The following is a 57,671-nucleotide window of genomic DNA, read 5'->3' as shown; positions in this document are numbered from 1 at the left end:
ACTGGATTTCGTTGAATGGTTCTACAGGTGACGTTTACGATGGTAAAGTAAATACAAAAGATGCCGAAGTTAGTGGCGACTTTGCTGAAATCATGACGTTGGCCGACAAATACACCAAAATGGATGTTCGCACTAATGCCGACACCCCTAACGACGCAAGAGTTGCTCGTGGGTTTGGTGCAAAGGGTATCGGATTATGCCGCACAGAGCACATGTTCTTCGAAGGAGACCGCATTAAAGCAATGCGCGAAATGATTCTTTCAAAAGATGAAGCCGGACGTCGCGAAGCCCTTAAAAAGCTGTTGCCAATGCAAAGAGGTGACTTTGAAGGTATTTTTGAAGCAATGGACGGCTTTGGTGTCACAATTCGTTTGCTCGATCCTCCTCTTCATGAATTTGTACCTCACCAACTGGCTACTCAAAAAGAACTTGCTACAGAAATGGGCTTAACTCTCGACGAAGTTGTAGCTGCCTGCAACTCACTGGAAGAATTTAACCCAATGCTCGGACACCGTGGATGCCGCTTAGGAAACACATACCCTGAAATTACGGAAATGCAAGCTCGTGCCATTATCGAAGCCGCATTGAATGTACAGGAGAAAGGCATTGACGTTCATCCTGAAATTATGGTGCCTTTGGTTGGTGTGATTGAAGAGCTGAAGCTTCAGGCTCAAATCATCAACGAAACAGCTGAAAAAGTGTTTACTGAAAGAGGCAAACGCATTGCATATAAGATTGGTACAATGATTGAAGTTCCCCGCGCAGCGGTTACAGCAGGCAAAATTGCTGAAGTTGCCGAATTCTTCTCCTTCGGCACCAACGACCTTACTCAAATGACATTCGGTTATTCACGTGACGATGCAGGCAAATTCCTGAAAATCTATCAGGATTTAGGCATTCTGAAAAACGATCCTTTTGAAGTTCTTGACCAGGAAGGCGTTGGTGGCCTGATGCGTCAGGCTGTAGCCGGAGGACGTGCCACGAAACCCGAATTGAAAGTGGGTATTTGCGGAGAACATGGCGGAGAACCTTCTTCTGTAGAATTCTGCCACACGCTTGGCATGAACTACGTAAGTTGTTCACCCTTCCGTGTACCTATCGCCCGCATAGCCGCAGCGCAAGCCGCAGTGCGATAAGCGCCAATACATTCAAAGGCCACCTCTAAATAAAGAGGTGGCCTTTTTTTATACTTTTACAGACTAAACAAGTGCGTATTTCCCATTATTGATACATACATAATTTCAGAAGACGATGAAAGAGAACGAAGAGTTGATTATAAGTGGTGTTGACATCTACAAATCGCCTATAAAATTAAAAGAACCGTTTGTAATATCACTCGGACCATTGACACATGCTCAAAATGTGGTCGTAGTAATTCACACCAACAAAGGCATCTCCGGCTTCGGAGAATGCAGTCCGTTCATGACAATCAATGGAGAAAGCATGGAAACCGGATTTATCGTAGGGCAATATCTTGCGAAGGCCTTGAAAGGAAAGAATGCTCTTGACATTGCCGGATGTACCTCGACCTTGAATAAAACCATTTATGCTAACTCCAGCATCAAAAGCGCATTTGATATTGCCTTATACGATATTGCATCACAACATGCAGGCTTACCACTTTACAAATTCCTTGGAGGAACCCAAACGAAAAGCATATACACCGACTGTACCGTTAGCATAGGCGACCCACAAAAGATGGTGCAAGATGCGATTAAGATAAAAGAACAAGGCTTTACGGTAATCAAGATCAAGCTGGGGGAGTCAAAAGAGGCCGATATAGAACGCATACGGCTAATCAGGGAAGCCATTGGAATGGAATTACCCATGCGGATAGACGCCAATCAGGGATGGAAAACCGATGAAGTAGTAGAAATATTGCAAGCCATGCAGCAATATAATATTCAACTGTGTGAGGAGCCAATCCTTCGCGAAGAGTTCATGGAATTACCGCATATCAAACAAATGAGCCCCATACCTATAATGGCAGACGAATCGTGCTGTAACAGCTATGATGCAAAGCGACTGAACGAACTAAACGCCTGCGATTATTTCAACATCAAGCTTGGAAAATCGGGAGGAATTTTTGAAGCATTGAAAATAATTGAAATCGCAAAGCAAAACAACAACTACATTCAAATCGGCGGCTTTCTGGAATCGCGACTTGCCTTTACCGCCTCTGCCCATCTCGCATTAACAAGCGATTTAATTATTCACTATGATTTCGACACACCACTGATGTTTGTTGAGGATCCTGTGACTGGAGGGATCGTTTATGGAGAAAACGGCAAAGTCTCTTTACCTGAGACTCCCGGGCTTGGAGCAAGAATGGAGGGTTCCTATCTTTCCAAGTTAGAGAAAGTAAGCATTTAGCATCAAAAACAAAAATGGGTATCCGAAAGACTCGCATACCCATTTATAAGATTTCCAATTATCAACCCTGGCAAAGCCGGGCCTTGACAGTGCATTTCACCATTCATAATTTTTACTTTTCACCAAGAGATATTTCCTGATATCTGTTTGTAAGTGTAAGATTAATCATTGACAGATATTTGATGTACTGAGAATGAGTAAGAATGTTTTTGGCATTTGCAAGATTGAAATTTACAGCTTTACTATAAGCAGCATCGTTGTTGCTTTTGACTGCTGTTTGCATTTTACTTGCAGTTGTTTCGAAGATATACTTCAGGTTATCTGCCTGTTCGTCATCCACATTCAAATACTTCATCAAACGATTAAATACCGGTTCGTTGTTAAAGGTATAAAATACTCCTGTTTCTACCGGATTAATGGCATAAGTTGAAACTACACCTGCCACGAACACTACTAAAACTAACATCATCTTTTTCATAACCTAAATAATTAAAAGTTACACAATCTTTTTGTCTAAAACTAAATAAAACTACAATCTAAAAAAAAATACAAAGTTCACCCAGTGTTTTTCAGGTAAGCTTTGTATTAGAAATCTATCAACTACTTGTTTCTTTTTGACAATGCAAATTTATATGTTGTACAACATGTTTTCCAAATATTTTTTGTTTTATTTACTATATATACTGTTTTTTATTTTTCGTTAGTATTTTTAATTTTGACTTATATTGTTAATTATCAATGTATTACATTCTTTTTTGTATAGTGTATCATATACACTTATAAAAACAGCAAGCAGAGGCCCATTTTGACACATTTCCATTATTAACAATATATTAATATCATTTTAATGCAATCTAAACTTATTGAATATCCATTTGATATTTCACTTTGCACCATATTTGTTCCATCTTCAAACATTCTGACCACTTTATCGGAAAAATTGAGTGAAAATGCAAGAATCTCCATGCCATCAAACGCTTAGTCCGATCATTCCCCAATCGTCATACATAAAAAAACAAGCGGGCTTCCTTTTGTTTGAAAGTCCCGCTTAAACCGACGCTCTGATTAGTAAAATCAGACAGATCGTATCTCTATGAAAATAACATTTTGTAAATGGTTGAACTAAATATCTATTTAAAATCAGGCATTAACTTAAAGAAATAAGCCCATTCATGGCCGCATACATCGTAAAACCTGAAACTGTCTTAATCCCCAGTTTGGAAGCAATGTTCTTTCGGTGCGAAATCACTGTATGCAGACTTATTCCCAACTGATCAGCAATTTCTTTATTAAGCAGCCCTTTGGCGACCAACGTCAACACTTCGGTTTCACGAACAGTCAAACCATCGCTATTATCGTAAGAAATTGACTTATTAAGCAAATTATCAACCTGTTTTACAAAGTCAGCCTCGGAAGTATTGATATTGAGAAACGGCAAGGAAGAGTGTTGAAATTCATCAGACAAAGCATTACCAAAAACCACAACTTTGTTTTTTCTGGGCAATAGATACTCAAAATGAATAACAAACAAGTCGGCTGACACAAGAAACAAATCATAGCTGTTGCTTTCAGAATCTGACAGTTCCACCGGTGAGGAGAAAAGACGAATCTCAATATCACTAAAATTTTCAGTCAGCAGCGAACACAAGCCCCTGCCTTCCAGAAAATGGCTTGTAATAACAGCTATTTTTCTATCTTTCAGCATTTATTTCGAGATTATTAACCGCAGGATTGAGAAGTCGTTCGCAGATCTTGTTGTACTGGCGGATATCGTTTTCGAGAGTAAACAGGGCAAAGAAGACAGCATAGCAAAGGTTTTGATCTGCTTCTCCTGTAAGGTATTTCATCAACATGCTACGCAAATCGAATATCTTCTCATCCACCGGCTCTTTCACCGGAGAATCGGCTGGCTTTTGCGCCCATGCCTCCGTCTCATCATTACATAAACGCTCGATATAAGGAAACCTTTGCTTGTTATCATATTCAATTCCAGCCAATAACTCGCTTTTTATTTCCTGAAAGAAATTATTAATCACCCCAATAGTTTTGTTGTGTTCAAAGCTATTGGACATAAGTGCATGCAAGTGTCGTTCCACATTAGGAAACTGCGATTGCATGATGAGATTATTGGTGTTTTTGAGATATTCGACAGTTGCAGTAACCTGCTCAACCGTCAGGGGTTGCTCCATCACATACGTTTGTTGAATATACAAATTGATTACCGCCAGAAAAAGGTCGGTATCCAGGTTATATTCATCGCACACCCTCTTGATCGTTTTTTCTCCAAAACCCAGTTTTATATTGAAACGACGAATAACCGGCATCAACACATAATGCTGAAGGATTACCTCGCTGAGCTTCATATCCGATAAAATCATTGACATATCAAATCATTTTTATTGCAAAGGTAATGAAATGCTCAATTACAGCAAAGAAGCCGCATCCTTGTCCAGCAACCAGAGAAGGTTTCCGGAAGCCGGGTACACTTTGGCTGCCGGATATTTATTAATGCATTTCCTCCTGTTCAATACTATTTCTTGTACTTTAATTGCTTTATTGCGACCAGTCACCAGAAAGGCCACGTAGTTGGCGGCATTCACCACCTTCCCTGTAATCGTTATACGGTTCATTCCACTTTCAGGATGCGGATTAACGATGCAGGTATGCGGATCCGTCCAACGCTTTATCGACGAAGGAAAGATGGAAACCGTGTGACCATCATCCCCCAAACCAAGCAGAACCAGATCAAAACAAGGCACTTTTCGTTCGATTAAATTGGCATATCTCACAGCTTCCTGCTCCGGATCGTTCTCGCCCATAATGCGAAAGACATTTTCTGCCGGAATGGGTATTTTATCGAGCAAATGAATTTTTGTCATGCCATAATTGCTCATTTCATGATCGGGAGGCACACAACGCTCATCACCCCAAAAGAGGTAAATCCTCTTCCAGTAATCAGGCTCTTGTTTCACCTTAGCCCAGAAATCAAACAGTGCCTTCGGAGTAGAACCTCCCGAAAGACTGATATTGACCACCGGCTTGGATTCCAGTAGAAAATCCACCAAATTGACCACTTCACGATTCAATTCGTCGCTGGTTTCAAATATGGAAACTCGCCTCATCATAATTCACAGTAAATTCCATCATCAGCAAGATTCTTACACGGATAGCGCCATGTTTGTTTCTCTCCTCCAATCAATTTATCGGCACAGTCAGGACCCCAGGTTCCGGCCGGATAACCATAGAGCGGAGCATTCGGATTGTGTTTCCAAAAGTCAAGAATTGGCTGTACGAAACACCAGGCTGCCTCCAGACCATCGCCACGGGTATAAAGCGTAGCATCACCCATCATTCCATCCAGCAAAAGACGTTCGTAAGCTCCCGGCACATAGGTTTCCTGCAAGTCTTTGTAATGAAAATCCATATTCACGGTTTTCACCTCAAAGCCAGCACCGGGCACTTTCATGCCGGTTTTCAGCAAAATGCCCTCATCGGGATGAATGCGCAGTACGAGCTGATTGCCCATTGTCCAGAACTCGGGATTGCTTACAAAGAGCTTATGCGGCGTTGGTTTGAAATGAATTACAATTTCAGAAACGCGCGTCGGCATTCGTTTTCCGGTACGGATATAAAACGGCACCCCACCCCAGCGCCAGTTATCGATAAAGAATTTCAGTGCTACGTAAGTTTCTGTTCGCGACATCGGATCGACCCCAGCTTCCTCTCGATAGCCTTTGAAATGACCGCCCCGAATATTCGACGACATGTATTGACCGCGTATCACGCTATTGAACAAGTCATGTTCCTTCAGCGGTCGCAGCGACTGAAACACTTTCATTTTTTCGTTGCGGATGGCACCGGCACTAATCTCGGTAGGAGGTTCCATGGCAACCAAAGCCACCAGTTGCAACAGGTGATTTTGCACCATATCACGAAGCGCTCCCGCGTGGTCGTAATATCCACCACGGCCTTCCACTCCGAGACTTTCGGCTGCGGTAATCTCCACACGGTCGATATAATTCCGATTCCAAAGCGGTTCATAAATACCATTTGCAAAACGGGTTACAAGTACATTCTGAACAGTTTCTTTGCCAAGATAATGGTCAATGCGGTAAATCTGCTCTTCTTTGAAGAATTCCAGCAACAACTTATTGAGTTGAAAAGCAGAATAAACATCTTCTCCGAACGGTTTTTCAATAATCAGTCGCGGAAAACCGTTGTGCCCTTTGTTGAGCCCGTATTTTGCCAGAAACTGAGGAATCAAGCCATACAAAGCCGGAGGCGTGGAGAGATAAAAAAGGTAATTGCCCCCTGTTTGATGATCGTGATCAATTTTTTTGAGCTTATGTTGAAGCTTTACATATTCGCTTGCCTCTTTCGTTTCGATAGCAAGGTAATGAAGTTTTTCATCAAAAACGGAAAGCTTTTCTTTGCTCGGATTTTTGAAGTAGGCAAACTGGCGAATACCATCGTTCATCTTGTCACGGAAAGTCGCATCCGTGAATTCTGTGCGGCTCACACCCAGAATAGTAAAATTCTTAGGCAGTAAATCCTGCATGAATAGATCGAACAACGCAGGAATCAATTTACGGTAAGTAAGGTCGCCCGATGCTCCGAAGATCACCAGCACCTGGTCTTGTATTTGTCCCATAATCGTCCTCCCTTATGATTTTTTCACTGCGTGGCCGCCAAACTGATTCCGCATGGCTGCCAGTAATTTCATTGCATACGAATTTTCCTGACGCGACTGAAAACGAGCAAAAAGCGAAGAGGTGATAACCTGTGCCGGAACGTCAAAATCCATGGCCGTTTGTACCGTCCAGCGACCTTCGCCACTATCGGCCACCCATGGTTGCAAATCGCTCAATTCCTGATCATTTTCAAGTGCATTACCGATCAGTTCGAGCAACCACGAGCGCACCACCGAACCATTCATCCAAACTTTCGCCACCTTTTCCAGATCAACATTGTAAGGCGAATTCTTCATTATTTCAAAACCTTCGGCATAGGCCTGCATCATCCCGTATTCGATGCCATTATGCACCATCTTGGTCATATGCCCGGCACCGCTTTCTCCACAATAGATGTATCCGTTTTCGGGAGCCAGACTTTTAAAGATTGGCTCTGCAAAATCACAAGCTTCTTTCGGTCCGCCATACATCAGACAATAACCATTTTGCAGACCCCACACGCCACCGCTGGTACCGCAATCAATATAATGAATTCCCTTTGCCTTGAGCTTTTCTCCACGAGCAACAGAATCGCGCCAGTAGCTATTACCACCATCCACGATAATATCACCTTCCTGAAGCAATTCTGACAATGCATCCAAATTGATATCCACCGGTTTTCCAGAAGGCACCATCAGCCACACCAGTTTTTTACCGTCCAACTTGCCAACCAAATCTTTCAGATCGGAAGCTGCAATAGCGCCAGCCGCAACAGCCTCATCGACTTCCGGTTGAGTAAGATTATATACCACCACCTGATGACCATCATTTAGCAGGCGCTGTACCATCTTACCGCCCATCTTGCCTAAACCTATAAATCCTATTTTCATTGTTACAAAACTTTTATAAAATAAATATTGAACGGGATTTACCCGATAAAAAATATTCCGGCATTGTGTAAAACAAGCCGGATGAGTGATACAAAGATACGTTACGGAGAAGCGAAATGCAATTGAGAAGGGTAAAAAAACGTAAAGAAACCGATAGGTTAAGTACTTTGCAGAATAAATTTGATAATGGTTGAAAAACTTCTATTTTTGTGAAAAAATATACAGAATGGATTCAATTACCGAATTATACCGGATAGGATACGGACCTTCCAGCAGTCACACGATGGCTCCCTCCAAAGCAGCTGCCATGTTTATGGAAAAACATCCTGAGACTAACCATTTCAAAGTGACATTATACGGAAGTCTGGCTGCAACGGGCAAAGGTCACCTTACCGACAAAGCGATTCTGGATCAAATGAAAGGCAAACAGGTAGAAATTGTATGGGAACCGAAAACGTTCTTACCCTACCATCCGAATGGCATGAAATTCGAAGCCCTGAATGGTGACGGAAACAGCGCCGATACCTGGCAGGTTTTCAGCGTAGGCGGCGGAGCTCTTGCAGAAGAAGGGCAATCGCAAACTAAAAACGCGATCTATCCATTCACCACCATGGAAGAAGTTCTCACTTACTGCGACAAAGAAGGATTGGCATTCTGGCAAGTCGTTGAACAATTTGAAGGGGAGGCAATCAACGATTTTCTGAAGAAAGTTTGGAAAACTATGTGCGATGCTGTGGAACGGGGAATTGAAAACGAAGGAACATTGCCCGGTATATTAAAACTACCACGGAAAGCACCCAACTATTATGTAAAAGCAAAAGGCTACAGCGAATCGTTGCAACGCCGTGGAATGGTATATGCCTTTGCATTGGCCGTAGCCGAAGAAAACGCAGCGGGAGGACTTATTGTAACCGCTCCTACCTGTGGTGCCTGTGCAGTAGTTCCAGCCGTACTTTACCAACTAAAAAAATACCACAATTTTTCCGAAGCCCGCATTTTGAGAGCTTTAGCAACTGCCGGTCTGATTGGTAATTTAGTAAAAACAAATGCCTCTATTTCGGGTGCCGATGTAGGATGCCAGGGAGAAATAGGCACCGCCTGTTCAATGGCAGCAGCCGCGGCCACCCAACTTTTTGGAGGGACAAATACTCAAATAGAATATGCCGCAGAAATGGGTATGGAGCATCATCTGGGGCTCACCTGCGATCCGGTGGCCGGATTGGTACAAATACCTTGCATCGAGAGAAATGCTATGGCTGCAGATCGTGCTTTCAACTGCTGTACCTACTCGTTGCTTTCGGATGGAAAACACCGTATTTCCTTCGACCAAATTTGCAAAACGATGCTGCGCACAGGGAAAGACCTTGCCGCATCATATAAAGAAACAGCGCAAGGTGGTCTGGCTATATTGAAGAATATCTGCTGATTTCTATTCTAAAATTAAAAAGAGGCTGTCTAAAAATAGATATTGATTTTGGAATAACTTACGATTCGAAAGTAGATCATTGTTTGTTTTTTACCCCAACCCCTGAAGGGGCTATAAATCTGCTATTTTTATTGGCGTAAAAGTCCCCTTCAGGGGATTTAGGGGTATAAAAATGAGATTACCTTTCTGCTTATAAGTTTATCAATAGCAATATTGGATTTTTAAACAACCTCTTTCTTTTCTGTCATTTATTTTTTAACCAGATCCATGCCACACTTCGGACATTTGCCGGGATGATCAGACACCACATCCGTATCCATCGGACAGGTATAGACCACCTTTGCGGTTGGAGCCGATTCTTTTACTGCCTCGCTCTTTTGAGCCGATTTGCCACAAGAAGCAATTGCAACTACACCCGCAATTGCCATCATCACAAAAATTGTTTTAGTCTTCATAATTATTTGTATTACAATTTATAACTCTTTCTTCACCAAATTCATACCACATTTAGGACATTTACCCGGATGATCCAAGACAATGTCAGCATCTTCTTTCATCGGACAAACGTAGACTATCTTTTTATGTTGCATGTTCGTCTTCTTTGCTGTCTTTTCTCCGGCAACCACTGGCGCCGTTTCAGGATGATTCATCATACTCGGCTTGCCTGCCAATTGTGCTGCCGCATCGACACTAAACACACCGTTGGTGACCACATTTTCGCCTTCGTGTAAACCTGCCGTTACAATAATGCTCTCGCCCAAATCGGTACCGAGGGTCACGTTACGCATTTCAAAAGAGGGTGTAGCGGCATTTGGCACTTTGACGTAAACCACCGAACGCGTACCGGTCCAAAGCACTGCCGAACGCGGAACGATCAGATCGGAAGCATTGCCTTTCAATTTTGCTTTCAACACACCCGAAGCCAGCATTCCCGGTTTGAAAAGCGCATTCCGGTTCGGAGCTTCCACCCTGATTTTGACCGTGCGCGAACGGCTGTCGACCATAGGAGAAACGAACGACACTCTGCCGGAAAATTCTTTGCCGGGCATAGACTGAAGTTCGTACGAGAGATTATCGCCTGCCTTAATCCATGGTAGATCCGTTTCGTAAACATCGAACAACACCCACAGCCGCGACAAATCCGTCACCTCGTACAACGCGGCACCCTGCGACACATAATCGCCCTGATTGACCATCTTTTTGGTTACCACACCCGAGGTTGTCGCCTTCACTTCAAATTCCGTCACCGGACGCCCGCCATTTTCCACCGCGTTGATCTGAGCCGGAGTCAATTTCCACTGACGAAGCTTTTCGCGGGCAGCCTCTAATGCTCCGGGCACGCTACCGTTCAGTTTCTTCGCCTCCAACAATTCCTGTTGCGCCTGCACCAACTCTGGAGAATAGACAATAGCAATGGTTTGCCCTTGCACTACCCTGTCGCCGGTAAAATTGATCAACAGTTTATCGATACGCCCCGGTAAATGCGCCGGCAGTACCGATACGGCACGTTCGTCGTTTTCCACCCGTCCGTAAAGCCTGATCTCTTTTGCAGCAGCGCCTTTCATAACCGGTGAGGTCTGAATATTAGCCGTCTGCACGGCATCTTCCGACAAGGTAATGACTGCCGGATTCTGAGCTTCATTATTTTGCTGCAACGGAATAAGATCCATGCCGCAAAGAGGACATTTCCCCGGATGATCCTGCCGGATCTGCGGGTGCATAGAACAAGTCCATATTTGTTTGGCGCTTTCGGATTTTTGAGCGGCAACCGGATAATTTTGGGATGAATGAGAAAAGAACAACCATCCCAATCCCAGCCCGACCACAAAAATCAGCGCCCATTGGATATATTTATTTCGAATCATAATTTTTTAAGATCAAAGAGTCAAGAACCAAGATTCAAGACTATTATGTTTTCACTGTGTACTGAATACTGTTTACTGAGTACTGAACATTATTTTGCCACCAGTTTCTGCAATTCCGCATACGCAATCCGTTTGTCGGTTTGAGCCTGCAACAAAGAAATCCGGTAGTCGAGCAACGATTGTTGCGTGCGCAGCAGCTCGTCGAAACCGCTACCGGAAACAGCAAACTGCGTTCGCAGCAGATTGAACCGCTGCTGCGTCAGCTCCCTGTTTTGCGTTGCAAGTCGCAGATTTCGATTGGCTTCGTCGATGGCCAATTGCGTATCGGTCAATTCCATGAAGAGCATATTCTGCACGTTCACTGCATTTTCCAAAGCCGATTGCTCCAGCAATTGCGCTTCATGCACCGCAGCCGTATACTTTTTCCGGTAAAGTGGCAACTTAACCGACAACATGGGCATCACCATATCCTTGCCATTCATCGACGAGGTGCTCATCTCACTTTTTTGCACTACCGTATAATTCAGCCCGATACCTACCATCGGATAGCCCATTTTCCGGTTCATCACCTGACGGTAGCGATAAGCAGCAATATCGGATTGTGACATTTTCAGCATCGGATTGTTCTGCTTGATGGAATCAAACAAAGCAGCACTCTGATAATCACCATCCGGAACCGGCAGTTCTTTCGGCAAATCGACCGGTGCGTCCGGTACCCGATTGAGCAACAAATTGAACTGCGTTGCCATCACCGTACGGCGCTGCTTCAACGAAGCAATCGCATTTTCGAGTGTTCCGGTTTCTGTCCGCAATTGCAACAAATCGTTCAAAGCCGATCCGGCTTTGCTCATGGAGCTGCTGCTACCCATTGCCGGAGCCGAACGGGCGCTTCCCCCACTACCATCATCGGCATTCATGCCCATACCCCCTTTTTGCGACGATGGTTCGCTCGTTACTGATCGTGAAGCGGTTGATGCGACACTACCATTCTCACTGCCAAGTTTCGCCAGCAACAATTTTTCGATACTTTGGAGCAACACCAAGGTTGAATCGTTGACGATGATTTGCCGGTCAGTAAACCAGAGTTGAAAATAGCTCTTTCGTACGTTGTAGAACAATTCCTCTTTCTCGGCACGGAAAGCCTCAAAATCGGATTGAGCCATCTGCGCCGTCTCGTTTTTTGCTGCTTTCAGCGTACCCGACCATGGAAACATCTGCATCAACTGAATCTGCGCCCGCTGCTTGCCGCCCAACACCTCCATCGGTTCGATGAAATAGCCGAATGACAGATCGGGATCGGGCAATGCGCCGACCTGAGGCACCTTCTGCAACGCAGCCAGATACTTGTTGTACTTAGACTTCAGTGCCGGATTGTTTTGAGCGGCAATCTTCAAATAGCCATCCAGTGAATCCTGCGCCTTAGCCGTTCCAGCAACAAAAACAAATAGCATGAACAACAATATTGTTTTCATAAGCAAATAATAAATTTCAACCATTAAGGCTTTAAGACGGTTATCTTTCATATGTCTAAACATTTTAATGGTTTATAATTTGCTTCTTCACTTCCCGTTCTCTCCAGATCGACTGCAAAACCGGCACAACATACATGGTCATGATCTGGATAATCATTCCTCCGAAAGTTGGAATTGCCATCGGAACCATAATATCAGCGCCTTTTCCTGTCGACGTCAGAACGGGTAACAGGGCAATAATGGCTACGGCTGCCGTCATCATCGCTGGACGCACCCGTTTTTTACCGGCTTCAACCACCGCTTCACGAACGGCAAGTACCGTAGTGGGTTTCCGTTCTTCGAAAATCTGGTGAATGTAAGTTCCCATAATCACGCCGTCGTTGGTAGCCAATCCGAACAGAGCAATAAAACCAACCCAGACCGCCACGCTCAGGTTGACCGGATGCATCTGAAACAGGTCGCGCATGTTGACTCCGGTAAACGAAAAGTTGAGAAACCACCCCTGGCCATAAAGCCATAGCATGATAAAACCTCCCGCAAAAGCCACAAAAACACCCGAAAAGTGGATACACGAGGCGGTTATGGTTTTGAATTGTCGGTACAGAATCAGAAAGATAAGTAATAAACTGATTGGAATAACAATAGACAACCGCTTAGTGGCACGGATTTCCTGCTCGTAATTACCTGCAAACTGGTAAGTAACGCCTTTGCCAAGTTTAAGTTTGCCTGCATCGATCTGTTGTTTCAGGAATTTATCGGCCTGGTTGACCACATCCACTTCGGCAAACTGCGGTTTTCGGTCGAAAGTAACATATCCGGTCAGGAACGTATTCTCGCTCCGGATCATCTGCGGACCGCTTGCATACTCAATTTTGGCGAGTTCTCCCAGCGGGATCTGCGAACCATCTGTCATGGCCGGAACAAGGATATGCTTTAGGTCTTCGGGCGTCGAGCGCAATTCACGGGCATAACGCACCCGTACCGGAAAGCGTTCGCGGCCTTCCACGGTAGTACTCAGTGCCATTCCGCCCACAGCCGACAGAATCACATCCTGCACCTCTTTCACACTCAATCCGTAACGAGCAATCGCCTCACGATCAATATTTATCAAGAGGTAAGGAGCTCCAACCCCGCGTTCGGCAAACACCGAAGAGGCCTGCACAGACGACACCTGTTTCAACTGCTGCTCGATGGCAATGCCGTTCTTTTCTATCGTCTCCAGATCGGGACCATAAATTTTAATCCCCATCGGAGCCCGCATGCCCGTAGAAAGCATCACTAAACGAGTTTCAATCGGTTGCAGTTTAGGGGCAGAAGTCAGTCCCGGCAGTTGCGTCACCTTCACAATCTCCTGCCAGATATCGTCCGGTTTATGAATCTGCGGTCGCCATTGACGGAAATAATTACCATGAACCGCCGGAATCAACAATGAGGTATCGATAGCTACAAAGCCCTGTTTGTTCGGATCGTAAGTCGTATTGTTTTTCAAGACATACGCTCCCGACGAATTTGTTTTGAACCGACGTCGATGTCCGTCCTGATCCAAAATATATTCCGGCTTGTAATTGATCACATTTTCAAACATCTGAGTGTTTGCCGGATCGAGCGCGGAGTTGACCCGTCCCCATTTTCCAACCGAAATCTCCACTTCGGGGATAGATGCCAATCGCCGGTCGAGCTGCTTTTCATACTCGATATTGCGTTCCACTCCGGCATGCGGCATACTGGTAGGCATCAGCAAAAATGAACCTTCGTTGAGCGAGGGCATAAATTCTTTGCCGATACCCGGAAAAACGGAAGTCACCTTTTGCCAACCGCTACTCTGGCGAATGTGCCAGCCCGTTTTTTCAATACCGTCGGCAGCAAAACCGAAAATACGATCGACTCCCAGCCATATCACAATACCAAACAAAAGGGTAATTACCGGAATTGCCAAAAACTTCACCTTGTGTGCCAGACACCAGCGCAATACCGGTTCGTAGTAATGTACCATCAAGGACAGCAGGGTCAGTACGATGCCGACGATCAGAACGATAAAGATGAAATTGAGAGCAAAATGGTTTTGAGCGCCCAAGGGCAACCACTCTTCCGTCAGATAGTACAGCGCAAACAGAATGGCAATTACAAGGTTGACATACTTCTGATACCGTTGCCATGGATCTTTCCACAAGTGAGCGGTCAAATTATTGATACCGACCAACGTCAGAGCCAAAGCCGTCCACGTTTCCCATACGATGGAGAAAAGGAGTCCGGCAACGATCAAAATACCGTTACCGCTTTTTCGTGACCTACGGGTATCCAGCCTCAGCGAAAAAATCCATTTGGCAAGGGTCGGCAATACCATCAGGCCAAGCAACATGGAAGCCACAATGGCAAAGGTTTTGGTGAAAGCCAACGGACGAAACAGCTTTCCTTCGGCAGCCTCCATGGCAAATACCGGCAAAAAACTGATAATTGTCGTCAGCAGAGCCGTAATGATTGCCGGAGCCACCTCAATGGTTGCCTTAAGTATCAGTTCGTCGTATTGTTTCTTCGGAAGATTCCTGTTTTCGGGCAGTTCGAGATGCCGGACGATATTTTCGGTAAAGACAATGCCGATATCCACCATCACCCCGATAGCAATGGCAATACCCGACAGCGCCACGATATTGGCATCCACTCCGACCAACCGCATCACGATAAAGGTCATCAACACGGCTATTGGCAACAACCCGGAGATGATTGCCGATGCCCGCAGGTTGGTCACTAATACAATGATAACGATAATACAGATCAGAATTTCGTGCGTGAGAGCCGTTTCGAGCGTTCCAATGGTTTCGCGTATCAATCCCGTACGATCATAAAATGGCACGACAGTCACTTTACTCACTGTTCCATCGGGCAGTGTTTTCGACGGCAGCGACTGTTCCATCTCTGCAATCTTCTTTTTGACATTGGAAATCACCTCCAGCGGATTCGACTTGTAGCGTGCCACCACTACTCCACCGACTGCTTCGATACCATTTTTATCCAATCCGCCACGGCGTGTTGCCGGGCCGAAAGTAACATTGCCGATCTGTTTGACAGTAATCGGCGTATTATCCTCACTGACGGCAACAACAGCTTTTTCAATGTCTGCGAGTGATTTAACGTAACCTAATCCACGAATCACATACTCCACCTGATTCATCTCCATGGTTTCCGCTCCAATATCGAGGTTGGAATTTTGCACCGCTTTCATCACATCCATCACCGTCACGCCATAGGTTTTCATGGCATCGGGATTGAGGTCGATCTGATACTCTTTCACAAAACCTCCGATGCTACCCACTTCCGACACGCCATCGGCCGACGCGAGCGAATATTTCACATAATAATCCTGAAGGGTACGCAACTCCTGCGGATCCCAGCCCCCGACAGGCTTGCCGGTTTTAGGGTTCCGTCCTTCGAGCGTGTACCAATATACCTGTCCGAGTGCCGTGGCATCGGGACCCAACGAGGGTTTGACCCCTTCGGGTAACGTGCCGGGCGGCAACGAACTCAACTTTTCGAGCACCCGCGAACGACTCCAGTAAAACTCCACGTTATCCTTGAAAATAATGTAGATAAACGACATACCAAACATGGAAGTACTCCGTATCGTTTTCACGCCCGGAATTCCCATCAACGATGTCGTTAAAGGATAAGTGATTTGATCCTGGATGTCTTTCGGCGAGCGACCCATCCATTCGGTGGCTACAATCTGCTGATTCTCCCCGTAATCCGGTATGGCATCCACCGGTACCGGATCACGCGGAAGAAATGAGATGTTCCAATCGAAGGGAGCTGTAATAATTCCCCAGACAACGAAAATAACGAGCAAAATAGTCGTTATCAGTTTATTCCGGAGAAAGAAACCGATAATCCGATTGTTCATAAAATGTACGATTGACTATTGACAATGTATCATTGAATCTGAAATCACATCGAACTCGTCTTGACTTTTTTGGAACAATGTATTTTGTTCTTAATTTTCATCTTCTGACCCCTCCTAACCTCCCCTAAATGGGGAGGAATTCGTCCTTAAAACGAAAAATATTGTGCATTACACAAGGTTACAGCCCCCATTTTGGGGGTTGGGGGTCAAAAAACAAAAAGTCAAGATGACTTCATCATTATGAAAATTCAATTGGCACATTGGCATATTAAAAATTTAGCACATTTATTTTCCTCTCGGATATTTGCAGCAACCAGGCAGCGCATTGTAAGTTTTTGCGTCGGCTTTGTACTTTTCAGTATCGTGACCGACGGCAGCAATGGCCTTACTTACCTTATCGACGTTGGTTTTGCTTGCATCGAAGGTGATTTTAAGCATCTTGGTCGACTGGTTCCAGTCGGCGGTAGTTACACCTGCAGTTTTGGCTGCTTTTTCGATACGGATTTTACAAGATTCACAATTGCCTGATACTTTCAGAGAAGCCGTTTGAACTGTTTTCTGCGCATTGAGTTGAGCTGCAAATGCCACGATAATGGCTATGAGGATATATTTGATTGATTTCATGATTTTTGAATTTGAAAATTTGGAAATTTGAAGATTTGAAAATGACAACTGCATATGCAAATTTCATTGGCACATGGACTAATTGGCATATTTTAGCTTCGCTGATCTTCGATTCAAATTGAATTCTGCTTCGACGTGTTATACGCGAAGATACGACAAGAAATTTCGGATCAGTACAATCCGGAATAATCATTCAATCAAATCAAAAGGACGGATTTCAGGCTAAGCAGGTGCCTGGAGGAGTACAAAGGGGGTGGACAAACGTGTTCTGTCGTAACGACGGGACGTTCGAAAATTGCGGATAACAGCTGACTGTTGGGTAAATCAACATGCCATGTAAAATCAGCATTGACGGAAATCTTCGCTATCTGGTCGTTCAGATCTATTTGCAGTCGGGTGATCTTGCAGCAATCTTTCGTTCCGGTGTGTGACATATGCCCGCACGACATCGGTTTTGGGGTCGAGTGCTTTGCTGAACAGCAATCGGCATCAGCTGCCTTTTCAACAGGCGCAACAGGTTGATTGGCCATGCAAAGTTCTTTTGCAATTTCGCCGATACCTTTTATGCTGCACTCATGACAACAGTAATGAATGTAGTTTACACCGCTGCCTACCAGAAATACAACGCCGGCAAGCAAGGTGATGGTGACATATCGGAACATTTGCTTCATCGGCTACAAAGATACGTTCCGATAAGAGGCAATTGCCAACCCTTAGATAAGCTTTTGTGTTTTTTAAGAAAAAAGAGAGGTAGAAAATAAAAAAGTCCCGAAACCGGGACTCCTGTTATAAATCTTCCAAGCGTTTCAGATCGTAGTACATGATGCGGGCATCGGAGTCTACGTCGTCATTCGTAATGTAGTAAAACCCGTTTTTCTCATAGAATGGAAGCGATTCCTTGATCCCCTCCACCGTTAGAAAACGGCAACCGGTAAAGCGGTTGGTCATCAGCCAGCGTTTCACAAAATCAACCACGGCCGTACCGACCTGCTGGTGTTGATAATACTTTGAAACACCCAACTGTACCATCTTAACCGCCGGATAACTAATGTATTTCTTTCCGATAGGCAGATATTCGAAAAAATATTTCTTCCATCTTCCGGTGATTGGCGTCGACTCAAGCGTAATTCTGTCGTTTGTCAGGGCCACGAAAGCAATCGTTTCATCAGCGTTCTCTATCAAATAAGTCACCGACAACAACTGTTTGTCGTACGATTTGGCTCCGTCAAAAAGGTATGAATTAACGTCTTCACGTCCACAATCGAAAGGCTTCAATTGAAGATCCTGAGTAAGACGAATCATCTTGCATGTGGAAAAATCCATGGCTTATCGAAAATTAGAAATAGCAGCTAACTGAGCAAAGTGATTAAACGTGCGCTCTTTTTCTACACGGCACGCTTTATTCATATCTGCCTCTTTCATTTCATTGATAAAATTAATCGCATCAATCCCTTTCAACACGGGAGTTTCTTTGTTCGGTTTGGTCATACTTTTGGTTAGATGAAAAAAGTCGGACAAAATTACAGCAAATAGTTTACAATGGTGTTGCTGTATTGCAAAAAATAGAGCACCAAGACATGCAAAAAATATTAACTAATTCAAACTGAATTAAAATTACCCACATATCTTTCAACAAATATCTAAAATCAATTAATTGACATTTTGCCTGTTAGAAAATTGGCAAACACATCCCGTTTGTAGTTTTTAAAGAATAAAAAATTAAGAAAACATAAGTTCAAAAGCGCTGACAAAAACTCCGCTTCACGGGATTTCAAAAGCAGGAAGCAACCACCTCTATTGAAAACTAATGCGTAACTTTGCATGTTACATAATCAAGCATCCATGTCCAATAAAGGAAATATTATAATCAAAGGAGCCAGAGTCAACAATCTCAAAAATATCGACATTGAGATTCCCCGCAACTCTCTGGTAGTCATCACAGGGCTATCCGGTTCCGGCAAATCATCATTAGCGTTCGACACGCTGTATGCCGAGGGACAACGCCGTTACGTAGAAAGTCTCTCTTCATATGCCCGGCAGTTTTTGGGTCGCATGAACAAGCCCGAGGTGGACTACATCAAAGGACTGCCTCCCGCTATTGCCATTCAGCAAAAGGTAAACACCCGCAATCCGCGCTCCACGGTAGGAACCTCCACCGAAATTTACGAATACATCAAACTGCTTTACTCCCGCGTGGGTAAAACCTACTCGCCGGTATCTGGCGAACCAGTCAAGAAACACACGGTGGAAGACGTGGTAGACTATTTTTCGGCTTTGCCGGAAGGAACTGCCGTCATCGTTATGGTTCCGTTTCTTGTTCCCGAAGGAAGGACAATCGAAAAACATGCAGAAATTCTTCAGAAGGAAGGCTTTAACCGATTGAAGGTCGGCGAAGAATTTATGCGCATTGCCGATGCCGTAAAAAACAGAGCTTTGAAAACTAAAGCCGAGATTTTTGTGGTGGTCGACCGCCTTGCTGCTCAAACCGACAAGGAAACCCTCAGCCGACTGGCTGACTCGGTAGAAACTGCCTTTTTTGAAGGAAAAAACAATTGTGTACTTGAGGTACAAGCCGAAGAAGGCACTCACCAACAACTCTTTTCCAAGTCGTTTGAGGCAGACGGCATCACCTTTGAAGAGCCGTCGGAACAGTTATTCAGTTTCAACAGTCCGGTGGGAGCCTGCCCCCGTTGCGAAGGATTTGGCAAGGTAATTGGTATCGACGAAAATCTGGTAATTCCGAACAAACAACTATCTGTTTACGAAGATGCGGTCATTTGCTGGCGCGGCGAAGTAATGGGCGAATGGAAGAAGCAGGTGGTGGCAGGAGCACGCAAAGCCGGGTTCCCGATTCATCACCCCTACATTGACCTGACCAAAGAGGAGAAGGAGATGCTTTGGAAAGGATGTCAATATTTTGAAGGTATCGACGCATTTTTCCGCTTTCTGGAAGCCAATCAGTACAAAATACAATACCGTGTGATGCTGGCCCGCTACCGGGGAAAAACCATCTGCCCCGAATGCCACGGCACCCGCCTGAAAAAAGAGTCACAGTGGGTAAAGATCGGCGGCAAATCCATCTCCGAACTGGTAGAATTGCCCATGTCGGAACTCAAACTGTTTTTCGATGTGATTGAACTGAACGAGCAAGAGAAGCAGATCACCAAACGACTGCTTGTCGAAATCAACAACCGCATACAGTTCCTGCTCGATGTAGGGCTGGGCTACCTCACGCTGAACCGACTCTCCAACACGCTGTCGGGCGGTGAAAGCCAGCGCATCAACTTAGCCACCTCATTGGGCAGCAGCCTCGTGGGCTCGCTTTACATCCTTGATGAACCGAGCATCGGGCTGCACTCACGCGATACGGCTCTACTGGTGAAAGTGTTGAAACAGTTGCGCAATTTGGGCAATACCGTGGTAGTGGTAGAACACGACGAAGATATTATCCGTGCCGCCGACTACATCATTGACATTGGTCCGAATGCCGGACGGTTGGGCGGCGAAGTGGTGCTGGCATCGCCCCTACCGGTACCACAAAATATTATCTCTAAAACAAATCAGTCGCATACACTCAATTACCTTGCCGGAACGGAGAAAATTCCCGTACCTGCCAAACGCCGCAAGTGGAACAACTACATTGAGGTAAAGGGAGCCAACGAGAACAACCTGAAGAATATTTCGGTGCGTTTTCCGCTCAACGTAATGACGGTGGTTACCGGTGTGAGTGGTAGCGGCAAGTCGTCGCTGGTGCGCGACATTCTTTATCCTGCGTTGAAAAAACATTACGGCGGCGTCGCCGAACATGTCGGCGTTTACGGCCAACTCGACGGCAGTATGCACCTCGCCAACGACATCGAATTTGTGGATCAGAACCCGATCGGCAAATCGTCGCGCTCCAACCCGGTAACCTACATGAAAGCCTACGACGAGATCCGTCGCCTCTTTGCCGAACAACAGCTATCCAAACAGATGGGCTTTTCCGCATCGCACTTCTCGTTCAACGTGGAAGGCGGACGCTGCGAAGAGTGTCAGGGCGAGGGAACTATCACTGTGGAGATGCAATTTATGGCCGACATCACTCTCGAGTGTGAACATTGCCACGGCAAACGGTTCAAATCGGATGTGCTGGAGGTGATGTACAACGGTGCCAGTATCTTCGACGTGCTGGAGATGACTGTCGACCAGTCCATCGAGTTTTTCGCCGAAGGCAAAGGGCTTACCGAAAAGAAAATTGTAAAACGGTTGAAACCCCTGCAGGATGTAGGACTTGGTTATATCAAACTGGGACAGGCATCGAGCACCCTCTCGGGTGGTGAAAGCCAGCGCGTGAAACTGGCTTCGTTCCTCTCCGAAGAGAAGACATCGCCCATGCTCTTCGTGTTCGACGAACCAACCACCGGATTGCACTTCCACGACATCAAAACGCTGATGAAGGCCTTCGATGCGCTGATCGACCGCGGACACACTGTCATCATCATCGAGCACAACATGGAGGTGATTAAATGCGCCGACCACATCATCGACCTCGGACCCGAAAGCGGTGCCGGCGGCGGTGAAATCGTTTTCGAGGGTACGCCTGAAAAGCTGGTGCAATGCGAGAAGTCATATACCGGCATGTTTTTAGAGAAAGAGTTAAAATAGAACAATCTAAAAGCAACAGGTATGGTATATTACATCATCAAAGTATTGATTTCGGCCATTCTGATTGTGGCCATCTCCGAGATTTCAAAACGAAGTTCACTGGTGGGCAGCATCTTTGCTTCCATTCCGCTCCTCTCGTTGATGGCTTTCGTGTGGATGTATATCGACACCAAGGATGTGCACAAAATTGCCGATCTTTCCTCGGGCATCTTTTGGCTGGTAATTCCTTCGCTGAGTTTCTTTATACTATTCCCGGTACTGTTGCGTAAAGGAATGAACTTTTATCTATCGCTCGTCCTTTCTACCTTAGTGATGGTGTTACTCTATTTTGGAATGATCTATCTATTGAAAAAGTGCGGGGTGAATTTGTGAGAAAGCTATCTTTTCGTTTCAATATTAAAAGGATAAGAAAAAGCACAATAAAACATTCACATCAAGCCAATTTACAATGAATTTAACTGATGCCTTAAATTGTTACTGTTCTAAATATCTAGATAATAGAAATTGGTATCAATGGAAGATCCAAGAGGATTATTTTCATGCCAATTTTGGAATAACCCTTGAAGGTGAAACTTGCTTTGACAAAACAGTAGAATTGAAAAAGAAATTACATGAGTTATGGGAAAGCGAGAGCGATAGTGACAAACGCAAACGTATTATTAAGGCCTATATCTCTGTCTGGGGTGGAATCAAAAGGATTTCAAATGACACAATTGATGAATATATGGCACTGGCTCCAAAATCTCTTATTCGTCTTGGCAAAAAAGGAGTCGCTTCGTGGTCAAAAGCGTTGGTAATACATAACCCACAACAATATGCTATTTTCGATGCGAGAGTATCTCTTAGTTTGAATTGTTTACAGGAATTATACAGCATCGAAGACAAGCAATTATTTCCCATCTTAAGCAGTAGAAACAACAAAGTACTAGAAGGAAATAAAAGAATCAGCGATATATCGGGTAATTGGGAAAAACTGGACAATTCGGAATTTTACAATCACTACCTATTAATTTTAAAATCAGTTGCAGATCATAATCATACTGATATAGCAACTATTGAAATGCTATTGTTTGCAAAAGCTGAAGCAATTTGGAAGTGTCTAAAAATTAAAGGTAAAGATAACTACAATCTTCAAGCCGAACAATTTCATTCAAATAACCATCGCATGAAACTTTGTAGTTCCTGCCTGCTGGGACTTGTCTGCCGGTACAACGGAGAGAGCGTTCCTCATGAAAAAGTGTTGCGTCTGGCAGAAGAAGAGGTATTGATTCCGGTCTGTCCCGAACAGATGGGTGGCTTGCCTACCCCGCGTCCGGCGGTAGAGCTCAAAAATGGACGAGCAATTACATCCGACGGAGAAGACATAACCGCAAATTTTGAAGCGGGAGCCCGTCAGGTGCTAGAGATTGCGCGGTTGTACGGCATTGCCACTGTCATCCTCAAGCAACGGAGTCCCTCGTGCGGATGCGGACAAGTGTATGACGGAAACTTTTCGGGATCGGTCGTACCCGGCAACGGCATCACGGCTCAATTGCTATTAGATAACGGCATAAAAGTACTGACCGAAGAAGATTTGTAATAACCCATTTCAACCATTACGAAATTAAGAAACAGGAATAAAAAAACTTAATCACCTCAATTCCTTAATGGTAAAAAAAGACAACAACATAAACCTCACTATATTATGAAACTGAAATACGGAATGAATCCTTATCAGGATTATGCGGAAGTAATTGACCCGAAAGGCGCTTTGACGCTTAAAAACGGCAATCCGAGTGTAATTAACGTGCTGGATGCCCTCAACTCGTGGCAACTGGTAAAAGAAGCCAGCGCTACGCTGAATACCGAAGCTGCCACCTCGTTCAAACACGTAACACCATCGGGCGTGGCAGTTGCCAAAGTCCTGACCGAAGCCGAAAAAGGGGCCTACCTGATAAAAAACGAGCTCTCACCGCTGGCATCGGCATACGCACGAGCACGCGGCACCGACCGTCTGGCATCGTTCGGCGATTTTATTGCCCTTAGCCATCCGGTGGACAGGGCTACTGCATTGCTTATCAAATCGGAAGTGTGCGACGGCATTGTAGCTCCGGGCTACGAACCCGAAGCATTGGAGATTCTTGCCGCTAAGAAAAAAGGAGGCTTCGTGGTATTTGAAATCGATGCCGCTTACGAACCCGAAGAGGTAGAGTCGCGCGAGGTGTTCGGCATCACTGTGAAACAGAAACGAAACAACCTCCACGTTTCGGACGAAATGTTCTCCAAAGTAGTTACCGCCAACAAAAACGTACCGGCTAAAATCCTGAACGACCTGAAACTGGGTTTCATCACGCTGAAATATACCATGTCGAACTCCATTTGCGTGGTTAACAACGGCCATGTGATCGGCATCGGCTCCGGACAGCAATCGCGCATACTTTGCTCTGGGCTGGCATTAGGCAAAGCCAATATCTGGTACCAGAAATCGCAACTCGATTACTCGTTTCTGAAAGACCGCACCGACCTGAAACGTACCGACCTCGATCAACTAATTGAACAAAAACGCGAAGAAGCTTTCGGCAACCAGATTATGTTGAACCAGCTACCCGATTCATGTCTGCTATCGGATGGATTTTTCCCGCAGAAAGATAACATCGAACTGGCACACAAATACGGTGTCAAATATATCGCCACCCCGATGGGATCCATTCGCGATCAGGAAATTATCGACACTTGCGATAAATTGGGCATCACGCTAATCAACACCGGTGTGCGTTTGTTCCACCATTAATTTTCATCAACAAAATACGGGTCAACCCATCCAGAACTATGCTACAAGACAAAATAATAACGCAAATGCAACGCGACCGTTTTATTCAGGCGGTATGTGAATCAGGAATTGTATGGGGACTTCAAAGCGAAGAAGGATTTGCAATCACAGGCTCGAACGACTATGAAGACGAAAGCGGAGAACCCTTGCCATTGATTTGTTTCTGGTCGGGGAAAGCGCTTGCCAAAGCATGTGCGAAAGAAGAATGGTCGGGGTACGAACCGGTTGAGATTCTGTTGAGTGAATTTATAGAAACCTGGTGCATCGGCATGGCCAACGACAATATGATGGTGGGCCCCGATTTCGACCCGAATATGCACGGTATTGAAATCGACCCTCTCGAGTTGATTGTAGAACTGGCAAAAGAATTGAAGGCACAAGAGAAAACTCTTGTCCTTCAAAACTATGCCCACCTGAATGACCTTGTGACCGAAGTAGAAAAGATTCTGAACGAGTAAAAAAGCGGTATCTTTATAATCCGAAACATTGACGATTTATTGATGAAGTCTGTTTACTTACTAATCTTGATCGCATGAAAATTCCAGCTTCGTACCAGATTAAAGCTATCGACACATACACCATCGAACACGAGCCCATTTCGTCGGTTGACCTAATGCAGCGAGCTGCGGGAACAGCTGCCGAGTGGTTGTGGCAACACGCAGAATACGACACCTCATTTAAAGTACTTGCCGGCAATGGAAACAATGGAGGTGATGCTTTGGTGATTGCCATGCTGTTAGCCACAGCCGGCTTTAAAGTTGAGTGCTTTCTGTTCAACTACTCACAGAAGCTATCTCCCGATTGCGCATTTTACAGGGATGAAATTGCAAAAAAGACCGATCTTCGGTTTACAGAGATAACAGATCCGGGGTTTCTTCCAGAAGTAAAACCGGATGATTGGGTGATCGACGGACTTTTCGGCACCGGTCTGAATCGTCCGCTGAAAGAGCCTTTCGTCTCGCTGATCAGGCATATCAATGCCTCGGGAGCTACGGTCGTTTCCATCGACATTCCTTCCGGATTCTTCGGTGAAGATAACCAGCAAAACAATCCGGAGCATTGCATTCATGCAACTTATACGCTGTCGTTTCAGTTTCCAAAACTTGCTTTTTTGTTTGCCGAAAATAGCAAAGTGGTCGGAGACTGGCAGGTATTGCCTATCGGATTGCACCCACAAGCGATCGAAAAATGCCAGACAGCTTACTCCTTTGCGACCGGTGAAGAGATGGCGCAATTGCTGAAACCACGCGACCGGTTTGCCCACAAAGGCACCTTCGGTCATGCATTATTTGCAGGCGGAAGTAAGGGAAAAATGGGAGCCGTTGTATTGGCTGCCAGAAGCTGTCTTCGTAGTGGTGTCGGCTTATTGACGGTGCACATTCCCGCTTCAGGCAACGACATTCTTCAGATAAGCGTTCCGGAAGCGATGACGATTCCCGATGAAGGAGAAAACATCATTACGTCCGTGCTGCCGGGAGAGAAAATCAATGCCGTAGGAATCGGTTGCGGCATGGGAACCTCGACTGAGGCTACGCAGGCGCTGCACCAACTGTTGCAAACCTGCGACAAGCCGATGGTGATTGATGCCGATGCGCTCAACATTCTGGCACAGCATCCCGAATGGATGAAGCTTATACCCGCAAACTCAATCCTGACGCCCCACCCTGCCGAATTCGACCGACTGGCCGGAAAATCGACAACGGGCTACGAACGTTTGGAGAAAGCTCGCGATTTTGCCGTTAAAAACAAGGTTACTGTGGTGCTCAAAGGAGCCTACACCGCAGTTATCAACACAGACGGAGAGATCAGTTTCAACAGTACTGGTAATCCCGGCATGGCAACAGCAGGAAGCGGAGACACTTTAACGGGAATTTTATTAGCTTTGCAGGCGCAAGGTTATAATGCTTTCGATGCCGCTCGTCTGGGTGTTTTCCTGCATGGACTGGCAGGAGACATAGCTACCAGAACCATTGCGTTTGAAAGCATTACGGCTGGCGACATAACAGCCAGTCTCGGGTGTGCATTCAACGAATTGAGAAGTCAAACATCAAACAAACATAATTGAAATGATAAAATATTATTTGTTAACTGCCGCAATGTGCGTTGCGCCTTTTCTGTTTGCTCAGACAGAAGTGGTAAGCAGTCAGGAAAGAGCCGGATTTTCCAATGGAGTGATCTACAATCTGCCAAAAACGGTTTTGGGGATTGAAGTGGAAGCTGTAAAAACCATTAAACTGGCAGGACCATACTACCGCTATTCGGAACGGTATCTGGGCACAAAAGATGTGATTACAGAAAACAGCACCACATGGTCGGTAAAATCGGTTAAAATAGTGCTCAAATCTAAGCCGGACCCTAACAATAGTTTCACCGTAAAACTGGATCCTGCATCCGGTGCATCATACATCACCCTGACCCCCAATGGCACTTTGTTTGGAGTAAATATTCCCTTCAATCCGAACAAGATGAGCTCCTCTCCGGCTCCACAAAACGAGACAACTCCGAATCTTAGTTTCAGCGGAGCTGTGTTAAACGAAGAAGCATTGCAAGCTAATTCGGTAGCAAAAATGGCAGAACTTTCGGCCAAACAGATCTACCGCATCCGCGACAGCCGTCTGAACCTGATTACCGGCGACAACGACAAATTACCCGACGGAGACGCGCTGGCTCTGATGCTATCAAACCTCGACAAATCGGAAAAAGAACTGACTGCCCTTTTCGTTGGGAAAACAGTATCCGTATCGTCAACCATCACATTTGACGTGACACCTGAAAAACAGATGAAAAACGAAGTACTATTCAGACTTTCAACCTTAGGCGGAATAGTATCGAAAGATGATCTTAGCGGACAACCTTACTATATAAACGTTGCGGATATATCTGACAAAAATATTGCTACCAACCAAAAAAGCGGCCCAAGCGGATTGTATTACAGAATACCCGGCGTAGCAGACGTTTCCGTGATTGATCCGACGGGGAATATTCTCATTAACAAGAAGATAAATCTGGCACAATTTGGTACAGTACAAGCCTTATCTGCTTCTATCTTCAACAAAAACACAGTCAAAATCCAATTCGATCCACTTACCGGAGCATTGATCTCCATTGAGAAATAATCTGGGCAACCGCCAAAATAAAGGCGTCTTTCCTTTATAGGGAAGACGCCTTGTTTGTTTTCTCTGAAGTCAAGTGCTTATTTCTTTACAGCTTCTTTTGCAGCTTTCACAGTTTTATCTGCACTCTTTTTTACTTCAGTAGCTTTTTCTACTTTTTTACCGGTTTTTGATTCAACAGCTTTGGTTTCAGCGGCTTTTTTCACTTCACCAGCTTTAGCTTTGGTTGCTTCTTTGGTTGTTTTTGTTGTTGCTTCAGCAGCTTTTTTAGTCTCTGCTTTTTTAACTTCTTTGGCAGCCTTTACATCTGTTTTAGCTGCTTCTTTCACTGTCTTAGCATCTTTCTTCGTTTGAGTTACTGTAGCTTTAGCAGCATCTTTAGTGGTTTTTACTGTTTGAGCATTAGCAGCAAAAATGAAAGCTGCAGCAACCATTACGGAAACAATTAATTTTTTCATTCGATACAATTTTAAGGGTTAAACATGCGGAACAAAAATACATTCAAAAATCACAAATTGTTTTCCGACAAATACTTCTTTCAAGGTTAAAGTAGTTAATTTAACTTAAATATATTTTCAATTAGCTTTACTATCTCTACAAATATATTTCCACCGACCTCCCGATTTTACCAACGGAATGATTTCGTCTAATGAAGACCCGTTTCCCAATCCATATCTAATTCTGACAAAGGCTTTCGATTCATCGGGCGTTACTGCCTCATCAATAATGGTATAACTTTTCAAATCTCCATTTTTAGCGAAATATTTTGCCTCCTTTTCTTTCAGAGAAGTAATAAATTCTTTTTTGCATTGCTCTTTCTGCTCAGGCGTCGCATCCGGATCAGTTGCAAGATTTTCAGCTGCCCTTTCATATTGGCCCGATTGCATGCATTCAGCCAAATTTTCGGCTGCCGATGAGGGCGTAATCCCCACACAACTAACCAAAGTGAGAACAAAAAACGCAACGAACAATCCCAGATAAGGCTTCATACAGTATGATGTATATTACATGTGAAATATTCTTCAAGAATAAAAAAAGGAAACCGAAGCTTTCAGTTTCCTTTAAAAATGAGACTACGGAGAATTTATTTTTTCAACAAATCACGTATTTCAGCAAGAAGTTGTTCCTGTGCCGTAGGAGCCGGAGGCGCGGCAGGTGCTGCTTCCTGTTTCTTTTTCAGAGTATTAACACCCTTTATCAGTAAAAATATCACTAAGGCCAAAAGCATGAAGTTGATGGCGATAGTAATAAAATTACCGTAAGCAAAAATAGAAGATCCAGCAACTTTACGAGCCTCTGCCAAAGGAGTTCCCTCAACAATAGTTCCTTTCAGAACAATATAAAGGCTGCTAAAATCAGGTTTACCGATAATTGCCGAGATCAATGGCATAACCAAATCGTTTACCACTGAGTCAACAATTTTTCCAAAAGCGCCACCAATGATCACACCGACTGCCAGGTCAATCACATTGCCTCTCATGGCAAATTCCTTGAACTCTTTAATTAATCCCATAGATTTATGATTTAGAAGGTTTACAATTCAAGACTTTGCAAACAAAACGGAATGAGTTATTGTTTATTGTCCTCAATTTTAAACATTAATTTACTTGCAAAAATGCAATATTTTTTTCAGCAAAACAAGGGAAGTGTGCAATGTTGGATTTTTTAATTTGGCGTTAATTTTTCAAAACGCACGTGCCAAACAACTAAATTTTACAGATCTGAGTGGAATCATTGCACTCCATCAGCAGCGTTTCAATGGTTTTGTGAAATATAGGATGTATCAGCTGCGGTGCAATTTCGTTCATTGGAACCAATACGAACAAACGCAAATGAAGTCGTGGGTGAGGAACGGTGAGTGTCTCCGAATTAATTATCGAGTTGTCGTAAAACAATATATCAATATCCAAAGGTCGGTCTTCATAACCGCTTTTCGCTTTTTGTTGACGGCCTGAAACCTGTTCTATGTGTTTCAAGACATTCAACAAATCCAAAGGCTCAAGCGTGGTTGTTATGGAAAGAGCAAGGTTTACGAACTCATTGTTGGAGTTAAATCCCCATGGAGGAGTAGAGTAGAAAGAAGAGCACAATTCAACCTTTCCGCAACGCTGTTCTATTTCGCTGATTGCAACACTAAGATTGCGTTGCTTATCGCCCAGATTGGATCCCAGACTAAGATAGACTTTGCTCATAATGCGAGGTATTAAAAAAAGATAGTGAACAAACAGGCTTCCGCCATTTGTTCACTATCAAAGAAATTTATCGGAATACCGGATTATTCAGCGTTATGTTCCAGTTTCAGCGTACGGGTAGGTTGTTCGCACACTTCAGCAGGACCGTAATACTGGATAGGGCCAGGATAAACGAAACTTGTAGTAGTTGCCCATGTATCGCGTTTTGAAGCGAAATACTGGAAAGGAGCGCCATCCAGACGAACCAAAGCTTTCTGGATTACAGGTTTCATAGCACCGTGACGACGTTCCATGTTCATCATCATCGTGATGGGCACACCGCCGGCGATCCATTCTTCCGCAGGAGCAGTCAGGTTACGTACAGATGACATGTAACCGGTTTTGCCTGCAGAAATCAAAAGAGCTGCTGTATATCCCAATGAATAGGTGTAGTTAGCATCAAAGTTAGATGGGATAGCGCAACGTCCTTCGTACCCAAAGAAGTGGTTGATAGCAGAGAATTTTCCTTTGAAAGAACCTGCTGCTTTCAGTTTGGCCAAACGTTTAGCCACCATTTCGATCAACAGCTTTTCTGTTTCGATCAAAGAAACCTGAACGTTACCGTGCGGGTCGCGATCGAGTGTCAACTGACGTGCAATACCCTTAGGCAGATCGCGATAAACTTCGCGGCTTTCCGGAGAAAGCAAACCTTTCACGTACTGACGTTTTTCATCTTCTGTTTCCAGCGCGTTGAAATCATCGTTGTGAGCCAACAGGTCATTCAATTCTGCTATCAGTTTCTTCATAGCAGGGATGAATTCGATCAGACCTTCAGGAATCAAAATCGTTCCAAAGTTCAGACCCTGATTTGCACGGTCAACAATCACTTTTACGATTTGTTCAACAACATCGCTCAGTGTCAGATTTTTTGCCTCTACTTCTTCCGAAACGATACAAACGTTAGGTTGGCTTTGCAAAGCACATTCAAGAGCGATGTGCGAAGCAGAACGACCCATCAAACGGATAAAGTGGTAATATTTTTTTGCCGAGTTAGCATCACGCTGGATGTTACCGATCAACTCAGAATAAACTTTACAAGCGGTATCGAAACCAAAAGAAGTTTCGATCATTTCGTTTTTCAGGTCACCGTCAATTGTTTTCGGGCAACCGATCACCTGGATACCTGTTTTCTTTTGTGCGTAGTATTCAGCAAGAACACAAGCATTTGTATTTGAATCGTCACCACCGATAATCACGATAGCATTGATACCTAATTCTTTGCAAATTTCAGCACCCTTATCAAACTGTTCGGTTTCTTCGAGCTTTGTACGACCAGAACCGATAATATCAAAACCACCGGTATTACGGTATTCGTCAATAATATCAGCAGTCAGTTCAACGTATTTGTGATCAACCAATCCGCTTGGACCACCTAAAAAACCATAAAGTTTGCTTTCCGGATTCAACGCTTTGATACCATCGAAAATACCGGAAATAACGTTATGACCACCAGGAGCCTGACCACCTGAAAGAATAACGCCAACATTCACTGCAGGAGCAGCTACTTTTTCAGTTGCCGGTTCGAATGTGATCAATGGCATTCCGTAAGTATTCGGGAAAAGTTCTTTAATTGCAGCCTGATCGGCTACCGATTCGGTTGCTTTGCCTTCTTTCAGGACAACAGGGCCACCTAATGCTTTTGGCATTTTTGGGTGATAAAGTGACCGGGAAATCTGTAACGGACTTTTTTCGATGGATTTCATCATAAAATTAATTTATATAACCGGATAAGTTCCATGTAGACAAATCAAAAGTCAATGGCTCTCATTTGGTTATGAGTTGTTTGGTTTGTTTGAAAAATGATTGCGAATTTACTAATTTTCCGACAGAAAAACGCAAAAAACGCCGATTTTTTATCTGAATGATCTTGCCGCCGGCTCTTCGGCTGCAGGTTCACCGTGCTACCATCTGATTGCGGATAAGCCGGTTGTTATACTGTTGCAATATCGCTTTGATTTTTACCGTCATACGGCTGGCAATATCCGGCTCTTTATTCAGCAGGTTATTACTCAGCATCACATCTTCTCTGAAACGATAGAGTCCGATCGGGTTTTTGCCATCGAACCGCAACATATAGTCGCCTTCCATGTATTGCATTACCCCTCCGTCGTCGTTCACCACAAAAGGAGCTCCCTTTTTATCAAGCATATCGGCACCAAAGGCAAAATAGGGTTTCGGATAATGCAGGTAATCCAAAAGCGTAGGCATCACATTCAGCTGTTGCATAACCCGCGTATCCTGCACAGGAGGCAACGAATGGTCGGGCGTGAAGAAGATGATGGGAATTGCGAAATCGCCCAAGCCATTTTTATACTCATTGTGAACAACTGCCGGTAACGAATGGTCGGCGGTGATTATAAAAATAGTATTCTTGTACCATGGCTGTTGCGAAGCGGTTTTGAAGAAGCGTCGCAATGCATAATCGGAATAGCGGATACATTTGTGCAAAGGAATTTTACCCTCGGGAAATACATGTTGGTACTTTTCCGGTACGTGAAACGGGTGATGCGACGAAAGAGTGAAAACAGTTGTCAGGAAAGGCTGGCGGAAACTCCCCATTTTATTCGCAAAATATTGCAAAAACTCCTCATCTTTTATCCCCCAAAAACCGTCAAAATCAGCATTATTTCCATATTCGGTCATCCCATAATAGGCATCGTATCCCAGCAATCTGGACATCGCATCAAAACCCATGGAACCATTGGGGGCTCCATGAAAGAATGCGGTTTGGTATCCCTCGTCTTTGAGCAGTGCCGCCAGCCCTTTCATATGGTTACTTGCATAGCGACTAATGGCAAAAGGCTGATAAAGTGACGGAACACTCGCCAGTACGGAAGGCATTGCTTCAATCGACTTACGACCGTTGGCAAAAGCATCGTAGTATGAGTGGCTAACCGAAATCAGAGAGTCCAGAAACGGAGTATAACCCTTGTAGGTGCCGTTTTCGAGGTAGCGGTTCATCGATCCTACATTTTCGCGGGCAAAACTCTCGAGAATAAGGATCACCACATTCTTCTTCTGAAACTTTTCGTCAGTAATATTCTTATGTACAGGAGAATAAATCGACTCAACCTCATTATCCGAATAATCGTGCTTTTCTTCCAGCACCTTGGCATTGATGGTGCGCAACATTGAAAACGGGGTATTGAGCACAATGCCCAGTTCGGCAGGATTGTTAGCTTTTGTACCCGCGTCGGCCAGCGTTATCGGACGTGTGGTGCGGGTGAATCCTCCACGGATTCCGGCGACAGACAAGCCGATTACCAATAAAAGAACGGCAAGCGTGACCGGATAAAACAACACCGGTTTCTTCGTCAGTTTGGAAGGCTCGGCCTTACCATAACTTTTCACCAGCACCACCATGAAGAAGATAAAAATAAATACCAGATACCAATACTGGAGGCAACCGGCACCCAATATGGAGAGCAAATTGTTGTTATTACCAAATTCGGTAAAGAATGACCAGTCGGTACGGTGCAGCGTAAAGGGGAAATAAGCAATATCAATCAAATTGACCATAATGGCCACTCCATTGGTAATAAAGAATATCCACTTGGTGACAGACTGATAAATAGTATGATATCGTATCCGCAAAGGGATGGATTGCAAGGCTATATTAAGAATATTGATATAGAGAGCACCTGCCAAATCGAAACGCAAACCCTGCACCATCAACTCACCCAAATGCCCCGGCGTCATATCGACAAACAAATGCCGGTTGAAAACATAAAACAGTAACCTGGTTACCGAAAAAAGCAGCATCACCACGAGGAAACGCCAGGCGATCATGACGTTAGCATTACTTGTTATCAATGGACTTGACCAAAGACGTTTCCATAATTTATTATCTCTCATCTTATTTCTTTTCGAAGTCGTTAATTGTACAGCATCATCACGACACTGCAATTGTCAGAATTTTTTATCAATCTCTTCGCTACTCAGCACCACCACAATTTTCTTTCCATCCGGTGTATAATTGGGGTTTGAACAGGCAAACAGCTGACCCACCAAATGATCCATTTCTTCAAATGCCATTGGTTGACCATAGCCTACAGCAGCCGCCTTTGCTAAAGTAAGAGCAATATTTTCATGCAGCACCTCTTTCACCTTGGCATCTTTATTTTTGATGCAATCGATGATACTTTCCACAATGGGAAGAATGTCCTTGCCTTCGAGTCCGGCCGGAATTCCATTGATTGAGAAGGTTTGCTTGCCAAACAAAGCTATATCAAGACCCACGCAACCCAGTTCATCAATAGCCGTCTGCAAAACAAGAGCATCTGCCGCATTTAATTCCACTATTTCAGGGAAAAGCAGTTGCTGCGAAATACCGTGACGACTGTTGAGTTGCTCCATAAACTGCTCGAACAACACGCGCACGTGAGCTCTTTGTTTGTCAATCAGCATTACGCCTGATTTACCGCCGGTAATAATGTAACGGCCTTTGTACAAAAGATAATTGCTGGTTTCCGGCAAAGAATCCGACTGATCTATCACGGACGAAAGCAATGACGGTGTAACTATCGTTTCCATCTCTACAACCGGAGGCGCATACGATGGCTGCGATACCGGTTTTTCGAAATCCTGATATAATTTTTCCCAGCTCATTGGAGGACGGGAATAATTGGGTCGCTCCGAATGAGTTTCGAACGGATTGTAGGCAGGATTCACCTTTACCTGAGGCTGGATAGCGGGACGGCTCCTGTCGATTAAAGGAATATCAATGGCTCCTTCCACATCAAATTCAATACTTGGCACCGCATTCGATTTTCCTAGCACTTCTTTGATAGCCGCGGTAATAATCGGCCAGATAGCAGCTTCGTTCTCAAATTTGATTTCGGTCTTTGTCGGGTGAATATTAACGTCAATGCTACCCGGATCAATATCGAAATAGATAAAATAGTTTGGGCCTGCATCGTTCGCCAAAAGCCTGTCATAAGCCTGCATCACCGCCTTGTGAAAATAGGGATGGCGCATATAGCGGCCGTTCACGAAGAAATATTGATTGGCATTGCGCAGAGCCGTTTCAGGGGTTCCTACATAACCCGAGATATTGACTAACGTGGTAGTTGTGTCAATCGGAAGAAGTTGTCGGCTAAAATTATTGTTTTTGTTACCGAAGATATGGGCAATACGCTGTCTTCTGTTGGTTGCTGCAAGTTCGTAAATCTCTGTATCGTTGTGCGTAAGCGAGAAATGCAATTCGGGGTATACCAACGCAATCCGTATAAACTCGGTGATAATATGCCGGAGCTCTGTTTCGTTCGATTTGAGAAATTTTCTTCGGGCCGGAACGTTAAAAAAGAGATTCTTAATAAAAAAGGAAGTGCCTGTCGGACAATTACCCGGCTGCTGGCTTTCAACCTGCGAGCCTGCAATAGTGATAAAAGTTCCCAGTTCATCTTCTTTACGGCGCGTTCGCAATTCAACCTGCGCTACCGCGGCAATGGAGGCGAGCGCCTCTCCCCGAAAACCCATCGTACGCAGGGCAAACAAATCGGCAGCCGAACTGATTTTTGAAGTAGCGTGGCGTTCGAATGCCATACGCGCATCCGTTCCCGACATTCCCTTACCATCGTCTGTCACCTGAATCAGCGTTCGTCCCGCATCTTTCAGCACAACCTGAATATTGCCGGCACCTGCATCAATTGCATTCTCCACCAACTCTTTTATCACTGAAGCCGGACGTTGAATTACTTCGCCGGCAGCAATCTGATTGGCTACAGAATCAGGCAAAAGGTGAATAATATCGTTCATTAATCAACTGACAGATAAGTATATTTGGTTACCTTCCACTTTACATAAAGGTGTTGCAAAGGTAGCTAAAATTTGCATAGAACAATAACCACAGGAAGCGGGAAGAAAAGAGAAAGGCCACCATAAAAACAGCGGCCTCTACTCCAATTCGTTAAAAAAAACAGACACAGTTCTCTTACCTTAAAACTACTCCTATTTACATTTTTCAAACAATGTAGCAGGCAACTTATCGACATCTATCACATCACCAGTCTTGTAGCCTGACGGATCGAATTCTTGCGGCACATCGGTAGACTGACCAACCAACACCTTAATCTCCGTACGACGGTTCACCTGATGAGCTGCTTCGCTACAAGGAACACAGTCGGCGCATTTGTTCAGCAAATGATGTTCTCCATACCCTTTGGCAATAATCCTGGTCGGATCAATACCTTTTGAAACAATATATGCAACTGCCGACTCTGCCCTTCGTTGAGACAAAGCGTCGTTATACGAGAAAGACCCCCGGGAATCGGTGTGCGAGCCCAACTCTACCTTGATCGGGTAAGATTTCAGGATAGCAACCAAACTGTCGAGTATCGGACGGGCATCAGCTCGAATATTCCATTTGTCGAAGTCGTAATGTGTATTGCTCAACCTCCATTTGAAGTTCTGCGGAAACTTATCCAGCAAGAGATCGTGTGGAGCCCACTGTTCCAACCCTTCAGCTGACTTATCCAAAGATGTTTTCATCTCAAGACAATCTTTTCCATAACCTTTTTCCGTCCCCAGAATCACCACATCGCAACTCTTATTGACAATATAGGCGTACTTGCCGGATTTATTAGTTTTGGCTACGTACACTTTGTTTTCGCTTTTATCCCATAGAAACACAGTTACTCCCTTGAGTAACTCCATCGTTTGGCGATCGCGCACGAAACCCGCAAGTGTTCTGTTTTCATTAGCAAGCTCTACCTTGAGACCTTCTTTTTCATTATAACGAGCCGAATAAATATTATCTTCGCTGCTAACCCTGTCGGAAGTGAAATAGCCCAGTTTTCCATCCGGAGCCTGAGTCCACCCAAAATCATCGCTGGTACTGTTGACCGGAGAAGGCATATGTTCAGGGATTCCAACACCCATGATAGCATCTTCCAGCTTGACCCGGTAGATATCCAAACCGCCCAAACCCTCCTTGCCATCGCTGCTGTAGTAGAGATAACCATCAGGGGAAATATACGGAAAAACCTCGTTACCGGGTGTATTTACCTGCCCGGGGATAACAAAAGGTTCCACCCAATGTTTATTCCTGTCTAAACGCTTGCTAAAGTAGAGGTCATACCGTCCGGGACCACCCTTCTTATCGCTACTAAAAACCAGAATAGTACCATCTTTATTAATGGCCGGGTGCATCACCGAGTAACTCTTCGGATCACCAAAAGGCAATGCCTTTACATGCTTTATGGTATTATCACTGTAGCGACCCTCCATCAGGCGAATGCGGTTTATCCCGTGCTTGTCGGGCTTATTATAGTTGGCCGAAAAATAAACCGTTCCTGCATCGTCAATAGAGAGCCCCCCCGAATTATAATGGAGTTTATCCAACCCGGAAATCAATGTTCCTGAAAATACATTATCCGCTTGTATGTATTCCGCTTGCAGGTACGCGCTCCTTGTGCGGGCTGATGCATCAACATCGCTACCGGAAAAGACTCCTGACAAACGTTTTATTTTCGATTGCAACATCTTTATTGTTTTTGCCTTAGACACCTGTTCCGAAGAAGGCTCCGTTCCCTGGGCCTGCAACTGAGAAACCGGCACCTGCCACAGGCGTGAATAGTAGCCGCCATCCCAGCCGAAAGCTTTCTTTCGGGTCGCCATAGGCCGGTTGCTGCTAAACAATAAAGATTGATCGTACAGGTAAGGACAAAATTCACGGTAGGCACTGTTCATTGTCAGATAGCTGACATTCCACAGCGACGTGTCGCCTTTGGCCATCAGCAACCTATCCGGGCGATAAGCTTTGATTTTATCCGCAAAACCCGGCAAGCCCGACAGCCATTTGGTTGCATTTTCATAATCTCCCCGGCGAGCGTAGAGCTCCCCGATGCGGAATTGTTCCTGCGCCGTGGAATTTCCTTTACCATTCGGATAAAGTTTGGTATATACCCGCAGGGCTTCCGGATAGTTGCGCATCTGCCAGTAGCTGTCGGCAAGGCGTTGTAAGACGCCCGGATTGGCTGTCGTTCCCTGGCTAAGATATGCTTCATAATATTCAACGGCCATTGAGAACTTCAGTTCCCGGTAGGCCAAATCTGCTTTTTGAAGTTGTCCCTGAGCTTGACCGTTCACATGGGAGACTCCCAACAAAAAAAAGAGGAACAGTACCACTTTACCACTCTTTGCTATGATGTTTTGCATACGAACTGTATATTATGGTTACTTGTTTAATATCAATAATAACGGGGCGAAAGAATCAACCCGTTATGGTCGCTCTTGAGTTCAAGCCGCAGCATGATCTCGTGGGTTCCCCGGTTGTAACTCTTCAAATCGGACAGCGTGTAGTCATATGCATATCCAAGTCGCAACTCCGGCAACAACTGAAATTCGATGGAACCCACCAAAGCATCACCCGTACGGTAGCTCACCCCTACCCCCAGTACGTTCTGAAACCAAGCATTCATGCTGAAATCACACTGCAAGGGAGCACCCTTAACCACCTTGAGTAATGCCGATGGTTTAAGTTTTACATTGTCATTTAGTTCAAAGGTATAACCTCCTGTAAGAAAATAGTGATTATTGGCCCCAAAATTATTCTGATTAAGATAATTAATAGCATGAATCTTGGTATGCAGCAAAGCCGGAACCGACAAACCCAGGTACCAATATTCCGAAGCGTACAAAATACCGAATCCCGCTGTAGGAAGCCATCCGTTCACGTCATCCTGAAAAACAGGGTCGCCTCCCCTAATGGTACTCACCTCACTATAGTTAGCGCGATAATTAAGTACACCCCCACTCAATCCCAAAGCCAAAAATGAATTTTCAAAGGGCAAATGATAAGAATAAAAGGCTTGCACACCTGTGGTTCGTTCTATACCCAGGCGGTCATCATACAATTGAAGCCCATACCCCACATTACTATCTTCATTGCGCCTGTCCCACGAAACGGTTCCCGTTTTGGGCGCCCCGTCAAACCCAACCCATTGATTACGGTAAAGAACCGTAATATTGTCCGAGGCCCGATTTCCCGCATATGCCGGATTGATATTCAACATATTGAACATATACTGAGAATACATGGGCTCCTGCTGTGCATGAAGAGTGCCCGCTAATGTAAGTGCGCTCAAAACAAGAAAAAGCGTCTTCCTGCTTAAAAGAACTGATAACTGATGAATTACCTTTTTAGCCGATGACATGTCTATTTGGTTTTATAAAGTGCTTAAAATTGGACTGATTTTGAAATTAACGACGTAGCGTAACTGAGCCTTTGATTCTCTTAATTTCCGACGTTTTCTTATTGGTGGTTGTCACTATGTAAAAGTAAGTGCCATCCGGAAGATCTTTCCCCAAAAGATTATCCGCACCCTTACCATCCCAATCGTCATGGTAGTCAGCACTGTGATAAACTCTGTTACCCCAGCGGTTAAATACCTCTAATCCAAGAGTGACATTGCCCGAATGAACAATCTCAAAAGCATCGTTATACATGTCTTTATTCGGAGAAAATCCTTCCGGAATATGCAACTCTACTTCTGGGATGAAAGTAATTGTCGCACGCGGACTGCTCGGGCTTGCCTCGGTATTTGACGGATCGTCCGACTGGGCATCCTTTATTTGACCCGTACCATTTGAAAAGCCTTCAAACAAAGCCTGGTTGTATACGTCCCCAATGAAATCATGAGAATATACCTGTACTTCTATAACAACGGAATCTTTAGATAAAGGAGCAAGATAACTACCGGACAACAGTGTAGACGTTGAATTCAACCCGTCATACAGGCCGTTAGCCTTTAGATTACCCGATGCCGTAATGTTTGTTACCTTAAAACTTTCTCCGTGAGTAAACACCTTTGCAAGATCATCTTCCATCAGAATATTATCCACGCTGATATTTTGAAGGTTGGTCAGGAAAATAGTATATTTCCAGATAAACGATCCGTCACTTGTCTGTTGAGGCTTAGTAGATTGCTTTACAATCAAAAGTTTTTCAGACAATGGAGTAACCGTAATCGTCATCGTGGCCGTCGACTGGTCGCCATCTACATCCGTCAGCGTATATGTAAACGTATCCGTTCCGTGATAGTTAGGAGTCGGGATGTAAATGTAAGACCCATCAGTATTCAGAGTGACCGTTCCATGCAAAGGATTATCTTTTACCCTCCATACATTGCCTCCATCTCCACTCGGGGTATCGTTTCCTGCCACAGTTCCCGACACGGATGTACATTCTACTACACTCACCGCATCGTCCAGAGCCACGGGGACATCATTTACAGGAATAATAGTAACCGCAACAGTTGCGGTAGCGATGCCTCCGTTTCCATCGCTAACAGTAACTGTAAAACTATCGTCACCGTTATAGTCTTTGGCTGGGGTATAAGTATAAGAACCATCTGAATGAACATCTACCGTTCCATGAGCGGGATCACTTCCTTTGCTAAAGGTCAATACGTCTCCATCCACATCGGTGGCAGTTGCAGCGCCATTTACAGGGGTATCCTCCAGCGTTGTGACTGATGCTGCCGCAATAACAGGATCATCATTTACAGAGGTAACCGTTATCAAAACCGTTCCGTTTGCGGTGCCGCCGTTCCCATCGCTAACACTTACAATGAAACTATCGTCGCCATGATAGTCCTTGGCCGGGCTGTAGGTATATGTGCCGTCAGAATTAAATACTAAAGTACCATGTAATGGATCACTGCCTTTAGAAAAGGTCAGGGCATCTCCGTCTACGTCAGTGGCGGTCACATTTCCATTTGCCGGGGTATCTTCGGGTGTCGTGACCGGTGTTGCAGTAAGAACCGGAGCATCATTGACCGGAGTGATAGTAACCGTAACCGTTGCGGTAGCTGTGCCTCCATTACCATCGCTAACACTGATCGTAAAACTGTCGTCGCCGTTATAATCTTTGGCAGGAGTATAAACATAAGAACCATCTGAATGGACATCCACCGTTCCATGGGATGGGACTATCCCAACTGTAAAGATCAGCACATCACCATCCACATCGGTTGCTGTAGCAGTACCATTTACAGGGGTATCCTCCTGTGTCGTAACCGGAGTTACCGTAAGAACAGGATTGTCATTTACTGAAGTAACCGTTATCAAAACCGTTCCGGTAGCAGTACCGCCGTTTCCATCACTAACGCTTACCGTGAAACTGTCGTCGCCATGATAATTCGTTGCAGGGGTGTAGGTATATGTGCCATCAGAATTAAATACTAAAGTACCATGTAATGGATCACTGTCTTTTGTGAAGTTCAGCGCATCTCCGTCTACATCCGTAGCTGTTATATTGCCATTTGCCGGGGTATCTTCAGGTGTCGTTACCGGTGTTGCAGTCAGAACAGGAGCATCATTAACAGGATTAATAGTGACTGTAACAGTTGCGGTAGCAGAACCTCCGTTTCCATCGCTAACACTGATCGTAAAGCTGTCGTTGCCGTTATAATCTTTGGCCGGAGTATAAACATAAGAACCATCTGAATGGACATCTACCGTTCCATGAAATGGTACTGTTCCAACTGTAAAGGTCAGCACATCACCATCCACATCGGTGGCAGTTGCAGTTCCGGTTACAGGGGTATCTTCCAGAGTTGTAACCGGTACTGCTGAAATCACAGGATTGTCATTTACTGAGGTAACCGTTATCAAAACCGTTCCGGTAGCAGTACCGCCGTTTCCATCACTAACACTCACCGTAAAACTGTCGTCGCCATGATAATTCGTTGCAGGGGTGTAGGTATATGTGCCGTCAGAATTAAAAATTAAAGTTCCATGTGACGGGTCACTGCCTTTTGAAAAAGTCAGGGCATCTCCATCTACGTCCGTAGCTGTTACATTACCATTTGCCGGGGTATCTTCAGGTGTCGTTATCGGTGTTGCAGTCAGAACAGGAGCATCATTAACAGGAGTAATAGTGACTGTAACAGTTGCGGTAGCAGAACCTCCGTTTCCATCGCTAACTGTAACCATAAAACTATCGTTGCCGTTATAATCTTTGGCAGGGGTATAAGTATAAGAACCATCCGAATGAACATCCACCGTTCCATGAGCCGGATCACTGCCTTTGCTAAAGATCAATGCGTCGCCATCCACATCGGTTGCCGTAGCAGTTCCGGTTACAGGGGTATCTTCCAGTGTTGTGACCGGTGCTGCTGCAATAACAGGATCGTCATTGACTGCAATAACGGTAAGGGTTATATCTCCGGTTGCTGTACCACCATTACCATCAACCACCGTATAAGTAACAGAAGGAACAGAACCATTATAATCTTTATCGGGAGTAAGCGTATAATCTCCGTTAGCATTTAGAATAAATGTGCCTTTCCCCGGAATAACCACTGTTGTCCCCGGCAAATAATTTGTGCCATCAACGGAAAATCCTGTAACAGTAAGGACATCCCCGTCCACATCGGTTGCACCAGCCATGACAGTGCTCACCAAAGGAGTATCTTCTGGTGTGGACACCGACAACGGCGTAGTTACAGGAGCATCATTTACCGGAGTAATAGTAACCGTAACGGTGGCAGAAGCAGAGCCTCCGTTACCATCACTCACACTGATCGTAAAACTGTCGTCGCCGTTATAATCTTTGGCAGGGGTGTACGTGTATGTTCCATCGGAATGGACATCTACCGTTCCATGAGATGGTACTGTCCCAACTGTAAAGGTCAGCACATCGCCATCCACATCACTGGCGGTTGCAGTTCCGGTTACAGGGGTATCTTCCGGTGTTGTGACCGGTGCTGCTGCAATCACAGGATCGTCATTCACTGAAGTAACCGTTATCAAAACAGTTCCGGTAGCAGTACCGCCGTTTCCATCACTAACGCTTACCGTGAAACTGTCGTCGCCATGATAATTCGTTGCAGGGGTGTAGGTATATGTGCCGTCAGAATTAAATACTAAAGTACCATGTGACGGGTCACTGTCTTTCGTGAAGGTGAGTACATCTCCGTCTACATCGGTAGCGGTTACACTACTATTCAAAGGTATATCTTCCTGAGTAGTAACCGGTGTTGCTGTAAGAACAGGATCATCATTTACCGGAGTAATCGTAACTGTAACGGTGGCAGAAGCAGAACCTCCGTTACCATCACTCACACTTATCGTAAAACTGTCGTCGCCGTTATAATCTTTGGCAGGAGTATAAACATAAGAACCATCTGAATGGACATCCACCGTTCCATGGGATGGGACTATCCCAACTGTAAAGATCAGCACATCACCATCCACATCGGTTGCTGTAGCAGTACCATTTACAGGGGTATCCTCCTGTGTCGTAACCGGAGTTACCGTAAGAACAGGATTGTCATTTACTGAAGTAACCGTTATCAAAACCGTTCCGGTAGCAGTACCGCCGTTTCCATCACTAACGCTTACCGTGAAACTGTCGTCGCCATGATAATTCGTTGCAGGGGTGTAGGTATATGTGCCGTCAGAATTAAATACTAAAGTACCATGTGACGGGTCACTGTCTTTCGTGAAGGTGAGTACATCTCCGTCTACATCGGTAGCGGTTACACTACTATTCAAAGGTATATCTTCCTGAGTAGTAACCGGTGTTGCTGTAAGAACAGGATCATCATTTACCGGAGTAATCGTAACTGTAACGGTGGCAGAAGCAGAACCTCCGTTACCATCACTCACACTGATCGTAAAACTGTCGTCGCCGTTATAATCTTTGGCAGGGGTGTACGTGTATGTTCCATCGGAATGGACATCTACCGTTCCATGAGATGGTACTGTCCCAACTGTAAAGGTCAGCACATCGCCATCCACATCACTGGCGGTTGCAGTTCCGGTTACAGGGGTATCTTCCGGTGTTGTGACCGGTGCTGCTGCAATCACAGGATCGTCATTCACTGAAGTAACCGTTATCAAAACAGTTCCGGTAGCAGTACCGCCGTTTCCATCACTAACGCTTACCGTGAAACTGTCGTCGCCATGATAATTCGTTGCAGGGGTGTAGGTATATGTGCCGTCAGAATTAAACACTAAAGTACCATGTGATGGATCACTGTCTTTCGTGAAGGTGAGTGCATCTCCGTCTACATCTGTAGCGGTTACACTGCCATTCAGAGGTATATCTTCCTGTGTCGTTACCGGTGTTGCTGTAAGAACAGGATCATCATTTACCGGAGTAATAGTAATCGTAACGGTGGCAGAAGCAGAGCCTCCGTTCCCATCACTAACACTGATCGTAAAGCCATCGTCGCCGTTATAATCTTTGGCCGGGGTATAAGTATATGTTCCGTCTGAATGAACATCTACCGTTCCATGAGACGGATCACTGACTTTGCTGAAGGTCAACGCATCGCCATCTACGTCCGTAGCCGTCACATTTCCATTTAAAGGGGTATCTTCTTGTGTTGAGACCGGTGTCGCTGTAAGAACCGGATCGTCATTGACCGGAGTGATAGTGACCGTAACGGTTGCAGAAGCTGTGCCTCCATTCCCATCGCTAACACTGACCGTAAAACTATCGTCGCCGTTATAATCTTTGGCCGGGGTATACGTGTATGTGCCGTCGGCAAGAACATCTACCGTTCCATGAGCGGGATCGCTTCCTTTACTGAAGGTCAATGCGTCGCCGTCCACATCGGTTGCACTTGCAGCTCCGTTCACAGGAGTATCCTCCTGTGTCGTTACCGGGGTAACAGTAATAACAGGATCGTCATTCACTGAGACTACTGTGATCAAAATAGTCCCTGTAGCAGTTCCTCCGTTCCCATCACTAACACTTACCGTAAAGCTGTCGTCACCATGATAGTCCTTGGCTGGGGTGTAGATATATGTGCCGTCAGAATTAAATACTAAAGTACCATGTGATGGGTCACTGCCTTTCGTAAAAGTGAGCACATCTCCGTCTACGTCCGTAGCAGTCACTTTTCCATTTAAAGGGGTATCTTCTTGTGTAGTGACCGGTGTTGCAGTGAGAACCGGATCATCGTTCACCGGCAGAACCGTCACAACAATTTTTACAGAAGTGAGTCCACCTTTACCATTGTTGGCAATAATCGTAAAACTATCTTTTCCATTAAAATCTTTATCCGGAGTATATAGGTAATTTCCATCTGAACTAACAATAAGCACTCCATGTACAGGGCTAACACCCTTACTATAAGTCATAATATTACCTGCATCATCCGTAGCGCTAACGCTATCGTATAGGGGGCTATCCTCCATGGTTGTTTTCGGGAGAGTAATTACAGGCACTGGAGTTACCGGAGTTACAGTTACGCTTACTGTTGCAGTCGCAGATCCGCCATTGCCATCGGTTACTCCCACGACAAAGCTATCTGATCCTGAATAATCGAGATTGGGAGTATATGTATAAGTGCCGTCAGTATTTACCACTACGCTACCGTGTGCAGGATCACTGACTTTTGAGAATGTCAGCATATCACCATCAGCATCCGTAGCAGTCACGACACCGTTAACCGGAGTATTTTCGAGAGTAGTAACAGAAGTTGCCGAAGCTACAGGATTCTGGTTTGATTCCACTACTTTGGATCTCACGACTGAAGGTGTAGAAAACGAAAAGGCGGTATTCTGTTGCAAAGTAACAGCCGACAAGCCTGCCTCAACATTGGTTTGCCCAAACATTCTATTGAACGAACATTCGCTCACAAAGCATATCAATGCAAACAAAAGAAAGAATCTCAGACCGCTAGTATCCCCCCTCATATCATCTGATTTTTCAAAATTTATACGATTTTTCATTCAATTATGCTATAAATAAGCTTTCTTAATTGTAAAAGGTATCTTAAATCCGCATTTATGTCACACACTGCAGCAACTAAGATAACCACCTATACATCAAAGAAATATATTTTCACATCAGAGAATTCTGCGCATTTCGGTAATATCCCGAAACTGGCAATCGTTTTCTTGTGGGAGACTCTCTATTTTTCCAGAACAACAATCCTATGCAATCTATCCTTACATAATCCGTACATACAGAACTAATTATGCAAACAAAGAACAGCAAACATTCAAAAGGAATAAGTTATTATTAGTTCATGAATAAAGACACAACAAATTGATTTGCACTCAAAAAAGAACAAAACAATTACGCCTTTGAACAAGAATAAATCTTATTCCTCTCAGGATTTTGGGAAATGTACTCTAGATTATTAAAAAAGTGCAGAAAGAAGACTTTACCGGCATTGCAGAGCATAAAGGAAGTCATTGAATTACGAAAACTTCAACAAAACAATGAACCATTATTTCGAATAATCAGATACTCCGAATAACAACCAATAATCTTCAATAAATCAAAGCATCAATACTATAAGGCAAAAGCCTTACTCAAATGGAATAGTTAAATAATATTTGCTTTACTTGCTGCAAAGATACAAGCAAAATCATAAATTCAATAAAATATTCGAATAGAAAATTTTATTTTATGCCTTTACCGGCTTTACCACAAGTGCATCAAGATCAACGACATGATCAAAATACGGCATTAAACTCTCTCTGTGGGTCACAAATACAATAGTTATACTTTGCTTTAGTACACTTAAACACTGCATAATATGTGCTTCCGTATTTTTATCGAGGGCAGAAGTCGCCTCATCCAGCAAAAGCAACTTCGGAAATCGCAAAAGTATACGTGCAAGTGCTAAACGTTGCCTTTCTCCTCCCGAAAAATGGTATTGAAAATTGGTTATTTTAGCAGAAAGCCCCTCTTTCTCGCGCAAAACAATATCGAGGGCATCTACTTTGGACAGCATCTCCATTATTTGCTCATCAGTAACTTTATAAGGAGTATCCCACACCAGATTTTCCCGGATAGTTCCGTCTACAAAGCAGACATCCTGTGTTAAATAGCCAATATGCTGCCTCCAGTTGGCCAATTCATGTTTTTGAAGCTGATTTTCTCCAACATGAATTACGCCCTCTGTTGGTTGCAAAAGCCCGGTAAGGAGATCGAGCAGTGTGGTTTTCCCTTTGCCCGATTGTCCTACAATGCCCGTAATGGCACAATTGGGAATCTCCAGTCGTATTTTTTCAAAAACAGGATTGCCGGAACGATATGCGAATGTTATGTTTTCAAATCGGATATTCCCTCTTAAACCATTATTAGCAGACGGAACGGATAACTCACCAAAAGGTTTATCTTCCAATTCATTATCTGTTGCAATCACCAGATTAACCGACTGAATATTAGTCGCCATCATATCCAAATAATTATTACAATTTGTAAACAGTGGAAATAGCCTGCCAAACAACAGAATCAGCACAAAAATTGAAGTGAGCGGCATTGAATCGACCCTGTATCCGGTATAAATAATTACAACAAGCCCAATAATTCCGGTGATGGTAAAAACGAACTGAGACAGCGCCCTGTTTTTATTTTGCCTTCGCTGTAACGAAAACATTCGGGCATTCATATCGCTGTATTTCTGGTAATAAAATGCTTCTGCATTGTGTACTTTAGCCTGCTTGACCATCGTCCAGAAATCGTCAATTTGTTTCGACATCTGTCGAAAAATCGCAATATTCAAGCCACCTAACGAAAGCGAGCGCAAAATGAATTTCTTGAGAAGAAGAAAACAAACAGCCCCCACTAACAATACCAGAAAAGTAAACTTAACCGAAACCAGAAACGAAAGCGCAATATTTGCACCGATTAAAATCAGCGAAGTGATTAAATTCATCAGTGCAAAATAATAGACCGATAATTTAGGTATCTCAGACGAGAGAATTTGAATATGGGTATGCCGGCTCTTCCTGGTTAGATGCTGCCAGTCGGACAAGACGATTTTTCTGAACAACCGGCTACGAAGCGTATGGATAAACTGTTGTTCGTATTCCGATTGCCACTGCGATTTCAAATAACCGAGCAGAGCTATGATTAGCAGCAATACAACAAAAAAGATGAGAATAAATTCCAGTGAAAAAGAGAAATGCCATTTTTCGCCAAGCCCTTTCATCCATTCTACCATCTGATTGTGAGAAGATGCCGGGGTGTTTTTATCGAGCATGCTCAACAACGGAATAAGCATTACAATAGATATGCCCTGATTTAGCCCCAGCAGCAAAGCAAGGACAAAAACGCCAATCAGTCTCAAAGGTCTGTTGCGGTAAAAATAGCTGAAACTATGTAAAATCTGACGGCTATTTTGCATAGTTCATTCTGCGTTTAATATAGCTGTAGGGCCGGTAGATAAAGTAAACAATTCGGAAAGAAGATTTAATCCGGAACAAATCAACTGGGCTAATAGAAGAAACTAGAAACGTTCTAAATTTATACCCCAACGTACTACACAACAAAAATTTATATCTTAGACTAGCAAAAACGTCTCTTATTGGCAGTTGCAACAGTATATCCCCATCAATAAATGCCAATGGATATGATTTCAACAACCGGGGTATTGGAGCCTGCACAAATAACGGCTGATTGATTTGAAAAAAATGGTTCAACAGGAATCCGGTTTGCGACACCATCCTCCCGGCCTTCAATTGCTTCGCCAGACCATGCCATCTGTCGGCATTAATAGTTTCAAAAGGAAAATCCTTGATATCAACCAGCCATTTCAAGCGTTGCCAACCATGTTTTGAACCATGGATAACCAGATACAACAAATTTAACTCCGGAGCAAATACTGTCACTTCACGACCACCAAATGCTATTTGTTGCCGGTTATTTTCCACAATCCGGTTGAATGTTTTAGCTTTGAGGGGGAAAGGCTCGGAAACCGACCAGTGAATTTCCACCATGAATTGATTTGCCTTGTGCTCATACGCCAAATGGTGTACACAATCCATCAGTATCTTTTGGCGGGATACTTCCTTCGGCCATGATAAATTATCAACACCCACATAATCGAGTCCCGTTAAGAGATCGTTGACGGTTGTCATATCAGACCTGTTTGTCAACAGAAGATCTACATCGTGAGAAAGGCGAAGCGAAGGATCTCCGTACAGCTGCTGCGAAAGCACCGGCCCTTTCAGGCAAATAAAATCTATCTGATTTTGCTGTAAGAGGTCGATGATCTGAATAAAATAGCGAATCTTATTCAAGACCTGCATCTTTTCAGCCAGAAATTCCCGACTTCTGTTCTCGCCCAACAAACCATCGATTTGCTGATGGCTCAACCGGTGCCGGTCGTGAAGTCGTTCTCTGGTAAAGGTTTCGCTAATCATGGATAAAATTCGTATTGATGTCTCTTTCTATACAAAGATATGTTTTTTCAGACAATCATCATATTAAGTTTACCTTTTATGACTTGGCTTTAATAAAATATTCTATTTTTGTTGCCTCAACAAATTGAGAATACTATCGCATTCTTATAACGCCAACTTTTGATAATGCCCTCACGAATAAAAGAGAAAGTAAAGAAGTGGGAACAATCCCAATCCATTATTCTAAAGATTGTTTACTACTCTGTCAGATATGTGTGGAGATTTTGTTATATTCTTTTCGACAATGAGTCCAGAAGCCATCTACAAACACGCTTTCTTTATCGGAAATTCTATTATCAACGATCTACCTTTACTGCTCCGAACAGGTATCCCAACTTATTCAAAGCCTGCACTGCATATCTCCAAAACATAGAACAACCACAGGTTCTCTCTTTTGGCTGTTCCACAGGTGACGAGGTTTTTTCTCTGGGAGAATACATTCCAAAGGCTGTCATTACCGGAGTTGATATTAATCGTTGGTGTCTTCGTCAATGCCGGAAGAAAGACAAAAGTTCCCGCTATTTATTCATCCACCGTTTTTCAAAGCAATTTGAAGAAGCATCGGAATTTGATGCGATTTTTTGCCTTGCTGTATTTCAACGCACTGAAAACAGAACAAACAAAAATAATACTACTGCAAAAGGGTTACTCTTTGAACAGTTTGAAAAAGAAATTGCAATGCTTGATACGAAGTTAAAGCATGGAGGTATTTTAGCAATTGACCACTCAGATTTCGCCTTTACAGATACAACTACGGCAAAAAGATACAATGCTTTGCCCTTTGAAAACAACCAAACTATACGAAACAGACCTTTATTTGACCGGAATAATCAAAAAACCGCCGATTCTCACTCTTCTTTTCGACTATTCATAAAAATCTGATTATTAACCAAATATTTTTCAACCAAACTTTTATACCGAAGAAAAAACCGAATATCGTTCAGTTCTAAATACGTCTCTATTAGCCCCTTCTTTCTGCTTTTCGCACACTCATAAAATTTTTCACCTTTTAAAAAAGGTAGAAATAACGAATTCTCAAATAAATTTGGAATATCAGCTATTCGATCTTTAATCATGCCATATCGCTTTTTACAGATTTGTTGAAATACAGCTTCTTCTTTATTTGCTCTATTTCTGATAGACTCTATCAAGATTCCCTCCATGGCTTCTTTATACAAAAACCTAGGAATCAACGCTTCATAAGTATATTTAATTGGTATAGTAAACCAATATTCTATCAGATATTTATCAAGCAATGGGAATTTATATTCTATGCCAAACTTTTCTCCAAATAGAGCCCACGAATCCATTCTTTGAGGTAGATGATAGTTCCTCAAAAATCTTAACATTAACCCTTTTCTATCTCCAAATCCATATAAATTTTCCTTTTTTTGAGTTATAAAAAGGAAAAGATGTTCACAAATAAAATATGATCTAAAATATTTAAATTTACAACAAGACTCTATTATCCCCAAAGAAACTAAAGGTAACATCTCTCTTTTTATGCTTGCAAATATTGCTTTAAAGCCACGATTATTAACCCAATACAAAAGAGATCGCAGTTTCAATTGAAAAAAAAAGTGACTAAAAGTTCCCCTTAAACTTAACGACACAAATTCATCACCTCCCCAACCGCTAAAAAGAGAGCTTACATCATCTTCGCAGGCTTGACGCATTGTGTGAATTTCAATAGGCATCTGTTCAAACTCTGGAAGAGTAAAATCTTCAATATTAGCAGGATCATCATAGCTCAAATAAGCGACCTTTATTCCTTTTTGTTCTGCAAATTCATCTATCAATTTTTTCTCGTTCAAACCACCTACATCTCCACTTGTTGATTCCGGAGACCATGAATATCCTTTCAATCGATCTTTATCAGCAATACAATCAGCAAGAATAGCCGCCACACCAGATGAATCTATTCCCCCGCTAACATGAGTTCCAATTATACCCTGTTCTATCCTAACATGAACAGATTTCATTAAATACTTACGAAGATGAGATACTGCTTTCTCAAAAGTCAGATTCTTATTTGTCTGAATTTTTTCTGGCCACCAATATTTACTATTACTTATCTTGCCTGAAGTTATATCTGTTACATAACCGGGAACAATTTTCCTGATATATTTAAACACAGTAAGGCTGTACTCTTGCCTCTTATGCAAATTAAACGTTCGAATCACAGTTTCTTCTGATAGAGCATTATTAATCAGATTTGACTTAGCAATACCAAATTCATGAGAAGCAAAAATTAACAACTCGTTTTTTATGCTATACGCTAAAGGACGCACACCGATATGATCGCGTACCAAAAGAACGTTTTGTTGTTGAAAATCAATAATTACGGCCGCAAAATCTCCATTGAAATTATCTGCAAAACCAGTGCCCCATTTCAGGTAAGCTTTTGCAAAGGCTTCTTCCGGTTGTTCGAATTCAAACGACTGTTTGAGTTCATCGCGATTATAGATACGAGCATCGCATAACACGGCAACTCGTTCGCTGGTATAAATTCCGGCTTTCGGTGCACGCTTCTTGTTCCAGCAATATCCCCAACCGTAAGAACTATTTATTTCGATCTTACTATCAAAGTCATCCCACTGAACTGTTTTTCCCAACTTCCGGACGTCTTCCGGGTTGATAGCGCCACCCTTCAAATTTACAATGCCAAAAATTAAACTCATTGTTCAATCAATTTTGGAATAATCTCCTTTTCATAAACGAAATATTTCTTTATATCCATCGTTGCCTTTAGGTGTTACAAAAACATCGCCCACCATCAACCAGGCATGGGCATTTATTTTAAATTGAGTATCATTCTCGAACCGGAGCCCCAAATAAAGTACCGAAGCTATATTACGCCGGGATAGCATGAAACGGGCAGCAAAGGAACTTACCAGACATCTATTTTTCCAGAAAGCCAGTTTATTGGCTCGCGATATTGCCCGACCAATAGCCTGCGCCTCGTTCAAATTGGCAGAGGTAGTTGCAGGTGGTAGGACCTTTAATTTTTTAACGCAATCTTTAAATGGAAGAACAAAAAGCTGTAGTTTGGCATAAAAAAGAAACGCTACTGCTTCCGCAAATAGCGCCTTCTCTCTCATTGGTAGTCTTAGGAAGCTAAGCAACCGATTCATGCTTTTTGTACAATTTCGAATTTAACTGCCTTATCCAAAAATTCCAGCACTTCTTTCCGGCAAAGTTTCTCTTCTACCTCAAACTCGGTTAATAAAATTCCAATAATTTCTTCAAAGCTCTTGGGCTGATCCAGCAATGCCCATATCCTTTTTCCAACCGGGTTCAAACCAAAGTACTTTCCATTTTCAAGATGCATCATCACCTGATTGTCGTCTAATTCACCATCAATAATTTGACGGTTTTTGCAGTATTTTTCTATCATGTTGTATATAATTAATCGACTAAGTATAATAATGATTGTTTCCGAAAACACGGCACAGCAACACTTACCTGGTTATAATTGTCCTCGAATAAATTCCATGGTAGCATGTATACTGCTTTTTTGAGGCCGCAATATATGAAGTACCTCAACAGATTGAGATAGTTTTAACAGTTGCGAAAAGAGGTTTCGTTCTGCTTTAGGCATTCCTTTCAGATAAATTTTCCGATAGATATGGCTCCGCAACAGATTGAATTTTTCCATACCTACAGGCCTCATCAACTCATATTGGTCATTTTGGTCATTATCGTGAATGCCTAAAACAATCAGTGTATTTAATTGCAGCTTATCTTGACAGTTATTTTCTACCGGGACATAGAATTTCTGCGTGGAGGGACGAATCTTTTCCAAGTTTTCAGACTCAATAGCAAGTGCAGCTAAGGCATCTTCCCATAACTTGATCCGAGTTCGGATCGGCATAATCCAGATTCCGGACTCATCAATGATGACCGGAGTAATATCATCGTTAATAAACCGTGCTCCCTGTTGACAAAAAGCTGCCGTTACAGATGATTTACCTGCTCCGGAGTAGCCACACAGAACAATTCCTTTCTGGTTCAATTCAAAAGAACAACCATGAAAAGGAATTATACCTCTTTGGTGTAGCGCAGCACCAAAAGCAGATCCATTCAAAAAAAGCTGTATGGCAGATAAATCTGCATTCGGAAAAGGATTTATCTGTATATGGGAACCATTCTGAACACGGTATGTGGCAACATTATCAATAATTAGTAGCAGATCCGTTTCACTAACTTCGAGTACCTGTGAAAAGTACAATGGAAGAGCTACGGAGTCATTACATTTACCGCTTACAGTTATTTGAATGAAATCTAGAGGACAACTCAGGCTTACATTTGAAAGAGTGAGACACATAAAAGGAAACATTTCACATCAGCATATTCTAAATATATGTCAATATAAAATGTTAACAATAATTTGGTTTAAGAAGAGACAATATCAGCTGTCCCCCTGAGGGTCTCCAGTTTCAAATTCTCCAATTTTGGCTGTTTCCATCACATCCAGGTCAATAATTTCGGGAGAAATCCACTCTTTCTTTTCTCTTTGTTCGTTCATAGTTGTAAAATTAAAAGATTTCTAATGTAAATCAGCCACTTTATAAACATAAAATTATAAATGGTAAAGATATTTTTTTTTAGCAGATTTGTCAATACTGAAATTTGCCGACTGCGTTAATTATCCATAAATCAAATAGCCCCAAAATAGCGTTTATTATCTATTGCATACTGCTTTATGTAAAAACAAAGGGCTCATCACTAAAACGTAACGAGTCCTTGTATTGTAGCGGAGTCGGGAATCGAACCCGGGTCTCAACCGTGAGAGAGTTGCGTGCTGGGCCACTACACCACACCGCCATTAATTATACAGTGCAAAGGTATGGTAGCTTCTTAAGTTTTACAACTTTTTTATTGTTAATTTTTCACACCAAAATCATGAAACCTACACTCTCTGCACTATAAATTACCTTGACGGTAATATATCTATTTTTGTATCTTTGCATCACTTATGGAACTGTCTGAATTTCTATCATATTATGCCGCTCATCCGCAGGTGGCAACGATAGGGAAATGGTTCACAACAGGCAAACGCAATCTGCAAATCGGGGGATTACTCGGTTCTGCCCGCGCTCTTGTTGTGGCATCGCTCTATTTTAAACACCCCTTCCACGCGTTGCTCGTGCTCGACGATGCTGAGGAAGCCGGTTACGCGTATCATGATCTGGTGCAACTTCTGGGTAATGATCCGGTCTATTTTATGCCGTCATCCTACAAAACCGGAGTAAAATACGGTCAAATAGACTCGGCTAACGAGATACTCCGTACGGAAGTACTCAATTTCGCTGCACGAAAAGAACCCGGCATCATCGTAACTTATCCCGATGCTTTGATCGAAAAAGTAATTGCCAACAATGCTTTGAACGACTGTACCCTGACGCTGCATACCGGCGAACGGGTTAACACCGACTTTGTGATCAGCATATTAACCGAATATGGCTTTTCGCGGGTCGATTTCGTGTACGAGCCGGGACAATTTTCGGTACGCGGAAGCATTATCGACGTGTTTTCCTTTTCTTTCGAATATCCCTACCGCATCGATTTCTTTGGCGACGAAGTGGAAACCATCCGTACCTTCGATATTGAAACCCAGCTTTCGAAAGAAACCAGAAACGAGGTATCCATCGTCTCGGATCTAAAACAACAAGATTCGCTAGAGAAAGTATCGTTTTTGGAATTTATCTCTCCGGAAACAACGCTATTCTTCACCGACTTCCGTTTTACCTGTGGCCGCATCGGCGATCTGTATGACGACATGCCGATCAAAGCCAACGATGCCAAACAGGGGATTCCCAATCTCGAAGCATCTTTGATGACTTCCGAGGTATTTGTGGAGCAGGTCATCAACTTCAGAAAAGTAGAGATTGGCAGCAAAGCCAGCTTCACCGACAACGACAAAATTGAATTCAGCACCTCAATACAACCTCTCTTCCATAAAAATTTTGATCTGGTAAGCCAAAGCTTTACCCAGTCGTTGAAAGAAGGCTACCGTATCTATATTCTGAGCGACAGCAAAAAACAAACAGACCGTATCGCAGGCATCTTCCACGACCGTGGGGATGAAATCAATTTCACACCGGTCCTGAAAACATTGCACGAGGGTTTCGTCGATCACGACATGAAACTCTGCTGCTATACCGATCACCAGGTATTCGATCGCTACCACAAATATTCGCTGCGTTCCGATAGTGCGCGCGCCGGAAAGGTGGTAATGACACTAAAAGAGCTCAACCAGCTCAACCAAGGTGACTACGTGGTGCACGTCGATCATGGTATCGGACGTTTTGCGGGTCTGTTCACTATGGATGTGAATGGCAAGAAACAGGAGGTCATCAAACTGGTGTACAAAGACGACGACATTATTTTTGTCAGCATTCACGCTCTTCACCGCATTTCGAAATACAAAGGCAAAGAGGGCGAGCCTCCCAAAATCAATAAACTCGGCACCGGAGCCTGGGAACGACTGAAAGAAAAGACCAAGAAAAAGGTCAAGGACATTGCCCGCGAGTTGATTCAACTTTATGCCAAACGCCGTGCCGAAAAGGGATTTCGCTATTCGCCGGATAGTTACCTGCAACACGAATTAGAGGCCTCGTTTCTTTACGAGGATACACCCGACCAGAGCAAGGCAACGGCCGATATCAAGCAGGATATGGAGTCGGATTTACCAATGGATCGGCTTGTTTGTGGTGACGTGGGTTTCGGAAAAACAGAAGTGGCCGTACGCGCGGCATTCAAAGCCGCAACCGACGGGAAACAGGTTGCCGTGCTGGTTCCAACCACGGTACTGGCTCTTCAACATTTTCGCACCTTCAGCGAACGTTTGAAAGACTTGCCTTGCACCGTCGATTACCTGAGCCGCGCGCGTAATGCTGCGGACACAAAGGAATTATTGACCAGATTGAAAGAGGGCAAAATAGACATTCTGATCGGCACACACAAACTGATTGGTAAGAGCGTACATTTCAAAGATTTGGGACTATTAATTGTCGATGAAGAACAGAAATTCGGCGTTTCTGTAAAGGAAAAACTTCGCCAGATCAAGGTAAATGTGGATACGATGACAATGACGGCGACTCCGATACCCCGCACCTTGCAGTTTTCGCTGATGGGAGCTCGTGACCTTTCCATCATCAACACGCCCCCACCCAACCGCTACCCGGTGCAAACGTCGCTTTATGAATTCAACGAAGACGTAATCCGTGAGGCTATTACGTTTGAAATGGAACGCAACGGACAGGTATTTTTCATCAACAACCGCATTCACAACATCTACGAGATGGAAGCGTTGGTGAAACGCCTGATTCCCGGAGTGCGTGTTGTAGTCGGACACGGACAGATGCCTCCCGAGAAATTGGAAAAGATTATTCTGGACTTTGTGGATTACGAATACGATGTGATGATCGCAACCTCCATCCTCGAATCGGGAATTGATATGCCGAACGTCAACACTATCATTATCAACAGCGCACATCAGTTTGGTTTGAGCGACCTGCATCAGCTGCGCGGCCGTGTAGGACGTACCAACCGCAAGGCTTTCTGCTATTTGATGACACCGCCGACCAATCTTATCACTCCTGAAGCACGTCGTCGCTTGCAGGCCATCGAAAATTTTGCCGATCTGGGTAGCGGTTTCAACATCGCCATGCAGGATCTCGACATCCGTGGAGCCGGCAACATGTTAGGAGCCGAACAGAGCGGCTTTATTGCCGAACTGGGTTACGAAACCTACCAAAAGATTCTGAACGAAGCCGTACAGGAGTTGAGAGACGAAGAGTTTGCCGATCTCTACCGTGAAGTAGAAGCTGAAAAAGGAGAGAAAACCATAGAATACGTTACCGATTGTCAGATAGAATCGGACTTCGAGTTGATGTTCCCTGCCTCTTACATCGAAAGCATTCCAGAAAGGATGAATCTCTACCGCGAGCTCGACAACATTACTAATGAACGCGATTTAGCCGATTTCGAACAACGTCTGACCGACCGTTTCGGAGCAATTCCTCAGGAAGGCTTGGAACTGATTCAGGTGGTACGACTCCGTTGGTTGGCCAAAGAATACGGTATCGAAAAATTGGTTTTGAAGAACGAAAAATGGATTGCCTATCTGGTTACTAATCCGCAATCGCCTTATTATAAATCGAATAATTTCGGCAAGGTGCTTAATTTTATGGCCAAATATCCGCGTAAATGCCAGTTAAAAGAGAATAAAGGCAAGCGTTCGGTAGTGATTACACCGGTACGCAGCGTGATGGAGGCCTACAATGTGATGACCACCATTGCTCAGGGTGAATAGATTTGTTTTGTTGGAATTGAGTGTATCTTTGTAGTCCCGGTGTCACAAACCGGTTAACCATTTAATTTTACAACAATATGAAAACAAGACATATTTCTATTATTTTGCTCTTTGTTTTGAGCATGACAGGTGCGATTCACGCGCAATCCACAAAGCCGATCTATCAGTTTACGGTAACCGA

At 43.9% G+C, this 57,671-nt stretch carries 43 protein-coding genes and 1 tRNA gene (2 of these 44 running past the window's edge); 13 read left to right on the top strand and 31 right to left on the bottom strand.

Going from position 1 to position 57,671, the window contains the following annotated elements; genetic code table 11:
* Both ppdK and F8N35_RS14085 read left to right on the top strand, forming a co-directional pair.
* A protein-coding gene (gene ppdK / locus F8N35_RS14090; protein WP_293054340.1) for a pyruvate, phosphate dikinase crosses the window boundary here: on the top strand, positions 1-1,136 show its end. It extends 1,585 nt beyond the left edge of the window; 1,136 of the gene's 2,721 nt are visible here — the last part of the coding sequence; its start codon lies beyond the left edge, outside the window; the stop codon is at positions 1,134-1,136.
* A gap of 115 nt (positions 1,137-1,251) precedes the next feature.
* The gene (locus F8N35_RS14085) at positions 1,252-2,373 is read left to right on the top strand and encodes a dipeptide epimerase (protein WP_293054337.1); all 1,122 of its coding nucleotides are present in this window, start codon (positions 1,252-1,254) and stop codon (positions 2,371-2,373) included.
* 112 nt (positions 2,374-2,485) lie between these two features.
* Here the strand turns inward: F8N35_RS14085 and F8N35_RS14080 are convergent, their stop codons facing one another.
* The 6 genes from F8N35_RS14080 to gnd form a co-directional block, all read right to left on the bottom strand.
* A complete protein-coding gene (locus tag F8N35_RS14080) occupies positions 2,486-2,851 on the bottom strand; it encodes a hypothetical protein (RefSeq protein WP_293054334.1) in 366 nt (121 codons plus the stop codon).
* Between the two features lie 669 nt (positions 2,852-3,520).
* Positions 3,521-4,078, bottom strand: coding sequence for a helix-turn-helix transcriptional regulator (locus F8N35_RS14075; protein ID WP_293054331.1), 558 nt, complete (start codon positions 4,076-4,078; stop codon positions 3,521-3,523).
* The gene (locus F8N35_RS14070) at positions 4,065-4,757 is read right to left on the bottom strand and encodes a hypothetical protein (RefSeq protein ID WP_293054328.1); all 693 of its coding nucleotides are present in this window, start codon (positions 4,755-4,757) and stop codon (positions 4,065-4,067) included. Before F8N35_RS14070 ends, F8N35_RS14075 begins: the two co-directional genes overlap by 14 nt.
* Positions 4,758-4,796: 39 nt before the next feature.
* On the bottom strand, positions 4,797-5,498 hold the full coding sequence (gene pgl, locus F8N35_RS14065) for a 6-phosphogluconolactonase (RefSeq protein WP_293054325.1): 702 nt from the start codon (positions 5,496-5,498) through the stop codon (positions 4,797-4,799).
* Entirely contained in the window at positions 5,495-7,024 is a 1,530-nt protein-coding gene (gene zwf, locus F8N35_RS14060) for a glucose-6-phosphate dehydrogenase (protein WP_293054322.1), read from the bottom strand. Before zwf ends, pgl begins: the two co-directional genes overlap by 4 nt.
* A gap of 12 nt (positions 7,025-7,036) precedes the next feature.
* Positions 7,037-7,933, bottom strand: a complete 897-nt coding sequence (gnd, locus tag F8N35_RS14055; RefSeq protein ID WP_293054319.1) for a phosphogluconate dehydrogenase (NAD(+)-dependent, decarboxylating) — start codon at positions 7,931-7,933, stop codon at positions 7,037-7,039.
* Positions 7,934-8,159: 226 nt separating this feature from the next.
* On the opposite strand from gnd, the gene F8N35_RS14050 reads away from it, so the two are divergent.
* The gene (locus F8N35_RS14050; RefSeq protein ID WP_293054317.1) at positions 8,160-9,359 is read left to right on the top strand and encodes an L-serine ammonia-lyase; all 1,200 of its coding nucleotides are present in this window, start codon (positions 8,160-8,162) and stop codon (positions 9,357-9,359) included.
* 248 nt (positions 9,360-9,607) lie between these two features.
* Here the strand turns inward: F8N35_RS14050 and F8N35_RS14045 are convergent, their stop codons facing one another.
* The 8 genes from F8N35_RS14045 to F8N35_RS14010 form a co-directional block, all read right to left on the bottom strand.
* Positions 9,608-9,814 (bottom strand): heavy metal-binding domain-containing protein, encoded by a 207-nt coding sequence (locus tag F8N35_RS14045; protein WP_293054315.1) that lies wholly within the window; start codon positions 9,812-9,814, stop codon positions 9,608-9,610.
* Positions 9,815-9,832: 18 nt separating this feature from the next.
* Positions 9,833-11,224, bottom strand: coding sequence for an efflux RND transporter periplasmic adaptor subunit (locus tag F8N35_RS14040; RefSeq protein ID WP_293054312.1), 1,392 nt, complete (start codon positions 11,222-11,224; stop codon positions 9,833-9,835).
* An 89-nt stretch (positions 11,225-11,313) separates the two neighbouring features.
* Positions 11,314-12,696: a TolC family protein gene (locus tag F8N35_RS14035; RefSeq protein ID WP_293054309.1), complete on the bottom strand. Its 1,383-nt coding sequence runs from the start codon at positions 12,694-12,696 to the stop codon at positions 11,314-11,316.
* A gap of 64 nt (positions 12,697-12,760) precedes the next feature.
* Positions 12,761-16,591, bottom strand: coding sequence for an efflux RND transporter permease subunit (locus tag F8N35_RS14030; protein WP_293054306.1), 3,831 nt, complete (start codon positions 16,589-16,591; stop codon positions 12,761-12,763).
* Positions 16,592-16,876: 285 nt separating this feature from the next.
* A complete protein-coding gene (locus F8N35_RS14025) occupies positions 16,877-17,215 on the bottom strand; it encodes a cation transporter (protein WP_293054303.1) in 339 nt (112 codons plus the stop codon).
* 197 nt (positions 17,216-17,412) lie between these two features.
* On the bottom strand, positions 17,413-17,886 hold the full coding sequence (locus tag F8N35_RS14020) for a hypothetical protein (protein WP_293054301.1): 474 nt from the start codon (positions 17,884-17,886) through the stop codon (positions 17,413-17,415).
* Positions 17,887-18,001: 115 nt separating this feature from the next.
* Positions 18,002-18,538, bottom strand: a complete 537-nt coding sequence (locus F8N35_RS14015) for a GNAT family N-acetyltransferase (RefSeq protein WP_293054299.1) — start codon at positions 18,536-18,538, stop codon at positions 18,002-18,004.
* A 3-nt stretch (positions 18,539-18,541) separates the two neighbouring features.
* Positions 18,542-18,703, bottom strand: coding sequence for a hypothetical protein (locus tag F8N35_RS14010; protein ID WP_293054296.1), 162 nt, complete (start codon positions 18,701-18,703; stop codon positions 18,542-18,544).
* 354 nt (positions 18,704-19,057) lie between these two features.
* Between F8N35_RS14010 and uvrA the strand changes: the two genes are divergently transcribed.
* From uvrA to F8N35_RS13975, 7 genes are all read left to right on the top strand, one after another.
* Positions 19,058-21,859, top strand: coding sequence for an excinuclease ABC subunit UvrA (uvrA, locus tag F8N35_RS14005; protein WP_293054293.1), 2,802 nt, complete (start codon positions 19,058-19,060; stop codon positions 21,857-21,859).
* A gap of 21 nt (positions 21,860-21,880) precedes the next feature.
* Complete coding sequence (locus F8N35_RS14000) at positions 21,881-22,231, top strand: DUF3147 family protein (protein WP_293054290.1); 351 nt, start codon at positions 21,881-21,883, stop codon at positions 22,229-22,231.
* Between the two features lie 76 nt (positions 22,232-22,307).
* Entirely contained in the window at positions 22,308-23,438 is a 1,131-nt protein-coding gene (locus tag F8N35_RS13995; protein WP_293054287.1) for a DUF523 domain-containing protein, read from the top strand.
* A 105-nt stretch (positions 23,439-23,543) separates the two neighbouring features.
* Positions 23,544-24,629, top strand: a complete 1,086-nt coding sequence (locus F8N35_RS13990; RefSeq protein WP_293054284.1) for a phosphoribosylaminoimidazolecarboxamide formyltransferase — start codon at positions 23,544-23,546, stop codon at positions 24,627-24,629.
* A gap of 65 nt (positions 24,630-24,694) precedes the next feature.
* Positions 24,695-25,126: a DUF2750 domain-containing protein gene (locus F8N35_RS13985; RefSeq protein WP_293054281.1), complete on the top strand. Its 432-nt coding sequence runs from the start codon at positions 24,695-24,697 to the stop codon at positions 25,124-25,126.
* Between the two features lie 74 nt (positions 25,127-25,200).
* Entirely contained in the window at positions 25,201-26,733 is a 1,533-nt protein-coding gene (locus F8N35_RS13980) for an NAD(P)H-hydrate dehydratase (RefSeq protein ID WP_293054278.1), read from the top strand.
* A 1-nt stretch (position 26,734) separates the two neighbouring features.
* On the top strand, positions 26,735-27,784 hold the full coding sequence (locus F8N35_RS13975) for a DUF4831 family protein (RefSeq protein ID WP_293054275.1): 1,050 nt from the start codon (positions 26,735-26,737) through the stop codon (positions 27,782-27,784).
* 77 nt (positions 27,785-27,861) lie between these two features.
* Here the strand turns inward: F8N35_RS13975 and F8N35_RS13970 are convergent, their stop codons facing one another.
* The 12 genes from F8N35_RS13970 to F8N35_RS13915 form a co-directional block, all read right to left on the bottom strand.
* Positions 27,862-28,239: a hypothetical protein gene (locus F8N35_RS13970; protein ID WP_293054272.1), complete on the bottom strand. Its 378-nt coding sequence runs from the start codon at positions 28,237-28,239 to the stop codon at positions 27,862-27,864.
* A gap of 117 nt (positions 28,240-28,356) precedes the next feature.
* Positions 28,357-28,770: a DUF4878 domain-containing protein gene (locus tag F8N35_RS13965; RefSeq protein WP_293054269.1), complete on the bottom strand. Its 414-nt coding sequence runs from the start codon at positions 28,768-28,770 to the stop codon at positions 28,357-28,359.
* Between the two features lie 95 nt (positions 28,771-28,865).
* The gene (gene mscL, locus F8N35_RS13960) at positions 28,866-29,294 is read right to left on the bottom strand and encodes a large conductance mechanosensitive channel protein MscL (protein WP_293054266.1); all 429 of its coding nucleotides are present in this window, start codon (positions 29,292-29,294) and stop codon (positions 28,866-28,868) included.
* Positions 29,295-29,487: 193 nt separating this feature from the next.
* Complete coding sequence (gene folK, locus F8N35_RS13955) at positions 29,488-29,973, bottom strand: 2-amino-4-hydroxy-6-hydroxymethyldihydropteridine diphosphokinase (RefSeq protein WP_293054263.1); 486 nt, start codon at positions 29,971-29,973, stop codon at positions 29,488-29,490.
* 83 nt (positions 29,974-30,056) lie between these two features.
* Entirely contained in the window at positions 30,057-31,706 is a 1,650-nt protein-coding gene (locus F8N35_RS13950; protein WP_293054584.1) for a diphosphate--fructose-6-phosphate 1-phosphotransferase, read from the bottom strand.
* Positions 31,707-31,905: 199 nt separating this feature from the next.
* The gene (locus F8N35_RS13945; protein ID WP_293054260.1) at positions 31,906-33,867 is read right to left on the bottom strand and encodes an LTA synthase family protein; all 1,962 of its coding nucleotides are present in this window, start codon (positions 33,865-33,867) and stop codon (positions 31,906-31,908) included.
* A gap of 54 nt (positions 33,868-33,921) precedes the next feature.
* Complete coding sequence (gene mutL / locus F8N35_RS13940) at positions 33,922-35,769, bottom strand: DNA mismatch repair endonuclease MutL (protein WP_293054258.1); 1,848 nt, start codon at positions 35,767-35,769, stop codon at positions 33,922-33,924.
* A gap of 192 nt (positions 35,770-35,961) precedes the next feature.
* Positions 35,962-38,169 carry an OmpA family protein gene (locus F8N35_RS13935; RefSeq protein WP_293054255.1) on the bottom strand — a complete coding sequence of 736 codons (2,208 nt, stop codon included), beginning with the start codon at positions 38,167-38,169 and terminating at the stop codon, positions 35,962-35,964.
* Between the two features lie 32 nt (positions 38,170-38,201).
* The gene (locus F8N35_RS13930; protein WP_293054252.1) at positions 38,202-39,167 is read right to left on the bottom strand and encodes a type IX secretion system membrane protein PorP/SprF; all 966 of its coding nucleotides are present in this window, start codon (positions 39,165-39,167) and stop codon (positions 38,202-38,204) included.
* A 46-nt stretch (positions 39,168-39,213) separates the two neighbouring features.
* Positions 39,214-45,666 (bottom strand): Ig-like domain-containing protein, encoded by a 6,453-nt coding sequence (locus F8N35_RS13925; protein ID WP_293054250.1) that lies wholly within the window; start codon positions 45,664-45,666, stop codon positions 39,214-39,216.
* A gap of 719 nt (positions 45,667-46,385) precedes the next feature.
* Positions 46,386-48,113: an ABC transporter ATP-binding protein gene (locus F8N35_RS13920; RefSeq protein ID WP_293054247.1), complete on the bottom strand. Its 1,728-nt coding sequence runs from the start codon at positions 48,111-48,113 to the stop codon at positions 46,386-46,388.
* A complete protein-coding gene (locus F8N35_RS13915; RefSeq protein WP_293054245.1) occupies positions 48,103-49,131 on the bottom strand; it encodes a nucleotidyltransferase family protein in 1,029 nt (342 codons plus the stop codon). The genes F8N35_RS13920 and F8N35_RS13915 overlap by 11 nt, the downstream gene beginning before the upstream one ends.
* 165 nt (positions 49,132-49,296) lie before the next feature.
* Between F8N35_RS13915 and F8N35_RS13910 the strand changes: the two genes are divergently transcribed.
* Positions 49,297-50,052 (top strand): class I SAM-dependent methyltransferase, encoded by a 756-nt coding sequence (locus F8N35_RS13910; RefSeq protein WP_293054242.1) that lies wholly within the window; start codon positions 49,297-49,299, stop codon positions 50,050-50,052.
* Here F8N35_RS13910 and F8N35_RS13905 read toward each other — a convergent pair.
* From F8N35_RS13905 to F8N35_RS13885, 5 genes are all read right to left on the bottom strand, one after another.
* Entirely contained in the window at positions 50,019-51,851 is a 1,833-nt protein-coding gene (locus F8N35_RS13905) for an asparagine synthase-related protein (protein WP_293054240.1), read from the bottom strand. The genes F8N35_RS13910 and F8N35_RS13905 overlap by 34 nt on opposite strands.
* A 30-nt stretch (positions 51,852-51,881) precedes the next feature.
* Positions 51,882-52,271, bottom strand: coding sequence for a lasso peptide biosynthesis B2 protein (locus F8N35_RS13900; protein WP_293054237.1), 390 nt, complete (start codon positions 52,269-52,271; stop codon positions 51,882-51,884).
* 29 nt (positions 52,272-52,300) lie between these two features.
* Complete coding sequence (locus F8N35_RS13895; protein WP_293054234.1) at positions 52,301-52,567, bottom strand: PqqD family protein; 267 nt, start codon at positions 52,565-52,567, stop codon at positions 52,301-52,303.
* A gap of 72 nt (positions 52,568-52,639) precedes the next feature.
* Complete coding sequence (locus F8N35_RS13890) at positions 52,640-53,497, bottom strand: hypothetical protein (protein WP_293054231.1); 858 nt, start codon at positions 53,495-53,497, stop codon at positions 52,640-52,642.
* A 427-nt stretch (positions 53,498-53,924) separates the two neighbouring features.
* A tRNA-Glu gene (locus tag F8N35_RS13885) sits at positions 53,925-53,997 on the bottom strand.
* Between the two features lie 151 nt (positions 53,998-54,148).
* Between F8N35_RS13885 and mfd the strand changes: the two genes are divergently transcribed.
* Both mfd and F8N35_RS13875 read left to right on the top strand, forming a co-directional pair.
* Positions 54,149-57,490 carry a transcription-repair coupling factor gene (gene mfd / locus F8N35_RS13880; RefSeq protein ID WP_293054228.1) on the top strand — a complete coding sequence of 1,114 codons (3,342 nt, stop codon included), beginning with the start codon at positions 54,149-54,151 and terminating at the stop codon, positions 57,488-57,490.
* 77 nt (positions 57,491-57,567) lie between these two features.
* Positions 57,568-57,671, top strand: partial view of a glutathione peroxidase gene (locus tag F8N35_RS13875; RefSeq protein ID WP_293054225.1) — the beginning only. Its footprint extends 451 nt past the window's final position; 104 of the gene's 555 nt are visible here — the first part of the coding sequence; it begins with the start codon at positions 57,568-57,570; the stop codon falls past the right edge of the window.

The sequence above is a fragment of the Paludibacter sp. genome (assembly GCF_009712605.1).
In the GTDB taxonomy this organism is placed as follows: domain Bacteria; phylum Bacteroidota; class Bacteroidia; order Bacteroidales; family Paludibacteraceae; genus Microbacter.
Note: the sequence above shows the minus strand (reverse complement) of the source record. Positions and strands in the feature narration are given on the sequence as shown.

What these genes read in the sequence shown, in the direction of transcription:
- F8N35_RS14085 (WP_293054337.1), top strand. Translation starts at nt 1,252, where the DNA reads ATGAAAGAGAACGAAGAGTTGATTATAAGTGGTGTTGACATCTACAAA.
- F8N35_RS14080 (WP_293054334.1), bottom strand. Translation starts at nt 2,851, where the DNA reads ATGAAAAAGATGATGTTAGTTTTAGTAGTGTTCGTGGCAGGTGTAGTT.
- F8N35_RS14075 (WP_293054331.1), bottom strand. Translation starts at nt 4,078, where the DNA reads ATGCTGAAAGATAGAAAAATAGCTGTTATTACAAGCCATTTTCTGGAA.
- F8N35_RS14070 (WP_293054328.1), bottom strand. Translation starts at nt 4,757, where the DNA reads ATGTCAATGATTTTATCGGATATGAAGCTCAGCGAGGTAATCCTTCAG.
- pgl (WP_293054325.1), bottom strand. Translation starts at nt 5,498, where the DNA reads ATGATGAGGCGAGTTTCCATATTTGAAACCAGCGACGAATTGAATCGT.
- zwf (WP_293054322.1), bottom strand. Translation starts at nt 7,024, where the DNA reads ATGGGACAAATACAAGACCAGGTGCTGGTGATCTTCGGAGCATCGGGC.
- gnd (WP_293054319.1), bottom strand. Translation starts at nt 7,933, where the DNA reads ATGAAAATAGGATTTATAGGTTTAGGCAAGATGGGCGGTAAGATGGTA.
- F8N35_RS14050 (WP_293054317.1), top strand. Translation starts at nt 8,160, where the DNA reads ATGGATTCAATTACCGAATTATACCGGATAGGATACGGACCTTCCAGC.
- F8N35_RS14045 (WP_293054315.1), bottom strand. Translation starts at nt 9,814, where the DNA reads ATGAAGACTAAAACAATTTTTGTGATGATGGCAATTGCGGGTGTAGTT.
- F8N35_RS14040 (WP_293054312.1), bottom strand. Translation starts at nt 11,224, where the DNA reads ATGATTCGAAATAAATATATCCAATGGGCGCTGATTTTTGTGGTCGGG.
- F8N35_RS14035 (WP_293054309.1), bottom strand. Translation starts at nt 12,696, where the DNA reads ATGAAAACAATATTGTTGTTCATGCTATTTGTTTTTGTTGCTGGAACG.
- F8N35_RS14030 (WP_293054306.1), bottom strand. Translation starts at nt 16,591, where the DNA reads ATGAACAATCGGATTATCGGTTTCTTTCTCCGGAATAAACTGATAACG.
- F8N35_RS14025 (WP_293054303.1), bottom strand. Translation starts at nt 17,215, where the DNA reads ATGAAATCAATCAAATATATCCTCATAGCCATTATCGTGGCATTTGCA.
- F8N35_RS14020 (WP_293054301.1), bottom strand. Translation starts at nt 17,886, where the DNA reads ATGAAGCAAATGTTCCGATATGTCACCATCACCTTGCTTGCCGGCGTT.
- F8N35_RS14015 (WP_293054299.1), bottom strand. Translation starts at nt 18,538, where the DNA reads ATGGATTTTTCCACATGCAAGATGATTCGTCTTACTCAGGATCTTCAA.
- F8N35_RS14010 (WP_293054296.1), bottom strand. Translation starts at nt 18,703, where the DNA reads ATGACCAAACCGAACAAAGAAACTCCCGTGTTGAAAGGGATTGATGCG.
- uvrA (WP_293054293.1), top strand. Translation starts at nt 19,058, where the DNA reads ATGTCCAATAAAGGAAATATTATAATCAAAGGAGCCAGAGTCAACAAT.
- F8N35_RS14000 (WP_293054290.1), top strand. Translation starts at nt 21,881, where the DNA reads ATGGTATATTACATCATCAAAGTATTGATTTCGGCCATTCTGATTGTG.
- F8N35_RS13995 (WP_293054287.1), top strand. Translation starts at nt 22,308, where the DNA reads ATGAATTTAACTGATGCCTTAAATTGTTACTGTTCTAAATATCTAGAT.
- F8N35_RS13990 (WP_293054284.1), top strand. Translation starts at nt 23,544, where the DNA reads ATGAAACTGAAATACGGAATGAATCCTTATCAGGATTATGCGGAAGTA.
- F8N35_RS13985 (WP_293054281.1), top strand. Translation starts at nt 24,695, where the DNA reads ATGCAACGCGACCGTTTTATTCAGGCGGTATGTGAATCAGGAATTGTA.
- F8N35_RS13980 (WP_293054278.1), top strand. Translation starts at nt 25,201, where the DNA reads ATGAAAATTCCAGCTTCGTACCAGATTAAAGCTATCGACACATACACC.
- F8N35_RS13975 (WP_293054275.1), top strand. Translation starts at nt 26,735, where the DNA reads ATGATAAAATATTATTTGTTAACTGCCGCAATGTGCGTTGCGCCTTTT.
- F8N35_RS13970 (WP_293054272.1), bottom strand. Translation starts at nt 28,239, where the DNA reads ATGAAAAAATTAATTGTTTCCGTAATGGTTGCTGCAGCTTTCATTTTT.
- F8N35_RS13965 (WP_293054269.1), bottom strand. Translation starts at nt 28,770, where the DNA reads ATGAAGCCTTATCTGGGATTGTTCGTTGCGTTTTTTGTTCTCACTTTG.
- mscL (WP_293054266.1), bottom strand. Translation starts at nt 29,294, where the DNA reads ATGGGATTAATTAAAGAGTTCAAGGAATTTGCCATGAGAGGCAATGTG.
- folK (WP_293054263.1), bottom strand. Translation starts at nt 29,973, where the DNA reads ATGAGCAAAGTCTATCTTAGTCTGGGATCCAATCTGGGCGATAAGCAA.
- F8N35_RS13945 (WP_293054260.1), bottom strand. Translation starts at nt 33,867, where the DNA reads ATGAGAGATAATAAATTATGGAAACGTCTTTGGTCAAGTCCATTGATA.
- mutL (WP_293054258.1), bottom strand. Translation starts at nt 35,769, where the DNA reads ATGAACGATATTATTCACCTTTTGCCTGATTCTGTAGCCAATCAGATT.
- F8N35_RS13935 (WP_293054255.1), bottom strand. Translation starts at nt 38,169, where the DNA reads ATGCAAAACATCATAGCAAAGAGTGGTAAAGTGGTACTGTTCCTCTTT.
- F8N35_RS13930 (WP_293054252.1), bottom strand. Translation starts at nt 39,167, where the DNA reads ATGTCATCGGCTAAAAAGGTAATTCATCAGTTATCAGTTCTTTTAAGC.
- F8N35_RS13925 (WP_293054250.1), bottom strand. Translation starts at nt 45,666, where the DNA reads ATGAGGGGGGATACTAGCGGTCTGAGATTCTTTCTTTTGTTTGCATTG.
- F8N35_RS13920 (WP_293054247.1), bottom strand. Translation starts at nt 48,113, where the DNA reads ATGCAAAATAGCCGTCAGATTTTACATAGTTTCAGCTATTTTTACCGC.
- F8N35_RS13915 (WP_293054245.1), bottom strand. Translation starts at nt 49,131, where the DNA reads ATGATTAGCGAAACCTTTACCAGAGAACGACTTCACGACCGGCACCGG.
- F8N35_RS13910 (WP_293054242.1), top strand. Translation starts at nt 49,297, where the DNA reads ATGCCCTCACGAATAAAAGAGAAAGTAAAGAAGTGGGAACAATCCCAA.
- F8N35_RS13905 (WP_293054240.1), bottom strand. Translation starts at nt 51,851, where the DNA reads ATGAGTTTAATTTTTGGCATTGTAAATTTGAAGGGTGGCGCTATCAAC.
- F8N35_RS13900 (WP_293054237.1), bottom strand. Translation starts at nt 52,271, where the DNA reads ATGAGAGAGAAGGCGCTATTTGCGGAAGCAGTAGCGTTTCTTTTTTAT.
- F8N35_RS13895 (WP_293054234.1), bottom strand. Translation starts at nt 52,567, where the DNA reads ATGATAGAAAAATACTGCAAAAACCGTCAAATTATTGATGGTGAATTA.
- F8N35_RS13890 (WP_293054231.1), bottom strand. Translation starts at nt 53,497, where the DNA reads ATGTGTCTCACTCTTTCAAATGTAAGCCTGAGTTGTCCTCTAGATTTC.
- mfd (WP_293054228.1), top strand. Translation starts at nt 54,149, where the DNA reads ATGGAACTGTCTGAATTTCTATCATATTATGCCGCTCATCCGCAGGTG.